This is a genomic window from Streptomyces montanus (assembly GCF_005786655.1).
Taxonomy (GTDB): domain Bacteria; phylum Actinomycetota; class Actinomycetes; order Streptomycetales; family Streptomycetaceae; genus Streptomyces; species Streptomyces sporangiiformans.
On the sequence record NZ_VBZC01000036.1, the window covers coordinates 1 to 57671 of the forward strand.

Consider the following 57671-nt stretch of genomic DNA (forward strand, 5'->3'; position numbering starts at 1 on the left):
CGCGGCCCTCGGCGGCCCGGCCCCGGCCCGCCGCACGCACGCGCTCGCGCCGCTGCCCGCGCCCGCCGAGAAGGCGTTCGCCTCGTTCGACAAGGGCTCCGGCTCGCAGAGCGTGGCGACGACCATGGCCTTCGTCCGTCTGGTCAAGGACCTGGTCCGCGACAAGCAGACCGGCAGGCGCTGGGTGCCGATCGTCCCCGACGAGGCGCGCACCTTCGGCATGGAGTCGCTCTTCCCGTCGCTCGGCATCTACTCGCCCAAGGGCCAGACGTACGAGCCGGTCGACCGCGACCAGCTGATGTACTACAAGGAGGCCCAGGACGGCCAGATCCTCAACGAGGGGATCACCGAGGCCGGTTCGATGGCGGACTTCATCGCCGCGTCCACGTCGTACGCGACGCACGGCGAGGCCATGATCCCCTTCTACATCTTCTACTCGATGTTCGGCTGGCAGCGCACGGCCGACCAGATGTGGCAGCTCGGCGACCAGCTCGGCCGCGGTTTCCTGGTCGGCGCCACGGCCGGCCGTACGACGCTGACGGGCGAGGGCCTGCAGCACGCCGACGGCCACTCCCCCGTCATCGCCGCGACCAACCCGGCGGCGCTGACGTACGACCCGGCGTTCGCCTACGAGGTGGCGGCGATCGTGCGGGACGGTCTGCGCCGGATGTACGGCGAGGCCGCGCCGGGCGAGGACCCGAATGTCTTCTACTACCTCACCGTCTACAACGAGCCGATGCCGCAGCCCGCGAAGCCCGCCGCGCCCGGCGTCGACGAGGGCATCGTCAAGGGCCTGTACCGCTTCAACACGGCGGAGTCGGCGGGGCTCGACGTTCAGGCCGCCAACGCACCGCGCATCCAGCTGCTGGCCTCCGGCACGGCGATCCACTGGACCCTCCAGGCGCAGAAGCTGCTCGCCGAGGAGTGGGGCGTGGCCGCCGACGTGTGGTCCGCGACGTCCTGGACCGAGCTGCGGCGTGACGCGCTGGAGGCGGACGCGGCGCTGCTGCGCGGCGAGGAGCGCGTGCCGTACGTCCGGCAGGTGCTGCACGGCGCCGAGGGCCCGGTGCTCGCGGTCTCGGACTACATGCGTCAGGTCCCGGACCAGATCGCGCAGTGGGTGGAGCAGGACTACTCCTCGCTGGGCGCGGACGGCTTCGGTCTCTCCGACACCCGTGAGGCGGCCCGCCGCCACTTCGGTGTCGACGCCGAGTCGGTCGTCGTCGCGGCCCTGGCCCAACTCGCCCGCCGCGGCGAGGCCCAGGCGTCGGCGGTGAAGGAGGCGCGCGAGCGGTACGGCCTGTGAGGCCAGGGGGCTCCGCCCCCTGGATCCCCGCTCCTCAAAGCCGGACGGGCTGATTTTCAGCCCGTCCGGCGTTTGAGGACGAGGCCGCAAGGCCGATCAGCGGGGGTCTGGGGGCGCAGCCCCCAGGGACGGGATGGGACGGGTAGGGGCGGCGGGGGCGAAACCCATCCCGTCGCCCCCGGGCATCATGTCCCCATGCGTGCTGCCCGGCTCATCAAGATGGTGCTGCTGCTCCAGTCCCGTCCCTCCATGACCGCCGCCGAACTCGCCCGCGAGCTGGAGGTGTCCGAGCGGACGGTCACCCGGGACGCGCAGGCCCTGTCGGAGGCCGGCGTCCCGGTGTACGCGGACCGGGGCCGGACCGGCGGCTACCGGCTCATCGGCGGCTACCGCACCCGTCTCACCGGCCTCGCCCGCAGCGAGGCCGAGGCGCTGTTCCTGTCCGGGGTGCCGGGGGCGCTGCGGGAGATGGGACTGGAGGACGCCGCCTCGGCGGCCCGGCTCAAGGTGTCGGCCGCCCTGCTCCCCTCCCTGCGGGACGCCTCGCACACGGCGGCGCAGCGCTTCCATCTGGACGCGCCCGCGTGGTTCGCCGAGCCGAAGACGCCCGAGCTGCTGCCCGCGGTCGCGGAAGCGGTGTGGGACGACCGCCGGATCACCGCCCGCTACCGGCGTCAGGAGACCGCTGTGGAGCGGGAGCTGGAGCCGTACGGCCTCGTGCTCAAGGCGGGCCTCTGGTACGTGTGCGCCCGGGTCCCCGACCCCAGCTCCTTCCGCGTCTACCGCATCGACCGGTTCACGGCGGTGGAGTCCGGGGACGAGCGCTTCGTCCGCGACGAGGGCTTCGACCTGCCGGGTTTCTGGGAGGAGCGGGCGGCGCAGTTCGCGCGCTCGATCCTGCGGGCGACGGTGGTGATACGGCTGTCGGAGGCGGGGACGCGGCAGCTGAAGTACGCCGTCGATCCGGTCTCCGCGCAGGAGGCGCTGGCCGCTGCCGGGCCGCCCGACGACGAGGGCCGGGTGACGCTCACGCTGCCGGTCGAGTCGCACGACGTGGCGTACACCCAGCTCCTCTCCCTGGGACCCGAGGTGGAGGTCCTGGAGCCGTCCGCGCTGCGGGAGCGGTTCGCGCAGGCCGCGGCCCGGACGGCGGGGTACTACACGCGGGTCACCGATAGCCCGTGACGTCCGCGGACCCGCTCGACTGATCGACCTCCGTGAGGTAGCGCCAGGCGTCGGGGGCCGAGCCGTCGACGTCCGTGAAGCCGTACTCCTGGGCGAGTCCGCCGCTGGAGAGCGACTGCCCGTTCCAGCGCGCCACGTCGGGGTCGGCGGCGAGAGCGGCCAGGGCCCGACCGATGTAGGTGGGCGACTCGGAGATGGCGAAGTGCGGGGCCTGCTCGCAGGCGTCCTGCCAGTTCTCCTCGGTGACATGGAAGGCGCTGTCGAGCATCGCCTCGGAGCGCAGCCAGCCCGGTGTGAGGCAGACGGCCGTACAGCCGTACTCCTTCAGCTCCTCTCCAAGGTCGTGCGTCATACGGATCGGGGTCGTCTTGGCGAGGTCGTAGAAGAACGGTTTGCGGTACTGGCGGTTGAACTCCTCGGTGCCGTCGGTGACTTCGACGAGCAGGCCGCCGGGGTTGCGGACCAGCAGCGGCAGCGCGCAGTGGCTGGTGACGATGTGCGACTCGATGCCGAGGCGCAGGACCCGCAGCCCCTTGGCCAGATCCATCTCCCACATGTTCGGCTGCTCGCTCGCCCCCATGTCGAGGTGGACGTCGCCGCCCCAGAGGTCGTTGACGAGGATGTCGAGGCGGCCCTGTTCCCGGTCGATGCGCTCAACGAGGGCCCGCACCTGGTCCGGTTCCAGGTGGTCCGTCGGCACGGCGATGCCCCGGCCTTTGGTTCCGGCGGCCGCGTCGACCAGTTCGGCGGTCTCCTCGATGGTCTCGGTGGACCGGCCGACCTCGCTCATGTGGTCGCGGGTCGTCCGTCCCGTCGCGTACACCGTGGCTCCGGCGCGTCCCAGCTCCACCGCCATGGCCCGCCCGGCACCGCGCGTGGCGCCCGCGACCAGGGCAATCTTTCCTTCGAGTGGCTCTGTGTTCTCCATGCGACGAGCATCTCGCCGAAAGCGGACACCTACTGTCGGGCTTTCCTTCGGCATGTGCGCGCATAACGATCTGCACGTCCCCGGGTGCGCGGGCCGGGTGGAGGCCCGATGCTGGTGCCGTGATGGACGAGACGGAGTTCTGGGAGCTGGTGGACACCGCCCGCGAGGCCGCCGAGGGCGACCCCGAGGAGCAGGCCGACGTGCTGGTCGAACGACTCCTCCAGCTCGACCCGGAGTCGGTCCTGGACTTCGCCCGTCACTTCGAGGCCCGCTACAACCGTGCCTACACCTGGGATCTGTGGGGCGCGGCGTGGATCCTGCTCGACGGGGCCAGCGACGACGCCTTCGGCTTCTTCCGCTGCTGGCTGATCGGGCAGGGGCGGGAGGTGTACGAGGGTGCGGTGCACGAGCCCGACCTGCTCGCCGAGCTCCTGCCCGACTTCGACATGGAGGTCGACGGGGAGGGCGAGGAGCTGGGCTACGCGGCGGACGAGGCGTACGAGCAGCTCACCGGCACGGTCGCCCCTGACCTCGGTATCCCGCCCGCGCCCCCGGAGCCGCTGGGCGCGCCGCTCGACCTCGAGAGCCAGAAGGTGCTGGCCGAACGCTTTCCGCGGCTGTGGGACCGGTTCGCCGACTGAGCCGACTGGGCCGACTGACCCGACTGGAGGTCCCGGGGCCGGGTCTCACCAGGCGGGCGCGTGCGGGGCGGTCGCGGAACCGGCGTCCGGAGTGAGCGAGCCGGTCCTCGGCGCGCCGTGCAGCGGGGGTGCCGCGTTGGCCCGGTCGAGCGCGGACGCGGTGACGGCGGACGGTCCCACCACTACGGCGGCCACCACACAGGCCACGGTCCACGGGCTCCGCGCGGCCCGCACCCACAGGGACGTCCCACGGGACTGCTGCTTCTTGCGGCTGTTCATGATCCCCACCTCCGGTCAGTGCGTGCTTCGACGCTAGGAGGCATGCCTCGGGGTGCTCCCTGAGCGGCCTGTGGTGTGCCTGTGAACCGGCGTGCCCGTCGTGAGCTACGGGCTATGGGCTACGGGCTACGCGGCCTGCCCTGAAGGCGGGCGGCCCGTTCCCGGATCGCGGGGAGGCGGGCCGTCAGGGCGGCGCCCGGGCAGGCGGTGTGGAAGCCGTCGGCATGGCCCGAGACGGCGAGGAAGGTCGCGGTGGTGCCCGCCGCGTACTTGCTCATGCTGTTCGTCGAGACCATCCGTACCGGTGCGCGCGGGTCGATGTCCGACAGGCCGAGTTTCCAGGCGGCGACGGCGGCGATGGCGTCGGTCATGGCCTGCGGGACCGGTACTCCGTCGGTGAAGGTTCCGAGCGCCGCGATCCCCGTCGATCCCACGTTGAAGCCCTGGGTGTGCGCCCCGACGACGGCCCGCTCGATCCCGCCCGCGCGACCCTCGTAGATCCTGCCGCAGCGGTCGACGACGAAGTTGTAGCCGATGTCGTCCCACCGTCGGGCGCCGGCCTGCCCGACGTACAGCGAACGGATGATGCGGGGCGTGTCGGCGCAGTCATAGTCGTTCGGCGAGTTGGTGTGGTGCACGAACACGGCGTGGACACGGTCGGCGTACCGGGCGGGCGGGCGCTGGTACCCGCCGTCGCCCAGCCATCTGTCCCTGGGCACGATGGCGGGCCGCGCGGCCCGGTGCTCCGGGACGTCCCGGGTGGCGACGGCACGCGGCGCACCCGACGGCGTGCCGTCGCCCCCGACGGCCCAGAGGACAAGCGCGGCGACGGCCGCGAGGCCGGGAAGGCAGATCAGCGTGATACGCACCGCTCGCGGCACCCGCGGCAGGCGCAGCGCGGCCGACGCCCGCCGCACGCTCCGTGCGCATTCCGCGCGGACCTTACGCAGCGCGTCCAGGGCGCGTTGGGGCAGCGGTGCACGGAAGACACGCATGAGATCCACTCTCCGGGACACCCGCGCCGTCCGCGATGTGTGCTGTGCCACCCGGTGGAACCAACGTCCCGGTCCGCGACGTTTTTACAGTTCCACGCATGCGTGGACGGATTCCGGATCCCTCGCACGCGTGGCCGGATACCGGGCTCCCCGGGTACGTGCCTTGATCACTGGGCCCGCACCGCGCGTACTAGGGGGCCCAAGAGAAAGGGTGCTCAGTGGACCTGCTCGACATCCTGCTGTTGCTGGTGATCCTCGTCTACGCGGCGTCCGGCTACCGGCGCGGGCTCGTGGCGGGCTGTGTGTCGCTGGCCGGCTTCGTGGGCGGTGCCGTCATCGGCGTATGGCTGCTGCCCTGGGTCATGGACCTGGTGACGGCGGGGACCACGGAGGCCACGATCACGGCGGTGTTCACGGTGCTGCTGCCGGCCGTGGTCGGACACGAGCTGGCGGGGCGTCTGGCCCTGCGGCTGCGGCGCGAGTTGGACCAGGGCTCCCTGCGCGTGGTCGACGGAGTGGGCGGAGCCGCGGCCAACACCGTGGCCGTGCTGCTGGTGTCGTGGGTCGCCGCGAGCGTCCTCGCCGCGTCCGCCTCACCCGTCGTCAGCCAGGCCATCCGCAGCTCGTCACTGCTGGGCGCGGTGCAGTCCGTCATGCCGGAGACCACCCCGGCGTGGTTCACCCGAGCCACCTCGGCGCTCACGGAGGCGGGTTTTCCGCAGGTCTTCAACCCGTTCGAGAACGAGCCGACGACGGCCGTCGCCAAGCCCTCCGGGGACAGCGTCACCGCGGCGGCCTCGCGGGCCGCGCAGCGTTCCACGGTAAAGGTCGAGGGCGTCGCGGGCACCCAGGGCCGCGAGGGCAGCGGCTTCGTGTACGCGTCCGAGCACGTGATGACCAACGCCCACGTGGTGGCGGGCATCGACGAACCGACCGTACGCGTGGGCGGCACGGGCCGGGCGTACCCGGCGAAGGTCGTCCTCTTCGACGCCGACAAGGATGTGGCCGTCCTGGACGTACCGGGTCTGAAGGCCCCCGTACTGCCCTTCGACGACAGCGCGGGCCGCGGTGACGCCGCGGTGGTCGCGGGCTACCCCCAGGACGGCGGCCTGGACCTCCAGGCCGCCACCGTCGCGAACAAGATCAACGCCACGGGCCAGAACATCTACGGCTCCGACACCGTCACGCGCGAGATCTACTCCATCCGCTCCACGGTCCTCCCCGGCAACTCCGGCGGTCCCCTGCTGACCACCGGCGGCAAGGTGTACGGCGTCGTCTTCGCCCGCTCCACGAGCGACGACGAGACGGGCTATGTCCTGACCGTGGGCGAGGTCGCGGCCGACGCGCGGCGGGCGGCGAACTCCACGGCTCCCGTGGACACGGGCGACTTGGTCACGTCCTGAACGCCGGCGCGTCCTGATCGGGGCTCAGAGGCCGCGCCCCATCAGCACATCGTCGACGTACTCTCCGTCCAGGTAGAACTCCCCCGGCTGGACGCCCTCGATGACGAAGCCCTCCGACTCGTACAGCTTGCGGGCCGGGGTGTTGTGGCCGAGGACGCGCAGGGAGATACGGAGCGCGCCCTGGCGGCGGGCCTCCGCGATGACGGCGCGGATCAGCGCCCGGCCCACGCCGTTGCCCCGCGCCTCGTGGGCGACGGCGAGGCCCTGGATCTGCCGTACGTGCGCGTTGGAGACGAGCGGGGTGGGGAAACCGAGGCGCACATAGCCGACGATGCGTCCGTCCAGTTCCGCGACGAGGTGGTCGCGGGGGCCGAAGCGATCGCCGAAGAACGGCTCGTACGGCGGCTGGTCCCGGGGTCTGACCGCGTGCTGATACGACCAGGTCGCGCGGTCGAGACGGCCCAGCTCGTCCTCGTCGTCGGGCAGGGCGGTGCGTATGTGCAGCACGGGCATGGAATTCACTGTACGGCGGACACACGGGACGCCGTCCGGTGTTTCGGGCACCCTCGGCGCGCTGAGCGTGGGGACGTTGGCGCAGGATAGGGCCATGGAAGCTTCCCGAATCGCCGTGGCCGGGGCGTCCGGCCTCATCGGAGCGGCACTGGTCCGCTCACTGACCGCGGACGGGCACGAGGTGACACGTCTGGTGCGCCGTACGCCCCGGGCGAAGGACGAGATCGAGTGGGACCCCGAGCGGCAGTACGTCGACGCGGCCGGGCTCATCGGGTGCGACGCCGTGGTGAACCTCGCGGGGGCCGGGATCGGCGACCACCGCTGGACGGACGCGTACAAGCGGAAGATCCGTGACAGCCGGGTGCTGGGCACGTCCGCGCTGGCGGAGGCCGTCGCCTCGCTCGACCGGCCGCCACGGGTCTTTGTGAACGGCAGCGCGATCGGCATCTACGGCGACACCGGCGAGCGGGCGGTGGACGAGAGCGCGCCGCCCGGCGACGGGTTCCTGCCCTCGATGGCCGCCGAGTGGGAGGAGGCGGCGGCGCCCGCGGAGGAGGCCGGGATCAGGACCGTCTTCGCCCGTACCGGGCTGGTGGTGTCCGCGCAGGGCGGGGCGTGGGGGCGGCTGTTCCCGCTCTTCAAGGCGGGGCTCGGTGGACGGATGGGCGACGGGCGGCAGTACTGGAGCTTCATCGCTCTGCACGACGAGGTGGCCGCGCTGCGGCATCTGCTCGACACGGAGGCGCTGTCGGGTCCCTTCAACCTGACGGCCCCACAGCCGCTCACCAACCGGGAGATCACGGCGGCGATGGGCCGGGTGCTGCACCGGCCCACGCTCTTCGCGGTGCCCGCCCCCGCACTGCGGCTCGCACTCGGTGAACTGGCGGGCGATGTACTGGTGAGCCAACGGGTGCTACCCACACGGCTGTTGGAGTCGGGCTTCGCCTTCGCGTTCCCGGGCATCGATGAGGCGATCCGGGCGGCGGGGGGCTGAACGGCAGCGGGGGCTGACGGCGACCGGGGGCTCCGGCTCTGGCTGCGGCTGCGGCTGCGCCGCCGGCGTCCTGTCGTACTTCGGCTGCGGGCCGGCCGTGGCTGGTCGCGCAGTTCCCCGCGCCCCTAAAGGGGCGCCCCCCTCCCAACCCTCGACCAAGCGATCACCCGAAGCCGCAACTGCACCCACACCCCAGCCGCACATCGCCTACAGGCCCGTCGTGGCTCGTCGCGCAGTTCGCCGCGCCCCTGAAGGGGCGCGGGGGGCGCGGCGTGTTCGTTCGCGAGCCGGCGTGGTCAGGGGGTGCAGCGGGCGTATGCGACCGGCGTGCGCCCGTGCCCTGTTCATGCGCGAGTGCCGCTGTCGCGGTGCGGCCCTACCCTCGATCAGAACTCGGGTATTCCGGATGCCCGTTGGGGGCATGCAGTCTCCAGCAGCCGCGCGACCTCGAGGAGGGGCAGGTGCTTGAGCCCGCGTATCAGGCGGACGTCGTCATCGTGGGGGCCGGGGTCGCGGGACTCTCGGCTGCTCACCGGCTGACCAGCGCAGGAGTGAAGACCGTAGTTCTGGAGGCCGCCCCCTGTGTGGGGGGCCGTATGGCGACGGAGAAGGTCGACGGCTTCCGACTCGACCGCCTCGGTCAGCTCTTGTCCACCTCGTATCCGGAGCTGCGCCTGACTCCGGGTCTCGACGCCCTCGCCCTGCGCCCGTTCGCCCCGGGCGTTCTCGTCCACGCCGACGGGCGCACACACCGGGCGGGCGAACTCGCGAGCGCCGGGGGCGCACGGGGCGCACTCGGCGCGGCACGCGCCTTTGTGACGGCCCCTCGGAGGCCACGTGGTGCCCGCCGGGCGGGCCAGTCGCCCGGCGGCGGTGCCGCCGTGTGGCCGGCGCAGTCCGCCGTCCCACCGCTCACCACCCCACCTCTGTCGCGGGCCTTCCCGCCACTCGGCGGCGCCGTCGACCAGGCACGGCTCGCCGCCGTCCTCGGCCGGATCGCGGCCGCGCCGGTGGAGCGGCTGCTGGCGCGGCCGGAGCAGCCTGCTGGGCGTGCGGTGGCGGCGCGCGGGGTGCCCGCTCGTACGGTCGAGGGTTTTCTGCGGCCGCTGCTGGCCGCGCTGCTCTGCGACCCGGATCTGACGACGTCCAGCCGGTGTGCGGACCTCGCCCTGCGCGCCTTCGCCTCCGGGCGTCTGTGCCTGCCGGAGGGCGGCGCCGACACCTTGCCGGAGCTGCTCGCGGGCGGCCTGCCGCCCGGGACGGTCCACACCGGTGTGCACGTCACCTCCGTGTCCACGACATCCGTGAGCACGGCGGAACACGGTGAAATCCGTTGCGGCGCCGTCCTGTTGGCGACCGGAGCGCGCGCGGCCGCCGAGCTGCTGCCCGGCCTGCGCGTGCCGTCGTTCCACCCGGTGACGGTGGTGCACCACACGGCCGACGAGGCGCCGTCGACCGGGGCGGCGCTGCTCCTCGACGCGGACCGCCGCGGCCCGGTGGCCCACACCGCCGTCATCAGCCAGGTCGACCCGTCCCGCGCCCCCGCGGGCCGCGCCCTGATCTCGTCCACGATCCTCGGCGCACCGCCCCCGGACGCCGACCGGGTCGTACGCGCCCACCTGGCCGACCTCTATGGCACGTCCACGCTCCGCTGGGAGCTGCTGGCGGTCCACCACACCCCGGACGCCGTTCCCGCGATGCCGCCCCCGCACGACCTGCGCCGCCCCGTCCGCCTCCTCGCGGGGCTGTACATCTGCGGCGACCACCGCGACACCAGCACGGTCCAAGGTGCCCTGCACTCCGGTCACCGTGCCGCTGCGGCGCTGCTGGCGGACCTCGGCATCACCCCGGCACACGCCGCCGCCCCGTTACCCAGGGCCGCGTAACGCGCGCCACGCGCCCCCTCCCGTCCGTTGCCGGGAAGGGGCGGGTGAGGACTGAGGTGGAGGCCCGTCGCGGGGCGGGACCTCCACCTCTGCGCCCCTGCCTGCGCCCTGCGCCCCCGCGCCCCCTTCCACGACGCCCGCCGCTACCCCAGAGCCGCCACCTTGTCCCGGTACCCCCGCACCGGCGCCGCGTCCCGGTACGGCTCCAGCCGCCGCTCGAAGTCGCGCACGTACTCCACGGCGCGCACCGACCGCATCTCGGCGGCCTGGGCCGCCGCCTCCGCGCCCAGCTGGCAGGCCTGGTCGAGTTCGCCGAGGCCGAGGCGCGCGGTGGCGAGGACGACACGGCAGAAGAGGCGGCTGCGGGCGTATCCGGGGGCGCGGAGCTGGAGGGATCGTTCGGCGTGCTGGGCGGCGGCCCGGTACTGCTGGAGGTCGCGGTGACAGTGCCCGAACTCGTCCGCGAGCTGCGCCTCGTCGAAGAAGCGCGCCCAGTACGGGACGTCGTCCGTGGGCCGGGCCGCCTCCAGCGCCCGCTCGGCGCGGACGAGGGAGGACGTGCAGGCCCGTACCTCGCCGAGCACCCCGTGGCCCCGCGCCTCGGCCGCGTGCAGCAGTGCCTGTACGACGGGCGGCGCGGACGAACCCACACCCTGCTGGGCGACCCGGGCCAGCTGCACCGCCTCCCGGCCGTGGCCCAGGTACACGGCCTGCCGGCTCATCGTCACGAGGACGTAGGACCCGTACGGCCGGTCCCCCGCCGCCTGCGACAGCCGGAGCGCCTGGACGAAGTACCGCTGGGCCAGGCCGTGCGCGGCGATGTCGTACGACGTCCAGCCGGCGAGACGGGTGAGATCGGCCGCGGCGGCGAACAGCCGGCGCCCGGTCTGTTCCCCGTACGTTCCGCGCAGCATGGGCTCCGCCTCGTGCTCCAGGTAACGCACGAGGGCCTGCCGGGCGTGGCCGCCGCCGTACGCGTGGTCGAGGGCCCTGAACAGCTCACCGACCGACCGCAGCGCCGCGATGTCGCCCGCGGACACCCGCTGGCCGGGCTGACGCTCGGTCTGCGTGCGCTGCCGGGGCACGGCGGGGCGGCCCTGCGCCTGCGGGGGGACCCGGCCGACCGTCGCCTCGCCGCGGCCCACCCGGTCGTCGGCCCGCCCGATCAGCCAGTCCCGGCTCGGCACGACCAGCCCCGCCGGGGTGAACGCGATCTTGCGCAGTTCCGCGTGACTCCCGGAGTCCTTGCGCCACAGGCCGCTGACGATGTCGACGGCCTCCTCGGGGGTGGCCGCGAACTCGAGCCCCGCGTACACGGGGGCGCACGCGTCGAGGCCCAGATCCTGCGCGGTGAGCCTGCGCCCCAGCCGGCGTGTGAACACCTCGGCGATCAGCGCGGGTGTCGTTCCGCGCGGCTGCTGACCACGCAGCCAGCGGGTCACCGACGTCTTGTCGTATCTCAGATCCAGCCCGTGTTCGAGACCGAGCTGGTCCACGCGACGGGCTAGTCCCGCGTTGGAGAACCCCGCTTCTGCGATCAGTGCGGCGAGCTGACGGTTGGGGGTGCGCTGCGCGGGTCGTTCCGTCATCTGCGGTGCGAGCTCCTGCCTTCCAGGCCTGGGGAAATTGGCCTAATGGCCTTGTCAACGGCGCGAATGTAGCGCTCCGTGAGCAGCCCATCACACGTTTCTCCGCGCATTCATCCGATCGTGTGAGGATTGGCCGCAGTGCTGACGGTCGCCGACCGGACGTACAGTGGCGCAGGGCGCGCATGCGCCTTACCAGGCTTCTGGCCTAACGAGGCTTCTGAGGCTCTAGGGACTTCCAGGGAGGCGCTTGCCGTGAGTGAGTTGCGGTTCGTCCGGATGGGTTTCGGTGCGGACGCAGTCGAGTACCAGGAGGCCTGGGACGAGCAGCGTCGTGTGCACGCCGCCCGCTTCCAGGACGAGGTCCCCGACACGTGTCTGCTTCTGGAACACCCGCCGGTCTACACGGCGGGCCGGCGCACCGCGCCCGAGGAGCGGCCCCTCGACGGCACGCCGGTCGTGGACGTGGACCGCGGCGGCAAGATCACCTGGCACGGTCCGGGGCAGCTGGTGGGCTACCCGATCCAGAAACTGCCGCGTCCCGTGGACGTGGTCGCGCATGTACGCCGCCTTGAGGAGGCCCTGATCCGTACGTGCGCGGAGTTCGGGCTGGAGACCAGCCGGGTCGAGGGCCGCAGCGGCGTCTGGGTGCTCGGCGACCCCGTGGCGCGGCGGCCCGCGCTCGGCGGCCTCTCCCTGGACTTCGACCCGCGGCTCCAGGACGAGGAGTTCGACCCGCGGCTCAACGGCCCGGAGTACGCCCCCTCCAACGCCGGCCAGCGCCGTGAGGACCGCAAGATCGCCGCGATCGGCATACGCGTCGCCAAGGGCGTCACGATGCATGGCTTCGCCCTGAACGTGAACCCGGACAACGTCTGGTTCGACAAGATCATCCCCTGCGGCATCCGCGACGCGGGCGTCACGTCCCTGACGAACGAGCTGTCACGCGAGATCACGATCACGGATGTCCTGCCGGTCGCCGAGAAACACTTGCGGGAGGTACTGGAGAACGCGGACCTGAGGCCGCGCGAGGTCGAACGGGTTGCCTCCGGCGGTTGACCGGGGTGCCTCCGGCGGTCAGCCGGGTTGCCTGACGGCGGTTGGCCGTGGCGCGTCCGGTTCACTGTGGGGCGGGGCGCGGGCCTCCGCCGGCTGAGCGGGGGTGCGGGTGCAGGTGCGGGTGCGGGTGCGCAAGGTTCGCTGTGGGGGCGGGGCCGCGACGGGGGTATCCGTCCTCGGTCTGGCGCGGAATCGGTCAGCCGGTAGAGGCACCCGAGTCGACGCGCCATCCGCTGCGGGCGGACACCCCCGCCCCGTCCCCTTCGGTACGCGGGCGGCTGCGGCCCGGTCGGGGTACGCGTGCACGCGCACTCTCCAACACAGCCCCGCCCATCAGCTCCTCCGGCGCCCGAGGCCGGCATCCCTCAGCCCGTCCGGCACTTGAGGACAAGGCCGTCCAGGCCGACATGCACCCACCCACCCGCACGATCCCAGCCCGTCCGGCGTTTGAGGACGAGGCCGTTCAGGCCGATGCGGGGGTCTGGGGGCGGAGCCCCCAGGTACGGGATGGGACGGGTAGGGGCGGCGGGGGCGGAAGAAGCCGTGGGAATGTCACCCCCGGTCCCGAAGGTTGCCCACACGCAGGGCCGAAAAGTGCACGGGCGTACCCTGGTGGACGCCGACGAATCAAAGTTGTAGGGAGCCGGTCGTGTCCGCAGTCGCACCCGACGGACGCAAGATGCTGCGCCTGGAGGTCCGCAACAGCCAGACCCCCATCGAGCGCAAGCCCGAGTGGATCAAGACCCGGGCGAAAATGGGTCCCGAGTACACGAAAATGCAGAACCTCGTGAAGAGCGAGGGTCTGCACACGGTCTGCCAAGAGGCCGGCTGTCCCAACATCTACGAGTGCTGGGAGGACCGCGAGGCCACGTTCCTCATCGGCGGCGACCAGTGCACCCGCCGCTGCGACTTCTGCCAGATCGACACCGGCAAGCCCGCGGCACTCGACCGCGACGAGCCCCGCCGCGTCGGCGAGTCCGTCGTCACGATGGACCTGAACTACGCCACGATCACCGGCGTCGCCCGCGACGACCTGGAAGACGGCGGCGCCTGGCTGTACGCGGAGACGGTTCGCCAGATCCACGCCCAGACCGCGAACCGCGAGTCCGGCCGCACCAAGGTCGAGCTGCTCGCCCCCGACTTCAACGCCGAGCCGGACCAGCTCGCCGAGGTCTTCTCCTCCCGCCCGGAGGTCTTCGCGCACAACGTCGAGACGGTCCCCCGGATCTTCAAGCGCATCCGCCCGGGTTTCCGCTACGAGCGCTCGCTGAAGGTCATCACCGAAGCCCGCGACTTCGGACTGGTCACCAAGTCGAACCTGATCCTCGGCATGGGCGAGACCCGCGAGGAGGTCAGCGAGACGCTCCGGCAGCTGCACGACGCGGGATGCGAGCTGGTGACCATCACGCAGTACCTGCGCCCGTCCGCGCGCCACCACCCCGTGGAGCGCTGGGTCAAGCCGCACGAGTTCGTGGAGCTGAAGGACGAGGCCGAGCAGATCGGCTTCTCGGGCGTGATGTCCGGGCCGCTGGTGCGCTCCTCGTACCGCGCCGGACGGCTCTACCAGATGGCCGTGGAGAAGCGCGGCGCGTACATCGCCTCGCAGGCCGTCTGACCCGGCGCACGCCATGAGTGGTGGCACGCAGTGCCATTCAGGTGTGTGAAACTGCGCACAAGAAGCTACCCCCGAGTAGTGGCCGATACGACGCGGTCCTGACCGTCCCCGCAGATAGGGGCCACCATCAGGGCCGCGTCGGCGTTTTGAGGCTGCATAGCAAGGCTTCACTGGCGTTTGACCGGCCGGTCACGCCCTGGTAACACCAATCAGTGACGCTGGACTCACGCCACGTACACCCGCACTCCGACGCCACCATCCCGAGGGGACCCCCATCATGCAGGCCGCGCCCGTACGCGCCACAGCGATTCCGTCGTTCACCGATGCACTCCGTGCCGTCGAATCGCTCCTCATGAGCGGCGGCCAGCGCACCGCCCGCCGTAACGCCTGGACCTCCGTCCTGGAGGACCGCCGCCGCGCCAAGGACCGGGTCGAGGCGCAGCTCATCCTGGAGCAGTCGCTCATCACCCGCCCGTGACGACGAAAGTCCGACCGGCACCGCCGTCGTCGGCACTTCCCGCGCCACGTAGACTTCACCGCATGGCGAGGAAGGAAACCGCAGCGGACGCTGCGAACCCCGGGCGACTCAAGCAGATCGCCCTGACCTACAAGATGACCCGCAAGGCCGACTCCAAGATCGGTCTTGTACTCGCGGCTGTCGGAATCGTCACCCTCGGTGTCTTCCTCGCGATCGGTTTCTTGATCGGTCACCCGGTATATCTCGGCATTCTCGGCCTCCTGCTCGCCTTCCTCGCGATGGCGATCGTCTTCGGACGCCGGGCCGAGCGTGCCGCCTTCGGGCAGATGGAGGGCCAGCCTGGCGCGGCGGCCGCGGTGCTCGACAACATCGGGCGCGGCTGGACGACGACCCCGGCGGTGGCGATGAACCGCAGCCAGGACGTGGTGCACCGGGCGGTCGGCAAGGCGGGCATCGTACTGATCGCCGAGGGCAACCCGAACCGGGTGAAGGGCCTGCTGGCCGCCGAGAAGAAGAAGATGGCCCGCATCGTCGCGGACGTACCCGTGCATGATCTCCTCGTCGGGACCGGCGAGGGCCAGGTCGAGCTCAAGAAGCTCCGCACGACGATGCTGAAGCTTCCCCGCGTCCTGACCGGCCCTCAGGTCACCGCGACCAACGACCGGCTGCGCGCCCTGGGCGACCTGATGAGCAACATGCCGCTGCCGAAGGGCCCGATGCCCAAGGGGATGCGGATGCCGCGCGGCGGCCCGAAGATGCGATAGCGCTGCCGCTCGGCTCAGCCGGCCACATGCAGCCGGCCACCTGTACATGGGGGCGCCCCGGAACCTCGCGGTTCCGGGGCGCCCCTCGTCATGGTCGCACCAGCTGGTTCAGATCCTTCAGATCCGGACCTCGACCGTGCGCGCCAAGCGGTCGTGCAGGCCCCTGCCGTCCCGGTCCCAGATCAGGGCCGGGATGGCGACGCACAGGAGGGCCGTGCGCACGAGGGCGCGGAGCGGGCTGATGCCGCCGGCCTCGGTGACCACCCGGAGGCCGAACAGGCGCTTGCCCGGGGTGAAGCCGATCGTTCCGACGGTCAGGACGCCCAGTACGAAGAAGATGAGCAGCGCCCAGTTGCCGGTCGCCTGGTTGTAGCCGTCAGTGAGCAGCCCGTATGCGATCAGGAGGCACAGGGCCCAGTCGACGGCGAGGGCGCCGAGGCGTCGTCCCGGCCGGGCGATCGACCCTGGCCCCGACTCGGGCAGGCCCAGCTGCTCGCCGCGGTATCCGAAGTCGGCACCGGCTTCCTCCGCGGCCGCACGCGGTCCGGAGAGCCACGATCCGATTGCTCGCCTGTTGTCCACCCGTACAAGGTACTGCTCCCGTTTCGACATGCGGGCAGGTGGGGTCACAGGGGCCGGGGGTCGGTTAACTTGGGCGAAACAAATGAGTCACGTCAGAGAAACCACCCGTCCCTATTGTCGGGCTCAGCGTGTGCCACCGCACTGGCCGCACGAACGAACTACCACCCCGGTCCACAACGGTCGGGAGTAGGAGGAGCTGGATGTTCCAGAACGCCGACGAGGCCAAGAAGTTCATCGCGGACGAGGACGTCAAGTTCGTCGACGTCCGCTTCTGCGACCTGCCTGGCGTGATGCAGCACTTCACGGTGCCGGCAGAGGCCTTCGACCCGAGCGAGGAACTGGCCTTCGACGGCTCCTCGATCCGCGGCTTCCAGGCCATCCACGAGTCCGACATGGCGCTCCGCGCAGACCTGTCCACCGCGCGCATCGACCCGTTCCGCCGCGACAAGACGGTCAACATCAACTTCTTCATCCACGACCCGATCACGGGCGAGCAGTACTCCCGTGACCCGCGCAACGTGGCGAAGAAGGCGGAGGCGTACCTCGCCTCGACGGGCATCGCCGACACCGCGTACTTCGGTCCCGAGGCCGAGTTCTACGTCTTCGACAGCGCGCGTTTCTCCACCAGCGCGAACGAGTCCTTCTACCACATCGACTCCGAGGCCGGCGCCTGGAACACCGGTGCTGTGGAGGACAACCGCGGCTACAAGGTCCGCTACAAGGGCGGTTACTTCCCGACCCCGCCGGTCGACCACTTCGCCGACCTGCGCGCCGAGATCAGCCTCGAGCTGAACAACTCCGGTCTCCAGGTCGAGCGCCAGCACCACGAGGTGGGCACCGCAGGCCAGGCCGAGATCAACTACAAGTTCAACACGCTGCTCGCCGCCGCCGACGACCTCCAGCTCTTCAAGTACATCGTGAAGAACGTCGCCTGGCGCAACGGCAAGACCGCGACCTTCATGCCGAAGCCGATCTTCGGTGACAACGGCTCCGGTATGCACGTCCACCAGTCGCTGTGGCAGGGCGGCTCCCCGCTCTTCTACGACGAGCAGGGTTACGCGGGCCTCTCGGACACCGCCCGCTTCTACATCGGCGGCATCCTCAAGCACGCCCCGTCGCTGCTGGCCTTCACCAACCCGACGGTGAACTCGTACCACCGCCTGGTCCCCGGCTTCGAGGCCCCGATCAACCTGGTCTACTCGCAGCGCAACCGCTCCGCGGCCATGCGTATCCCGATCACGGGCTCGAACCCGAAGGCCAAGCGCGTCGAGTTCCGCGCCCCGGACTCCTCCGGCAACCCGTACCTCACGTTCTCGGCCCTGATGCTGGCCGGCCTGGACGGCATCAAGAACAAGATCGAGCCGGCCGAGCCGATCGACAAGGACCTCTACGAGCTGGCTCCCGAGGAGCACGCGGGCGTCGCGCAGGTCCCCACCTCGCTCCCGGCCGTCCTCGACTCGCTTGAGGCCGACCACGAGTTCCTGCTCCAGGGCGACGTCTTCACGTCCGACCTGATCGAGACGTGGATCGACTACAAGCGCACGAACGAGATCGCTCCGCTCCAGCTGCGTCCGCACCCGCACGAGTTCGAGCTCTACTTCGACGTGTGATCGACATGGTCGACGCGTAAGCCCTTCGGCTTCAGAGCCCCGCCATCGCCTCACCGGCAGTGGCGGGGCTCCGTCGTTTTCGCCATCCCGTCGTTCCATCGACCCGCCATTTCGTCGACCCGCCATTCCGTCGATCCGTCGTTCTTTGCCTCTCGTGGGGGCGAACAGGGTCCGATCATGGGCAAACGGCTCCCGTTCTTTGGAAGCGGTCGGAGCACAATGGAGGGCGGGACGAGTGCCCGATGGATGGGGTGATCGTGATGCGGAGCCGTTTCCAGCCCGACCGGCGGTTGACCATGCGGATGGGGGCCACGCTGTTCCTGCTCGGGCTTCTGTACGTGGGGTTCGTCGCCGCGTTGATCGTGCTGCTGAAGTCGTGGGTGCTGGTCGTGGTGATCGCGGCGGCGCTGCTCGGCGCGCAGTACTGGTTCTCGGATCGGATCGCGCTGTTCGCGATGCGGGGCCGGGTCGTCGAGCGCGAGGAGTATCCACAGCTGCACGGTGTGATCGACCGGCTGTGCGCGACCGCGGACATGCCGAAGCCCGTCGTCGCCGTGTCCGACATGGAGATGCCGAACGCCTTCGCCACCGGGCGCAACGCGGATCACGCGGTGGTCTGTGTGACGACCGGACTGCTGCGACGGCTGGAGCCCGCCGAGCTGGAGGGTGTGCTCGCGCACGAGCTGTCGCATGTGGCGCACCGCGATGTCGCGGTGATCACCGTGGCCTCGTTCCTCGGGGTGATCGCGGGGCTGGTGGTGCGGTTCACGTTCTACTCGCAGATATTCGGCGGGGCGCGCAGGGATCAGAACACGGCCGTCGTGCTGATGGCGGTGATGGCGGTCTCCGTGGCCGTCTACTCGATCAGTTTCGTCCTCATTCGGGCGCTGTCCCGCTACCGGGAGCTTGCCGCCGACCGCGCCGGAGCCATGCTCACCGGCCGGCCCTCGGCGCTGGCCTCCGCGCTGACCAAGCTCAGCGGGGACATCGCCAAGATCCCCACCCGCGATCTGCGGACCGCGCAGGCCTTCAACGCCTTCTACTTCACGCCCGCGCTGGGTGCCACGCCCGGCCTCCAGCGGCTCTTCTCCACCCACCCCAGCCTGGAGCAGCGGCTTGAGCAACTCGGCCGTATCTCCGGCGAGCTGGGTCAGACACCGACCTCCGGGCAGGCGGGCTGAGCATGGGGCTCCTGGACATCCTGCTGGGCCGCAGCAAGCCGGTCGCGCCCGATCTCGATCAGCTCTTCGGGCTGCCGTCGGCCGCCATCACTCTGGAGGCGGCGGCCGGGTTCACACCGACCGGGCACGGTGCGGTGTGCTTCGCGACCGTCGAGGGGGCCGCCTTCGACGACGTACGTCAGGAAGTGCGGGCGCTGCTGGACTCGGATGCCGGGCGGAGCGGGCCGCCGGTGGAGGTGAGCCGGGACGACTACGGGTACACGTGGCTGGTCTCGCGGCGGAAGCCGGAGGATCTGCCCGCGCTCGTCGGTGATCTGCACGCGGTGAACAGTGCCCTGGAGAGCAGTGGCTTCGGGCCCCAGCTGCTGTGCTCGGTGGCCGGCTTCCAGGACGGCGAGGGGCGGCCGCTCGGTCTCGTCTATCTCTACAAGCGCGGTACCTTCTACCCCTTCGCGCCGCTGCCGGGCGGCGGCGAGCGGCGCGACAACGCGTTGGAGTTGCAGGTCAGAGCCGTACTGGTGAACGACCTGCGGGTGGAGCAGGACCTGGGCCGCTGGTTCCCGATCTGGGGTGCGCCGGGCTTGGGCCGGGCCGACGGGACCTAGGGCCTGTGTCGAAAGTGGCGTCGTCCGCCCGAAGGGCGGGCCGGGCGGCGTCTGGTGCGTGCTCTCGGCGTGCCGGGCGGAAGCCCTCGTACTGGACGTACTTGGGCTTTCGCCCGGTGCGGCGAGAGTGCGTGCCAGGCGTCGGCCGGCAGGCGCCACTTTCGACACAGGCCCTAGGAGCCCGGGTCGGCGGCCCGGCCCGGTCAGCGGCCCTTCGGCTGGCGGCCCGCCCAGGGGCGTTCGCGGCGGTAGCGGCGCTCCCACTTGGCCTGGCGGTCACGGCGGTCCCGGTACGCGCGGTAGCTGTCGTCGAAGCGGGCCGAGGACCCCGAGGAACCGCCGGCCGACGAGGACTGTCCGGTGCTGCCGTAGCGGAGGTGCAGGTAGAGCAGCGCGGCCGCGGCCATCCACCAGAGGGGGTTGTTGAAGCCCATGACGACCAGAACAAGGATCGCCAGAATGATCAAGGTACCCATGACAGTCTCCGGGTGCCGGTCCATAGGGTGGCTTGAGAGTAGCCCTCAGGATGCCGGGTGACCCCTGCCCGGAGGAAACGAATATGGGCGGGCGCGCGCCTCCGGGGGCGCGGGGCTGTGACCTATGCGGCTCCGCCGCGTGGGCGCGACCAGCCACAACCGACCCGCAGCCGACATACGAGCCGGGGGTCTGGGTGCCTGGGGGCGGAGCCCCCTGTTTCGGGAAGGGGTGGGGTCGGGGAAATCGAAACCCGCCCCACCCACCAGGTGCCGGCCACCCCGAGCGCGGCCGGCACCCGACACACCGCCGGAGGCGTCAGCGGGCGTAGCGCATCAGCGCTCGGACCATGTGGCAGGTCGTGTCCGACGGCGGGTGGACGCCGATGAGTTCGGCCGTGCTGCGGATCCTCTCGTTGCGAGCCTGGTTGGGCATGTAGACACCGGAGTCCAGGAGAGCGATGGCAAGCCGCATCGCCTTGAGACGGCGGTTGTGCGTGATGTACCACTCACGCGGGCGCCCCGGCGGGAGCGGACGCTTCTCGACGGGCTCGTAGGGCAGTTCCAGCAGAACGGCCCTCTTGGATGTGGACTGGGTGGGCAGCGGGCGGAGTGCGGCAGCGGGCACGGGCATCCTCCTGTCGCGGTCAGGGAGCCATCCGTCGACCCCCTCGAACACTGCTTCCAGTTTAGCGCCCGCCACTGACATCCAGAGGGTCCACGAAGGCCAACAAAGCCCCAGTACAGAGCGCGAATTGACAAGCTGTCACAACAGTGCGGCGAGGTGCGGAAGAGGCGGACCATAAATCGAACAGAGCCCTCGGCGGGTACGGCGATCCACCACCGGTGACACTGACCAAAATCGATGGACACGGATACTCAGAGGGCTCTAGCCTCCCCCGAGTTGAAGGTCCACACGTCCTGACAGGGTGCATTTGATGACGGTCCAGGCAACGGCGTCCGGCTACGGCCGGCTGCCCTCCACGCAGGCCATGACCTCATCGAACCCAAGGAATCACTCCTGTGGATCTTCCACGCATCTTCACCATTCGCGAAAGCAGTCACCGCATCCACAACCCGTTCACCAGTGACAAGCTCGCCACCCTGGGCCAGGCACTGAACCTGGCACCCGGGACGCGCACACTCGACCTCGCAAGCGGATCGGGCGAGTTGCTGTGCACCTGGGCGCGGGATCATCGCATCACCGGGACCGGTGTGGACATCAGCACGCGGTTCATCGCCAAGGCGCGCGCCCGCGCGGCCGAACTGGGCGTCGCCGACCGGGTCGCGTTCGCCCATGACGATGCCACCGGGTACGTCGCGGACGAGCCGGTCGATCTCGCCGCGTGCATCGGTGCCACCTGGATCGGCGGCGGCGCGGCCGGAACGGTCGAGCTGCTGGGCCGCAGCCTGCGCCCCGGCGGCCTGATGCTGATCGGCGAGCCGTACTGGCGCCAGGCACCGCCGGACCAGGAAACCGTCCAGGCCTGCCACGCCGACAGCGCATCCGACTTCGGGACGCTGCCGGAGCTGATCGAGCAGTTCGGCCGCCTCGGGTACGACACCGTGGAGATGGTGCTGGCCGATCAGGACAGCTGGGACCGGTACCGGGCGGCACAGTGGCACAACCTCCGCCGCTGGCTCGACCAGAACCCCGGCGACGAACTGGCCGCCGAGGTGCGGGCCGAGCTGGCCACCGCCCCCGCCCGCTACACGCGCTACGAGCGCGAATACCTCGGCTGGGGCGTCTTCGCGCTGATGGGCCGCTGACGGTCCGATCAGTGCGGGTGCGGGTGCGGGTGCGGGTCCGGGCGGCATGCCGCCCGGACCCGCGGTTCTGTACCTTGTGCGGCATGGAGATCTGGATCAACCCGGCCTGTTCGAAGTGCCGCGGCGCCCTCAAGTTGCTGGACGAGGAGGGTGCCTCGTATACGGTGCGTCGGTATCTGGAAGACGTACCGACCGAGGACGAGATCCGTGAGGTCCTGACACGGTTGGGGCTGGAGCCCTGGGACATCACGAGGACCCAGGAGGCCGAGGCGAAAGAGCTCGGTGTGAAGGAATGGGCTCGCGATGCCGGCTCGCGCGAGAAGTGGATCAGGGCCCTGGCGGAACACCCCCGGCTCATCCAGCGGCCGATCATCACGGCGGAGGACGGAACCGCCGTCGTGGCTCGTACGGATGAGACGGTACGGGACGCTCTGTCCCGGTAGCCGGCCCTTTGTCGGGTGACCGGATAGTAAGTGGGTCGCGCTGTTATTCTCCGCCGCCATGACCTTTGGTGATCAAGGAATGCCCTACGGGCCGCCCGACCCCTACGCCCAGCCGTACGGACCGCCCGACCCCTATGCCCAGTGGGTGGCCGAGCAGGAGCGGATACGAAGAAGACGGAGAACCCGGCTCGCGGTCGGGAGCGCGGTGGGGGTCGTGCTCGTGGCGGTGGTCGCGGCCGGGGGCGCTGTGTACATGGGGAGCGGTGACAGTGAGGAGGAGGTGGCGGCTCCCGCCGCCGCCTCCTCTTCCAGTACGTCGGCCGTGTCGGCCGTTCCGTCCGTGGTGATCGATCCGCCGTCCGGGGCACCCTCGTCTCTGCCGTCGCTGCTCAAGCGGCCCATCGTGCGTCCCGAGCAGGCCTTCCCGGAGACGAGCGTCCGTCTGAAGGACGGGGCGACGTACCAGCGCGTGGACCGGGCCACGACGACCGACTGCGCGCGCGGGATGTCGCCGGAGCTCGCCGCGCTCATCGAACAGGGCGAGGAGTGCGCTCGGCTCACCGCCGCGCTGTTCACGGATGCCGACCGGCGTTCGCAGGTGACGGTGACCGTGTTGAGTTTCCGGCGGGTCGAGGACGCCTCGCGGGTGTTCGCGATGGCCTCCATGGATCCGGTGACGTATCAGGTGGTGTCGCTCGATCCTCCCCCGGAGGCGGGGATGCCGACCGTGCCGCCCGGCTCGGCCGGGGTGTTCCGGCGGCTCATGACGGTGCGGTCCGTCGTCTTCGCGAACGGCCAGTGGGCAGACGGCGCCGAGACGCGCGAGAAGGCGCTCACCCAGCAGACGGAGGGGCTGCTGCAATACGTCAACGACAAGGTCGTCGCCCATGAGGACGGCTGAGCCGCCTCGACCTCTGTGTGACCTGCGTTACATGAGTGACTCGTGTTAACCGCTGAGTAACTCCGTTCGGTATCTCGTACATAGCGGCGTACTCCCCACTCACGACCGGTCGCCACCGGGGCGGCCGGAGACAGGAGGCGCACTGTGTCACGCAGAAGAACCCTCGGCCCGAAGAAGAAGCTCGTGTTGTGGGTGAGCGCCGCGGCGATGGCAGGAGGCGGGGCCTTCGCCCTGGCGGCCACCTCGAACGCCGCGCCGGTCGGACAGTCGGAGTCCTCCGCCGTCTGCGACGGACTGGCCACGGCGCTCGGGAACAACGAGAAGTTCATCGAGGGACAGCGTGCCAACCCGGACGCGCAGTCGGAGGCACGGATCGCCAACCGGGAGGCGGTCATCGCGGAAATCAAGCGCAAGCAGGAGGCCTCCGGGTGCACGGTCGGCGAGTCGGGGTCGGCCGAGGGCTCCTCGGCCGACCCGGCGGCGCAGCAGCCTTCGCCGGCCGCTGCCGATTCCGGTGCCGAGTCCGGTGCCGACTCCGGTACCGCCGGCGGGGAGCAGGTGTGTGCCGGTTCGACCGTCACCCTCTCCGGAGAGGCGGGCGCCCCGGCCGCGTCCAGCAATCAGTTCCCGGCCGGTACGAAGCTGAAGGTCACGAACCTGGACAACGACAAGTCCACCACCGTGGAGGTCACTTCGGTCTCCGGCAGCTGCGCCCTGCTGAACGACGCGGCGTTCGAGCAGGTCCGTGAGCCCGGGAAGTTCCTGATCCGCAACGCGCGCATCGAGAAGGTGGGCTGACGGGGTCGGGGATGGGTCCTGCTCGTGCACGCCCTTCGAGGACCCATCCCCTCCGGGGGTGAGGCGCGGCACGGAAAGCACCAGGTAACACGGGGTTCACAGTCGGGCAATGGTCGGGAAATGCCCTGTTGACAGGCTTCTCCCGTCCCGTGGCGTTCCAGTGCCGCCGCGCCGCGCGCACCCGCAACGAACCGTGCAATCAAGACCCACCCCCGAAGGATGTGGCCCGTGACCTTCAAGGCTGAGTACATCTGGATCGACGGCACCGAGCCGACGGCCAAGCTGCGTTCGAAGACGAAGATTCTGGCCGACGACGCCAAGGGTGCCGAGCTGCCGATCTGGGGCTTCGACGGGTCTTCCACGAACCAGGCCGAGGGCCACGCCTCCGACTGCGTGCTCAAGCCGGTCTTCACCTGTCCGGACCCGATCCGCGGCGGCGACGACGTGCTGGTGCTGTGCGAGGTCCTCAACATCGACATGACGCCGCACGCGTCCAACACGCGTGCCACGCTGACCGAGGTCGCGGAGAAGTTCGCCGCGCAGGAGCCGATCTTCGGCATCGAGCAGGAGTACACCTTCTTCGACGGCTCGCGTCCGCTCGGCTTCCCGGAGGGCGGCTTCCCGGCCCCGCAGGGCGGCTACTACTGCGGTGTCGGCGCCGACGAGATCTTCGGCCGTGATGTCGTCGAGGCCCACCTGGAGAACTGCCTCAAGGCGGGTCTGGGCATCTCCGGCATCAACGCCGAGGTCATGCCCGGTCAGTGGGAGTTCCAGGTCGGTCCGCTGGCGCCGCTGGACGTCGCCGACCAGCTGTGGGTGGCCCGCTGGCTGCTCTACCGCACCGCTGAGGACTTCGGCGTCTCCGCGACGCTGGACCCGAAGCCGGTGAAGGGCGACTGGAACGGCGCCGGCGCGCACACCAACTTCTCCACGAAGGCGATGCGCGAGGGCTACGACGCGATCATCACCGCGTGCGAGTCGCTGGGTGAGGGCTCCAAGCCGCTCGACCACGTCAAGAACTACGGTGCCGGCATCGACGACCGTCTGACCGGTCTGCACGAGACCGCCCCGTGGAACGAGTACTCGTACGGCGTCTCGAACCGCGGTGCCTCGGTCCGCATCCCGTGGCAGGTCGAGAAGGACGGCAAGGGCTACATCGAGGACCGCCGTCCGAACGCCAACGTCGACCCGTACGTGGTGACGCGACTGATCGTCGACACCTGCTGCACTGCCCTGGACAAGGCCGGCCAGGTCTGATCCGTACGCACTCCGCAGGGGCGCCCGCCGGTTTCGGCGGGCGCCCTTTCGTTGTGAGTCGGGCGCCCCTGCGTTGTCAGCCGGGCGCCCCTCGTTGTCAGTGGTGCGTGCCATGGTGGTGCCATGCTTGCGATCAAGGTCGAGACGGAGAACGGGCAGACGCACGCGCGGATCGCGGCGGAGCGACTGCGCGAGCTGGTGCACCGCATCGGGGGCAGCGGCGACCGCTTCCTCGTGGTGCAGCGGATACCGGACCGCCCGTCCGTCTTCGCCCAGGTGTGGCACGAGGAGGGCGAGGACTACCGGCTCGAACACCGGCTCGGCGAGGACGAGTTCTTCGGTACGCATCTCACGGATCCGGAGCGGGTGGGGGACGCCGTCGTGGGCTGGGCCCGGCAGACGGACGGCTGGGACACGGGGATCGTGTGGGAGCCGGTCGATCCGGGGCCGCGGGAGGAGATACCGGAGCTCGCCCCTCAGGTGCGGGAGCGGGCCGAAGCGGTGGTGCGCGGGATGCTGCGCGAGGGCTGTCTCGGGATCTCGGGGCTCGTGCGGGAGACCGTGTATCTGATGCGGGACGGCCACGAAGAGCCGCCGCTCTCCACTGCCCAGGCGGGCGAGATCGTGAACCGACTGTGGCTCGAAAGGCTCGACGAGCAGGCGACATGGACCGGCACGACCGACCCGGACCGCATCGAGCGGGCCTTCGCCGCCCTGGAGCTCGGCGGCATCGTCGCCCGTGAGGACTTCACCTGCTGCCGGAGCTGTGGGATGTCGGAGATCCATGCCGAGGCGGACGGCAAGGAGGATGCCAGGGGCTTCGTCTTCTTCCACCACCAGGGCACCGAAAGCGCGGCGGAGGGGCACGGGCTCGCCCTGTACTACGGCGCGTTCGACGACTCGGAGGAGGGGACGGCGGAGATCGGCCGGGAGGTCGTGGCCGCCCTCACCGCCGCCGGTCTGTCCCCGGAGTGGGACGGCTCACCGGCCAAGTCGATCGAGGTGCGGGACCTGGACTGGCGCAAGCGGCTCACGGGGTGAGGCAAGGGGCTGAGATGGGAGGGAACGCGGGGGAGCGACGCCCGTGGACGGCGAGTATCAACTGCCGAGACGGTACGGTCTCGTTCGGCTGTGCCCAGGCCTCGTCTGCTTCAATGGGGACATGACCGGCTTCCAGAAGTTCACCGCGACGGGTCGCCATGACCTCGAGCCCTTCTGGCCCTCCCGTCAGCACCACGACTTCGACCGGGTGTGTTGCCGCGCGACGAACGCGCGGGCCCTCTAAAGCCGTACGCGGCTCTCTCGAGCCGTACGCGGCCTTCGGCCGGCGCGCAACGACGTACGTCCACAGACGACCTCTCGCGCGAAAGAGCTGACCTCTCATGCCCAACACCCGATCCCTCTCCCCTGCCCCTGCCTCCGCCGCCGCCCCCGCAACGGCCTCTGCCGCTGCCTCCGCCCTTGCCGCCGGTTCGGCACGGCACCGGCTGCGTGCCGTCGACCGGGACGAAACGGTGGATGTGGCGGACTTCCTGCCGCAGGGCGCCACGTGGCTGCCCGCTCCCCCGCACACCCTGCCCAACCTGCCTGGCCGCCCGCCGATGGTCGGCTACCTGGTACTCGTTCCGGCCGACCAGGCCGACCAGGCCAACCAGGTCGGCCGGCAGCCCCTCCCGCCGGTCGCCGTGCCGGACGGGGGCCGGGGCGATTCCGCGGACTCCGACTCCGGCTCCCCCGTACGCGTCGACACCACGCGGCGTACCGCCGAGGTCGACGGACGGCCGCTCGACCTGACGTACCTGGAGTTCGAGCTGCTCGCCCACTTCGTGGCCCATCCGCACCGGGTGCACACCCGCGACCAGCTGGTGACCACGGTGTGGGGCTACGGGCATGTGGGCGACGGCCGGACCGTGGACGTCCACGTCGCCCGGCTGCGCCGCAAGCTCGGCCCGGACCACCGGCGGACCATCCAGACGGTGCGGCGAGTGGGATACAAGTACGCGCCGCCGGCCGGGGGTTGACGCACCACCCCGTTCCGTGGGTGGAGCTGACACCACCCCGGTTCGGGGGCTCGGCCCCGTGACCGGGGCGGCACCGTCGGTGAGACTGTGGGCATGGAGGCGAAGAGCGGGGAGACCAAGGATGTCGGTGGCCGGGCGCGTGGTGTCGTGCTCGACGGGGTGCGGGCACTGGCTCTGGCCTTTGTGACACTGCCGGGGGCGGCCGCGCTCTTCGTGCTGTCCGTCGTGTCGATCGCTTTGATCCCGCTGGGCGTCGGCATCGTCACGACACCCTGGGTGCTGACCGGCGTACGCGCGTTCGCGGACTTGCGGCGCATGCTGGCGGCCCAGTGGTGCGGGGTGCGGATCCCGCCCGCGTACCGGCCGATCCCGAAGGGCGCCAACCCGTGGGCGCGGTGTTTCCGCATGCTCGGGGATCCGGCGACCTGGCGGGACCTGGGCTGGCTGCTGGTCGACATGACCGCGGGCTTCGTGACCGTCGTGCTGCCCGCCGCGCTGCTTCTGTACCCGTTCGAGGGGTTCGCGCTGGCCGCGGGGCTGTGGCGGGTCTTCACCGACGGCACGTACGTCGGCTGGTGGTACGCGTTCGTGCCGATCAGCGGACAGGGCAGCGCGGTGCTCGCGGCCGGACTGGGCGCCGCCTTCCTCGTCACCGGCTACTTCACGGTCCCGTTCCTCCTGCGCGTCCATTTTCTGCTGACCCGCACGGTGTTGTCCGGCGATCAGGGTGAACTGGCCGAGCGCGTACGGGTACTCACCGAGACCCGGCGCGACGCCGTCGACACCTCCGCCGCCGAACTGCGCCGTATCGAACGGGACTTGCATGACGGCGCGCAGGCCCGGCTGGTCGCCATGGGCATGGACCTGGGCACCATCGAGGCACTGATCGAGAAGAACCCGGCGAAGGCCAAGGAGTTGCTCGCGCAGGCCCGCAAGTCCTCCGCGGACGCGCTCACCGAGCTGCGCGACCTGGTCCGCGGCATCCACCCGCCGGTGCTCGCCGAGCGCGGACTGGGCGACGCCGTACGGGCGTTGGCGCTGCGGATGCCCGTGGCCACCGAGGTGGACGTGGACCTGCCCGGGCGGCCCGGGGCACCCGTGGAGTCGGCGGCGTACTTCGCCGTGAGCGAGGTCCTCACCAACGCGGTGAAGTACGCGGACGCGGACCGGATCTGGGTCGACGTGCAGTACCTCCGCGCGTCCGGGGGGATGCTGCGGATCTCGGTCACCGACAACGGCAAGGGGGGCGCGACGATCGGCGCGGGTTCGGGACTCTCCGGAGTCGAGCGGCGACTCGGTACATTCGACGGCGTCCTGGCCGTCAGCAGTCCAGCGGGCGGTCCCACCATGGTGACCATGGAGATTCCTTGCGAGTTGTCCTAGCCGAAGACCTGTTCCTGCTGCGCGACGGACTGGTCCGGCTCCTGGAGGCGTACGACTTCGAGATCGCCGCGGCCGTCGAGAGCGGGCCCGAACTCACCCGGGCCTTCGCGGAGTTGGCTCCGGACGTGGCCGTGGTGGACGTACGCCTGCCGCCGTCGCACACGGACGAGGGGCTCCAGTGCGCGCTGCAGGCGCGGCGCGAGCGGCCGGGGCTGCCGGTGCTCGTGCTGTCGCAGCACGTGGAGCAGCTGTACGCGCGTGAGCTGCTCGCCGACGGGACGGGCGGGGTCGGCTATCTGCTCAAGGACCGGGTCTTCGACGCGGAACAGTTCATCGACGCCGTGCGCCGGGTCGCGGCGGGCGGCACCGCGATGGACCCGCAGGTGATTCAGCAGCTGCTGTCACGGCGTCAGGCGGACGACCGGCCGCTGGGCCGGCTGACGCCGCGCGAGCTGGAGGTGCTGGAGCTGATGGCGCAGGGCCGCTCGAACGCGGCGATCGCGGAGCGACTGGTCGTGACGGAACGGGCGATCGCCAAACACACCTCCAACATCTTCGCGAAGCTGGATCTGGAGGTGTCGGACGACGACAACCGCCGCGTTCTGGCTGTTCTCGCGTATTTGGATCAGGGCCGCTGAAAAGGCCTCGGACAAAGGTCCGCCCCGCTGAACGATATTCAATGATTCCCCCTCAACTGCCGTTGAAACATGGGGTTCTGGGTCCGTTGCGCCGGAATTGTGCCACGAATCTCTCACCAATTTCTGACCACGCTGAACACACCATGAACCCCTCCCGTATTGAACGGAGCCGCTTCACCTCCTGTCGGGCGCCTCGATAGCCCCGCAAGGAAGCCAGAGGAGTTCCATGGGACGCACAAACCGAAAACGCCGCTCAACGCTCGCCAACCGGGCGATAGCCGCATCGGCGGCTCTCGCGCTGGGTGGCGGCGGCTTGCTGGCGGCGAACATCTACGCTTCGGCGGGTGAGGAGAACTCACAGCAGAACGCGCAGACGACCGCCGCAGGGCAGATGGCCACCATCGCCTGCCCGGACGTCGGCCAGAAGCTGAGCGACGTACCCGACGGTGCACGCCAGGGCGTCGACGAGGAACTGGCCAAGATGGACAGCCAGATCACCGAGGCGTACGCACGGCTCAACTCGACTCGCGATGCGGCGGCCAAGGACCCCGGGTTCGTACAGAACTCCATCCTCGGCCCGCTCAAGAGCAAGCGAACCGCAGCCCTCGACCGGATCAACACCAACGTGCAGAGGGCGGGCGGTAACGCTCAGGATCTGCAGTCGCTCGCCGAGTGCGAGGGACAGCCTGCCGACCAGGCACAGACGGCCGCCGGTGAGGGCCAGGAGGGTCAGGACCAGAACCAGGACGGCCAGGACCAGAACCAGGACGGCCAGGACCAGGGCGGTCAGGACCAGGGCCAGGACCAGGGTGGTCAGGACCAGGGCCAGGTCGGTGACAACGGCAACGGGGCCGCAGGCCCGGTGGCCGGGGACTTCATCGACATCAACCAGGTCCAGCCGAACAACGATCCGGCCGGGAACGCCGCGAACGGGTTGGCCGCGGACGGGGAAGGCGGCTCGCAGGGCACCTTCACCTCGGAGTGCGGTACGAACGCGAACAACCTGTTCAACTCCGACAACCTGATCGCTGCGCCCGGTGTCGACAACGGCGCCCACCACACGCACGACTACGTGGGCAACCAGGCCAACGACGCCTTCGCCAGCGACGAGGACCTCGCGAACGGCGACACGTCCTGCCAGAACCAGGCCGACAAGTCGACGTACTACTGGCCGGTGATTCGCCAGCAGGACGGCAATGACGAGTTCGACGCCAACGACGGCGGCGGCGGCGCGGACGGCAACGTCGGCACGATCCTCGAGCCCGCCGAGGCCGAGATCAAGTTCGTCGGCAACAAGCAGAGCGACGTCGTCGCGATGCCGAAGTTCCTGCGCATCATCACCGGTGACGCCAAGTCCAACACCAACGGCGTCGGCAACGAGAACGCCTCTTGGAGCTGCACCGGCTTCGAGGACAGGCAGATCAGCGACAAGTACCCGATCTGCCCCGAGGGCAGCCAGGTGGTGCGGACGGCCAACTTCCAGAGCTGCTGGGACGGCCAGAACATCGACAGCGCCAACCACCGCGATCACATGTCCTTCGTCCAGGAGGACGGCAGCTGCAAGGAAGGCTTCCAGGCCATCCCCCAGCTGCAGATTCGACTGGTGTACGACGCTCAGGCCCCGGTCATCGAGAACGGACAGGTACAGAACCCGTTCGCGGTGGACAGTTTCCCCGAGGAGCTGCACAAGCCGATCACCGACCACAACGACTTCATCAACGTCTTCGACGAGCAGGAGATGAACAAGGTGGTCGACTGCATCAACAGCGGCCAGCAGTGCCAGTGACACTGTGAACCGGTGACACCATGAAGAGGCCGGTGACGGAATTCCGTCACCGGCCTTCTTCGTTTCTTTCCCCCCACTGATCCAATGCGATCAGCCCTGATCCTGCGCGGTCAGCCTGCGTGACCGGAGTGCTTCTCGGTTCCCCCACCACCGCTGCTCCCGGAGTGGTGCGAGGCGCCCTCCTCCATGGTCCCGCCGAGCTGGCCGCGCAGCGCTGTGACCACCTTCGAGTCACCCACGGCGACCCACTTGGCGCCGATGCCGACGAGGAAGTGACCGCCGTAGGGCTTGGACGAATTGATCCACTCACGCTGGCCGCGGTCGGTGGAGAAGGTGGCGAGGATGAACTTGCGGTCGCCGTCCTTGCAGATCGCCTGGCGTACCGTGTCGGCATCCGTCTGGATGTTCGGCTTGCACTTCACCTCGGCGGCCAGATGCTCCAGGCTGCCCGTCGCCGTCTTCGGCACCTCCTCACTGTCACCGTTACCGTCACCGTCGGACCCGCAGCCCGACAGCGCCAGTACCGCCACGGCCCCGGCCGCAGCAAGCTTCTGTCGCGTCAACCTCATGTTTTCCTCCGGTCGCGTCCGGCGACATGAACTCGCCAGCTCCGTAACCACCGTTGAGCGCGAACCACCCTCCCGTTAGCGTGCCGGTCCTGTCGACACAGGGGGCACACAGAGATGAACAGTCCGTCGCGACGCACGGTGCTGGGCACGGCCGGTGCCATCGGCCTCGGAACCACCTTGGGGGTGACGGTTCCGGCCCACGCCGCTGAGAGCCCTGGCAAGGGCCCTGCCTTCGATACGGCTCCCGCACGCTCCGCGCTCAATCGACTGCTGCCGGAGCATGCGCGGCAGTTCCGCCTCAGTCTCCTCGATGACGGCCCCGGCGGCCCCGGCGACTCCGACTCCGGCGCCCGCGGCGGCTCCGACCGCCCCGATCGCTTCCGCGTCACGGGATCCCCGGGACGCATCGAGGTGGCAGGGACCACCCCGGCCGTCCTGCTCACGGGAGTCCACTGGTACCTCAAGTACGTGTGCGGGGCGCACATCGCCTGGAACGGCAGCCAACTGGACCTGCCGCGCCGGCTGCCCGCGCCGACGCGCCCGCTCGAGAGATCCACCGCGCTCCCCCACCGGTTCGCGCTCAACGACACCAACGACGGCTACACCGCCCCGTACGCGGACTGGGGGTACTGGGAGCGGCTGATCGACGTCCTCGCGCTGCACGGCTGCAACGAGGTGCTGGTCGTAGCGGGCATGGAGGCCGTCTACCACCGGATGCTGCGGGAGTTCGGCTACAGCGACACCGAGGCGCGGGCCTGGCTGTCGGCGCCCCCGCACCATCCGTGGCAGCTGCTGCAGAACCTCTACGGGTACGGCGGCCCGCTCTCCCCCGAACTGATCGCCAGACGCGTCCGGCTGGGCCGGCGGATCGCGGACCGGCTGCGCGAGCTGGGCATGGCGCCGGTACTGCCCGGCTACTACGGACATGTGCCCAAGGGCTTCGTGGAGCGGGCCGGCGGCGACGCGCACGTCGTGCCGCAGGGCGTCTGGCACGGCTTCGAGCGCGTGGACTGGCTGGATCCGCGCACCGAGTCGTTCGCCGCGGTCGCCGCCTCCTTCTACGGCCACCAGAAGGACGTCTTCGGCGAAGCGGCCCACTTCAAGATGGACCTGCTGCACGAGGGCGGCACGGCCGGGGACGTACCGGTGCCGGACGCGGCGCGCGGCGTGGAGACAGCGCTGCGGAAGGCACACCCGGATGCGACCTGGGTGATCCTCGGCTGGCAGGAGAACCCGCTGCCGGAACTCCTCGACGCCATCGACAAGCGGAAGATGCTCATCGTCGACGGTGTCTCGGACCGCTACACGAACGTCACCGACCGAGAGGCGGACTGGGGCGGCACACCGTACGCGTTCGGCACGATCCCCAACTTCGGCGGCCGCACCACCATCGGTGCCCGTGCGCACCTGTGGACCGAACGGTTCTTCGCCTGGCGGGACAAGGCGGGCAGCGCGCTGGCCGGAACCGCGTACATGCCGGAGGCCGTCGACCGCGACCCGGCCGCGTTCGAGCTGTTCTCCGAACTCGCCTGGACCGAGACGAAGATCGACCGGGCGGCCTGGTTCTCGTCCTACGCCGACTTCCGCTACGGCGGCCGTGACCGCTCGGCGCGCGCGGCCTGGCGCGCGATGCACGACACCGCCTTCCAGCAGCGGGCCGTCGAGCGCAGCGACCCGCACGACTCGCTTTTCTGCGCCCGCCCGGACCTCTCCGCGAACCGCGCCGCGTACTACGCGCCGCGCGACCTCACCTACGATCCGGGCCGCTTCGACGCCGCGTTCGCCGGGCTGCTGGCCCTGCCCGCGGCTCTGCGGGGCAGCGCGGCGTACACGTACGACCTCGTGGATGTGGCCCGGCAGGCGCTCGCGCATCGCAGCCGCCAGTTACTGCCGCAGCTGAAGACCGCGTACCAGAAGAAGGACCTGGACACCTTCAAGGCGCTGTCCACACTGTGGCTGCGGCTGATGCGGCTGTCGGACGACGTCACCGGGACGCATGCCGCGTTCCTCCTCGGGCCGTGGATCAATGACGCGCGACTGCTCGCCACCGACGACGCCGAGCGCGCCGAGTTCGAGCGGACCGCGAAGGTACTGATCACGGTGTGGGGCGGGCGGGCGACTTCTGACCCGGGGAACCTGCACGAGTACGGCAACCGCGAATGGCACGGCCTGATGGCCGACTTCTATGTGCCGCGCTGGCAGAAGTGGCTGGACGCGCTGGAGGACTCGCTCACCACGGGGACACCGCCGGCGGCGGTGGACTGGTTCGCGTTCGAGGAGCCGTGGACCCGGGAGCGGAAGGACTATCCGCTGCGGCCGGTGGGCGATCCGTACCGGACGGCCGCGCGGGTACGGGACGTCCTGGCGCGGGCCCCCTACCAGGGGTCCCTGAAGGTCACCGCCGAGCCGCCCGCCTTCCCGCCGGGCGGGCACGCGCGCGTGGAGGCCGTTTTCCGATACGTCAACGGGCTGCGACCCACCGGGCGCGTGGACTTCGCGCTCACCGGGATCGACGCGGAGCCGGAAGGGCCGACATCGCTCGCGAGCGTGCCCGCCGCCGGGTCGGGCACGGTCCGCTGGCAGGCGAGCGCGCCGGGCACGCCGCCGGACCGCCCGCTGCGACCGCTCCCGTACACGATCGTCGTGCGGTACGGGCCCCGCGGTGAGGAGCGGGTGCGTACGGAGTTCGACGGCACGCTCTACGAGGCGGGCCCGCTCGCGGACGGCTGGCGGACGTACACGAACAACGCGGCCGTGTTCGGGCAGTTGGGCGGGCGGTTCGCGATCGACGGGGCGGGCGCCGATCTGTGGCGGGGCACGACGGAGTTCGGGTCGGCCTATCGGGAGGGTTCCCTCGCGGACGGGGGGACGGTGACCTTGAGGGTGGACTCCCAGGAGGTCACCGGCCCTTGGGCGCGGGCCGGGATCATCGCACGCAACAGCCTGGCCGCACCCGGCTCCCCCGGGTTCCTGAACCTGGCGGTCACACCGGCCAACGGTGTCGTGCTGTCGTACGACACGACCGGCGACGGCACCCTGGACACGTATCGGCGCATCACCGGGGTCAAGGCGCCGGTGATGCTGCGGCTGAGCCGTGCCGGCGGTTCCTTCACCGGCGCCTGCTCCACGGACGACGGGGCGACCTGGCAGACGGTCGCGACCGTGCCGGTGCAGGGCGCGGCGGCGGTCCAGGACGTGGGGCTGTTCATGAGCGCGACGAACGGGGGCGGCGGGGCGCGGGGCGCGGTGGAGTTCAGCGGCTGGACGACGGCGTAGCTCCACGGCGGCGGGAAATCCGGGGGTGGTCACGGGCCCACGCGTGCGAGGGTGGGCCCGTGACCGAGGACCTGGCTGAAAACCTGACCGATGACCTGGCCGAAGACTTGGCCGAAATCCCGACCGATGACTGGGACGAGCGTGTGGCCGCCGCCTGGGCCACGTTCGACGACTACGACGAGGCACGAGCGGCCGACTTCCGTGCGGTGATCGACGCGCTCGTCGCCGAGCTGCCCGCCGACAGCCCCGTCGCCCCCTTCGAACGGGCCTGTGCCTGGGACTCGACGGGCCACTCGAATCAGGCCATACCGCTGTACCAGGAGGCACTGGCGCGCGGACTGACCGGATATCGCGCCCGCCGGACCAAGATCCAGCTCGCCAGCTCCCTGCGGAACACCGGGCAACCGGAGGAGGGCGTCAAGCTCCTGACACCCGAACTCGACGCCCCCTCGGACGAGTTGGACGACGCCGTACGCGCCACCCTGGCTCTGTGCCTGGCAAGTCTCGGCCGGGAGCGCGAGGGCCTCGCCCTGGCGCTCGGGGCACTCGCCCCTCATCTGCCGCGTTACCAGCGGTCGATGGCGAACTACGCCCGGCTGCTGGTGGAGCCGGTCGAGCCGCATTGAACACCAGTACGGAACCGGCCCTTTGAAGGCTGGATTCGATCGGTAAGGTGTTCGCATGACAACCGGGGTACGCCGCAGAATGGGTGTCGAGGAGCGGCGCGAGCAGTTGATCGGCGTCGCGCTCGAACTGTTCAGCCGACGCTCACCCGACGAGGTCTCCATCGACGAGATAGCGTCGGCCGCGGGCATTTCACGGCCGCTGGTCTACCACTACTTCCCCGGCAAACTCAGCCTGTACGAGGCGGCGTTGCAGCGGGCCGCGGACGATCTGGCGGCCCGGTTCGTGGAGCCACACGAAGGGCCGCTGGGGGCACGGCTGCTGCGGGTCGTGCGGCGCTTCTTCGACTTCGTCGACAAGCACGGGCCCGGTTTCGCGGCGCTGATGCGCGGCGGTCCCGCGGTACCCGCGGGCGAGGCCTTCACCAGGGGCGGGGCCTCGGGCACCACCGCCCTCGTCGACGGCGTACGGCAGGCCGCGTACGTCCAGATCCTCGCGCATCTGAAGATCGACCAGCCGCCCGCCCGGCTGGATCTGGTCATCCGCTCCTGGCTCTCGCTCGCCGAGTCGACGGCGCTGATCTGGCTGGACGGGCGCCGTATCCCGCGTGCCGAGCTGGAGATGCAGCTCGTCCGTGACTTCGCGGCGCTTGCGGCGGTGAGTGCCCTGTACGACGACGAGATGGCGGGACTGCTGCGCCATATGCTCGCGGACGAGCCGACCGAGGGGCCGTTCGCGGACCTCATCGGCCGGCTGATGACGCTGGCGTCCTAGGAGCTCCCCGGGATTCCCCTGCCTGGCTTCGGGCCGCGCCGGGCCTCACTCCACGAACTTGCGGTACGAGTCGTCCAGGTCGCGCGTCTCGGCGGAGACGTGCAGCGTCAGCCCGTCGACGGGCTTCACATGGGCCCGCAGCACCCGCAGCGCCGCCTCGGTGAGTGCGGCCTTCGTCTCGTCGGTGCGGCCTGCGAGCAGCGCGACCATGATGTGGACCAGTGCGTGCCCGTCCGCCTCCGCGCCGACCACGGTGTCCTCGGTCTGCCGGAACCGCGTCTTGCACGCCTCGATCTTCGCGTCCGCCGTCTCCACCACCACCTTGTGCAGCGCGAGCGCGAAGCCCTTTCGGTCGAAGGCGTCCGCGAGCGGCGCGGAGTAGTCGACGGTGATCTGCGGCATGGGCACTCCTGTGCTAGGGCTTCTGCGCTCACCCTAGCCCGTGCCCCGGGCCGCGGTGCCGCTCATCGGGCGGCCGGGAGGAATCCGGGACAACCCGGGAGAATACCGCCACGCTGCGGGCCGGCACGGCGAACGTGCCCGACTCCGGCGCGTACGACGAGGCCTTGACGACGGAGTCCGCGCCCGCGGCCTGCACCGGGTGCAGCGCGTACGCCGTGCCCGCGAGCGCCGCGACCCGCTGCTTCTGCCGCTCGGGGGTGGCGTTGAAGACGACGACGAGATCGCCGAGCCGCATGGTGATCACACCGGGCGTCTCGTCCTTGCCCGACAGCGGGAAGGACAGCTTCGACTGCACCTGCTCGGCGGTGCCGAGACCGAAGACGCTCTCGCTCGTCCGGATCCGCAGCAGGTCCCGGTACGCGGCCGAGGCGCCCTCGATCTGCGGGCAGCCCACCTCGATCGACGTCAACAGGGGTTTGGCGTAAGGCCACTTGGACGCGTTGTCGGCGGCCATCGGCAGCCCGCGCCCGAAACCGTTGCCGTCCCGGCAGTCCCAGTGGATGGCGTTGAACCAGTCGCCGCTGTCGTACGAGTTGCGGTCCAGGGACTTGGAGCGCAGCAGGTCGGTCCCGGCCTGGGACAGGGACGGCCCCTGCGAGAGGGTGGCCGTCGCCATCGCGAGGACCTGCATGCGGGCGCGGTCGTCCGCTGTGACGGACCGCGGCAGCTTGTAGGCCAGCGCGTCGAACAGCGACTCGTTGTCGTGCGCGTCCGCGTACGCGAGGGCGTCACCGGGCGCGTCCGCGTAACCGGCGGCCGTGCCGTTGTAGTCCACCTCGGAGCCCTTGACCTCCTTGCCGTCGGTGTCCGTGAAGGTGAACGCCTTGAGGTTGCCCGACAGGCCCACCTTGATGAGGTCCTGGTAGTGCAGCAGGCGCGCCTTCTGCTCGGCCGGACTCCCGTTGCCGTCCGAGGAGTTGGGGTCGGTGTAGAGCCCGGACGCGAAGCCCTGGACTCCCGGGTCCTCGTCGAAGGGTCCACCGCCGCGCACGGCGTCACGGGCCCGGTCGGAGAAGGTCGCGATGCCTGTCCCGGCCATGTTCTTCTGGGTGGCCTGCACGAAGCGGGCGTCGTCCGCGATCTCGCCGAAGTTCCAGCCCTCGCCGTAGAGGATGATCTCCTTCCCGTCGACGCCGTCCTTCTCCGGCGTCAGTGCGTCGAGCGCCCTGCGCACCGCCAGGATGTTGGCCTTCGGGTGGTGGCCCATCAGGTCGAAGCGGAAACCGTCGACCTTGTACTCCTTCGCCCAGGTGACGATCGAGTCCACGACCAGCTTGCCCATCATGGCGTTCTCGGGTGCGGTGTTGGCGCAGCAGGTGCTGGTCGCCACGGACCCGTCGGCGAGGAGCCGTTGGTAGTAGCCGGGCACCACCTTGTCGAGTACGGAGGTGCCGGCCTGGCCGCTGGAGGTGGTGTGGTTGTAGACCACGTCCATGACCACCCGCAGGCCGTCCTCGTTCAGGGACTTGACCATCTCGCGGAACTCGACCGTACGCCCCGTCCCGTCGGGGTCGGTGGCGTACGAGCCCTCCGGCACCGTGTAGTGGTACGGGTCGTAGCCCCAGTTGTACGCGTCCTTGGCGGCGACCGTCGCCACGCACTCCTGCTGCTTGCCGGAGTCGGCCGCGTACGAGGCGAGGTCGCAGTCGACGGTCGCCTGGTCGGCCTTCCGCTCGGGGATGGTGGCGATGTCGAAGGCGGGCAGCAGATGCACGTACGAGGTACCCGACCCGGCGAGCTTCCGCAGATGCCGTGAGCCGTCGCTGTCCTGGTCGGTGAAGGCGCGGTACGTGCCCCGGTGCCGGGCGTCGGCGGTCTTGTCCCCGACCGAGAAGTCCCGGATGTGCAGCTCCTGGATCTGGGCGTCCTTCAGCGGAACGGCCTTGGGTTTCCGCAGGCCCGACCAGCCACTCGGTGCGAGGGACGGGTCACCCAGGTCGACGACGAGGCTGCGCTCGGAGTCGGCGGTGAGGGCGACCGAGTAGGGGTCGGTGACCTTGTTGGTGACCACCTTCCGGACGCTGGGCGCCCACACCTTCACTACGTACCGATAGGGCTTGTTCTGCCAGGACTTGGAGCCGGTGACGGACCAGACGCCGGTGCGGTCGTCCCGCTTCATGGGCACGCGCGTGCCGTCGAGGTCCAGGGAGACGGTTTGCGCGGTGGGCGCCCATACGGCGAGCCTCGGGCGGCCGCCCCGGAAGGTCGGCCCGAGGTCGGCGTCGGTCCCGTCGTACAGGTCGTCCAGTACGCCGGCGATCTGGACGCCCGTCGCCGCGAGCACCGCCCCGTTCGCGGCCCGCTGCGAGGCCACGACCTGGCCGCGCAGAGCCTCGCGCGCCCGGTCGCGGTCGCGCGGATCGACGGACCAGGCGGTGTACGACGCCAGGTGCGGGAACTTCGCCTTCTGGGCGTCGGTGAGGCCCGACTTGGTGAGGCGCAGCCAGCGCTCGTCGTCGCTCGTCAGCGTGCCGTCCTTCACGGCGATCGAGCCGTTCCGCGAGTACAGCAACTGGGTGGACGCGGCGGCCTCGTTGCCGTTCCAGGCGACCGTGTTCCGGTCGATCCAGACCGCCTTGGAGGTCGTCAGATCGAGCGCCGCGGCGCTGCCCGCGGGCTGCGGCAGCAGGTGCTTCTCCTGGCCGTTCAACAGCCACACCTCATGCCCCTCGGCCTTGAGGTCGAGGGACTGATCGGCGGGCAGGTCCTTCTCGTCGCCCTTGTGGATGATGTAACTGAGGCTGGTGGCACCCTCGGTGAGCGGCACCTCGAAGACCGCGCCATACGTGTCAGTCTTCACCGGCTGGAGGGGCTTCGACCAGTCCGTGGGCTGCGCGGCGCCGGTCCACACGTGCAAGCCCCAGCCGTCGTAGTTCCCGTCGGCGCGGTGGTAGTGCAGGACGGCCTTCGACGTGTCCTGCGGCGGGTACGCGCCGTCCGGTGCGGTCGTCGCCTGACCGTCCTCGCCCTGCGCGATCCACACCTCACCGGTGCGGGCGAGCGGGACGGTGCGCCGCGGGCCATCCGCGGTGCCGTCCTTGACGACGGTGTACGTGAGGTCCTCGACACCCTCGGGAACCTTCAGCCAGGCGAAGGCGCCATACGCGTCCCGGCCGCTGAACTCGGCGAGGCCGTCGCCGGACGCGAGCCGCCAGCCGTCGTAGTCGCCGTCGGTCCGCTTGTAGTGGACGACCACGTACTCGCGCTCGACAGCGCTCGGCTCCTCCTCGGCAGGGGGCGCGCCCGCCGTGGTCGAGGCGAGATCGCTCGCGGTCCGGCCCGCCGAGTCGACGACAACAGCCTTGTACCGTACGGGAGTTCCCGCACCAGCCTTGATCGTATGGGTGACCCGGTAGGGGGCATGGTCGGCGGTGCCCAGCGTGCGCCACTTGCCGCCCCCGACCTGGGCGGCGAAGACGACGCGGTGGAGACTGCCGCCGTCGACACCGCCGTCGACATCGGCGTTGAGCTCGACGGTGCCGGTGGCGCCGGCCTCCGGAGCCTTCAACGTCAGGGAGGGTTCGGTGGCGGGCTTGCCGAGTTTGCCCGCCGCCTTGAAGACGACCGAGGAACCAGCCGGGACCGTGACGCTGACCTTCTTGTCCGAGTCACTGGTGAGGGACTTGTCCGTCCCGTAGATCCCCCGGTACGTCATGTCCGCGCTGCCGGTCGGGAAGGTCGCCGTCCTGGCTTCCTCCGCGTTGTTCACGGCGACGACGTACTCGACGCCGGTCTTCGCGTCCGTGCGCGAGAAGGCGTACACACCGGCGCCGTCGGCGGCGTACCGCTCCGTCTGCACGCCGTCCGTGAGGGCCGGGTGGGCCTTGCGGAGCTTGGCGAGAGCGCTGATCTGCCGGTAGAGCGGTGCACTCGTGTCGTACGCGTCCTCTGCGTGCGTACGGTCCGTGCCCAGCTCGTCGTCGTCCAGATAGTCCGCGACCCGGGAGCCGAACAGTGTCTGGCGGGCGTCCTTGTCGCCGCCGGCGCCGGTGAAGCCCTGCTCGTCGCCGTAGTAGACGACGGGGTTGCCGCGGCTGAGGAACATCAGTTCGTTGGCGAGCCGGTCCTTCTTCACCAACTCGGCGTCGGACGCCTCGGGGTTGTCCTGCTTCAGAAAGTGCCCGATGCGCCCCATGTCATGGTTGCCGAGGAAGGTGACCTGCTCGTACGCGTTGGCCTTGTCCGTCGTGTACTTGTAGTCGTCGCCGAAGACCGCGGCCAGCTTCTTCGCGCTGCCGCCCTGGGAGGCGTACGCGCGAGCCGCGTCCTGGAAGGGGAAGTCGAGCGTGGAGTCGAGACGCCCCTGAGTGACGTACGGCGAGGTGACGGACGTGTCGGCGGAGTAGACCTCACCGAACATGAAGAAGTCGTCCCGGCCCCTCTTGGCCGCGTACGCGTCGAGCGCGGTGGCCCACTGGGTCCAGAACTCCATGTTGACGTGCTTCACGGTGTCGATCCGGAAACCGTCGATGTCGAAGTCCCTGACCCACCTCTCGTAGATCTTCTCCATCCCGCTGACGACCTCGGGACGCTCGGTCCACAGGTCGTCGAGGCCGGAGAAGTCACCGTAGGTGGAGCTCTCGCCGGCGAAGGTCGAGTCGCCCCGGTTGTGGTACATCGACGGGTCGTTGAGCCAGGCCGGAACCTTGATGTTCTTCTTCGCGTCGGCCACGACGCGCGTACGCGGGAAGGAGTCGCCGTCGACGTCCGGGAAGCCGGAAGCGCCGTCCGCGTGGTCGGCGTCGTCGAAGGGCTCGCCGTCCTCGGTCAGGTACGGGAAGGCACCCTTGGAGAGGTAGTCGTAGGACTTCTCCGTGTAGTCGACGACGTCGGCGGTGTGGTTGGTGATGACGTCGAAGAAGACCTTCATGCCCTTGGCGTGGGCCTTCTCGATGAGCTTTTCGAGGTCGTCGTTCGTGCCGAAGTGCGGGTCGACCTGCGTGAAGTCCGTTATCCAGTAACCGTGGTAGCCGGCGGAAGCGGTGTCGCCCTCGCCCTGCACGGGCTGGTTCTTGAAGATCGGCGCCAGCCAGATGGCGGTGGTGCCGAGGCCCTTGACGTAGTCGAGCCTCTTGGTCAGGCCCTTGAGGTCGCCGCCCTGATAGAAGCCCTTGTCGGTGGGGTCGTGGCCGGTGGTGAGGCGTGAGCCGGTGAGCCCGCCTCTGTCATTGGACGCGTCCCCGTTGGCGAAACGGTCCGGCAGGACGAAGTAGAACTGCTCACGGGTGAGGTCGTGCCGGGCGGGCTCGGCGGCGAGCTTCGCGTCGGACGGGGGCGCCGGCGGAGGCACGGACGGGATGTCGGCCCGGGCGGCCAAGGGCTGGACGAGTGCTGCGGCCAGCGCGGTCGCGGTGACCGCAGCGACCCGTCCGGCATGTGCGGTACGGCGCTTCGACGGCGCCGGCCATCTCGGTATCACTGACGTGGGCTCCTTGCGATGACGGCTCTCTCGGGTCCGACACCGCGCGACCGTATCGCCGCCGAAAGACTTACAGCAAGAGTCCTGAAAGGCTCGGAAAGAATTTTCAGCAGCTGGAGTTGGTCTGCGTGAGCAGGCCCAGCCGCCAGGGCAGGGTGTTGTAGGGGCCGGTCCAGAAGTCGGAGGGGCGGGGCGGGCGGAGCCGGCTCAGCAGCTCGGCTTGCCCGCGTAGACGGCCAGGGCGGTGTTGGAGCCGAGGGTCGCGGTGAGCTGGCCGGAGCCGTTGACCGTCACCGTCGTGTTGTTCTGCACGTCGCAGTACGTGCCCGCCGGCAGCGAGGTCTGGTACGTACGGGTGAGGGAGCCGGACTCGTGGTTGATGGCCACGTATCCCTTGGCGCCCCGCCCGAAGGCGATGGCATCGCCCCCGTTGTCCCACCAGTTCGTCACGGACTCGCCGCGCGTGGCGTTGCGGAAGGAGACCATGCGCTGGATCTCGGGCCAGGCGTGCTGGCACTTCCAGCCGTCCTGCCAACAGGCGTTCACCGTACCGCCGCCCGGCGGACCTGCGTCCGTGTCGGAGAACTCGTAGCCGGAGTTGATGTCGGGCGCGCCGTACGGCCAGGCGAGCATGAAGACATGGGCCAGCGTGTAGTTGGCGCCGTCCTTGTAGTTGAGCGTGGAGCCATTGCGCTCGGTGTCGTGGTTGTCGACGAAGACGCCCGCGACGGAGCTGTTCATGTAGCCCCAGCCCTCGCCGTAGTTCTTGAGGTAGGCGAGGTTCTCGCTGTTGAAGACGCGCTTGAGGTCGTACGCGTAGCGGAACTCCTGGACGTCACCGCTGCCCGTGTACTCGGTGGGCTGTACCGCCTCGCCGCTTCCGTGGATGACCTCCTGCTTCCAGTACGCGGAGGGGTTGTTGAGACGGGACTTGATGTTCGCCAGGTCGCCGGCCGGGATGTGCTTGGCCGCGTCGATCCGGAAGCCGTCGACGCCGTAACCGAGCAGGGAGTTCATGTACCCGGCGATCGCCGAGCGCACGTAGTCCTCCCCCGTGTCCAGGTCGGCGAGACCGACGAGCTCGCAGTGCTGGACGTTCCAGCGGTCCTGGTAGTTGGTGATCTGCGAGGTGCAGTCGTCGAAGTCGTTGGAGGAGTACAGGCCGGGGTACGTGTACTTGCTGTACGAGGAGCCGCCGGTGCCCGTGCCGCTGCCCGCCGACATGTGGTTGATGACCGTGTCGACGACGACCTTCACACCGGCCGCGTGGCAGGTGTCGACCATGCCCTTGAAGGCGGTCGCGTCACCGAGCCGTCCGGCGATCTTGTAGCTCACCGGCTGGTACGAGGTCCACCACTGCGAGCCCTGTATGTGCTCGGCGGGCGGCGACACCTGGACGTAGCCGTACCCGGCCGGGCCCAGGGTGTTGGTGCACTCCCTGGCGACCGAGTCGAACTTCCACTCGAACAGGACGGCGGTGACGTCTTTGCTGCCGGGCGGGGAGGCCTGGGCGACAGTCGGGGACATGACAAGAGCGGCCACGGCGAGAGCGAGGGCGCCGGAAAGGGGTCTGCTGGCCATGTGGGGGTCCTTCGCCGTTGAAGGTGCCACGTAGGGGTGGCATTGAAGATTCTTGCTGCAAGGAGGCTGAAATATTTCAGCCGACCAGACGGTACGAGCACCTTGTACAACGGTCAAGCCTCTGGGCGCAGTTGGAAACAGCCGGAGGAGCCGGCCGCCCGAGGTGGGCGGCAGGCCCCTGAGAACGACCCAAACACGGGCAAGGGTTGCGGCATCTCGACCACACGGTCGCTTGCCTGCTTTCACCGTGATTCCCCGCCGCCCCCGCTCGACGGGTCTGCCCTGAACGCCGGTGAACGCGGCTGAATGAGACGGAAACTGAGGCGGCGGTGGGATGAGCGCGCTCTGCTCCAAGCGGGCAGTTACGGTCAGATCATGGAGTGATAGCCCTGGTCAGCACGGCAGTTGGAAGCCGCATTCATGTTGGGGCTCCTTGAAAATCCCCGGCTCCGCTCTTCCTCCTCGGTTCGTTGTGGACTCAACCAGGAGGCGGACCTGCCTGACAGCCGACCAGACTTGGGAGGGCTCGATCCGTGCAGGGCGGCCCTAGGCCATCGCGGAGCGACGCTCGAAGAGCGCGCTATACCGGCTGCGACTGCCCACCCCAACCGCCACCCGATCCGGCCGTGCCGCAAGGAAGCGCTTGTTAACGTGAATCCATGATGGCTTGCGCGGAATGCGGTTTTGAGTACGACCTCGCCCTGGCTCCCACGGTCTCGACGCTCGCCAAGGGCCACGCGAGCGAATACGCGGAGCTACTGAGGGCCGAACCGTCCGTGCTGCGGCGGCGCTCCGCGCCGCACGTGTGGTCGCCCCTTGAGTACGCCTGTCACATGCGCGATGTGCTGCTCGCCCAGCGGGAGCGGGCACTGGCCGCACGACGTCATGAAACGCCGGTCGCCGAGCCCATGGGGCGCGACGAGCGGGTAGATCACGACGGTTACGCCCGGCAGCAGCCCGCCGATGTCGCCCGCCAACTCCGTGACGCGGCACTACTGTTCGCCCATGTTCTCGACCGGCTGTCGCCCGCCGACTGGGAGCGCACACTGGTATACACCTATCCCGAGCGCGAGGAACGTTCACTGCGCTGGGTCGCCGTGCACACTCTGCACGAGCTGCGCCACCACCTGCTCGACATGCGTCGCCAACTAGAACACCATGACGGGGACAGGTGCGACTCTGTCGACGCTCCCTCGGGATCGGCCCACTGAAATCTTCGGCGGCAACGCCGCACGCACTCACCACGGACCGTCCCACCCGGCGGTGTGGGAGACAAGGGCAGGTCTGGGGTATCGCCCGAGCAGTAACCCTCATCAAACGTTCTGTGGTGTCGCTTGGCTGCGTCAGCATGTGCGGCAGTGATGATCCTGAGGCGCTGTGGAGGGACCTGGTGGACGCGGGACGCGAGCCGAGGCTGATCTTGCTGTGCGGACTTCCTGGTTCCGGTAAGACAACGCTGGCCAAGCATCTGGCGAATGAGATTCCAGCTGTGCGTCTGTGCCCCGACGAATGGATGGCGGATCTCGGCATTGACTTGTTTGATGAGCAAACGCGCGACCAGCTTGAGAGGCGGCTTTCCCAGCATGCCCAGGAGCTGTTGAAGCTCGGACAGAGCGTGATCCTGGAGTTCGGCTTCTGGGCACGCTCTGAGCGGGATGAGAAGCGCCTCGGCGCGCGCGCACTCGGCGTTCCCGTCGAACTGCACTACCTTGCCGCGTCGATTGATGAACTGTGCCGCCGCCTTGATGCCCGCAACGGGGAGGCTGAGTGGGGGACCGTACCAATCACTCGCGAGATGCTTGAGGAGTACGCAGAGCTCTTTGAGGCCCCGAGCAGTGATGAACTCAGCCTGTTCGACGAACCGCCTCCGGGACGTAGGGGGTGATGACTGGGCCCGTGCGGCCGAGTCGTGATGCCAGACGAGTCCAGGTCGCATCTCCCGATCGTGGTCGCCAACACGCTTTCCAGGTCTGTTGGTTGGGCGCAGGGCCTCGTGCGGGGCTCGGTGCTTGCCTGATGCCCGGCGGATCACACGCCCTTGTCGGGCGCCAAAGGGGAGCATGCATCATGACCGTGTGACCACAAACGATGAAACCCAGTCTCTGGCACCTGCTGATGCGGGCGCATTACTTGCGCTGGCTGATGGCTACCATGCCCGAACCGTGCGCCCGCTGGGCAGCCCTGAGGTCGCCGGGCACGTGGTGAAGTCCTATGCGATCGAGGCACCTGGGCGGACGGTGACGGACCAGGACTCACAGGCCGCGCTGCGGATCGCGGCCCATCACTTGTCGTCGGCTCATCTGCGGGGCTCACTTGGGCATTCCGCGCTGCTGATGCATGCCGGTGGCGACGGTGACTACGTTCTGGTGCACACGTGGATCGAGGGGTACATGTCCGACCTCGCCGTCTTCACCGGGCCGGCCGGGAACATCAGCCGACTGCGGCCCGGCCGGTCGGGCCTTGCTCCTTGCGTGTGGGAAGCGGCGGTACTGGCCTACGAACGGGACGCGTTCAGTCGGCATGTGCTGGACGGAGACGGCGCTTTCGAAGAGCGGCTGGCCGCATGGCGCGGCGACATGATGGAAGGCGAGGTTCGTTGACGGGCGCCGGGGTGCCGCGGGTGCGGCATGCGCGCCCCGCCGATCTGCCGCACATCGCTCTGCTGGCGGCCGAACACGCCGCGTACGAGAAGGCGGTGCCGCCGCCTGCCGACCTGCCCCAGCGGCTGGAGGCACTGCTCTTCGGTCTGGCGGCTCCGCGCCTGTGCTGCTTCGTCGCGGAGCTGGACGACGGCGAGATCATCGGATACGCCTCGTGCGCGCCCGAGTTGTCCACTTGGGACGGTGCGGAGTACCTCCACATGGACTGCCTCTTCCTACGGGACGGCCACCGGGGCCTGGGCGTCGGCCTGATGCTGGTGGATGCCGTCCTGGCCGAAGCACGTGCACGTGGACTCAGCCAGGTCCAATGGCAGACTCCAGCGTGGAACGAGGACGCGATCAGGTTCTATGACCGGCTGGGTGCCCAAGCGAAGGAGAAACGGCGCTACTTCCTGTCCGTCGACTGAGGTTCGGTTGTCGGCTCATCCCGGCACGACCTGTAGTCGAGCGACGGCCGACGTCTCCGCCAGTGTCGGTCTGCACCTCAGCCGACGACAGCCAGCCACGATGATGGGTACGTCGACCGATCAGGCACACGTGTGCCAGGGCACCCCCACCGGGCCTCACGCACAGACTGGGGCGTCGCCAGGTGATTTGCCACTTCGCCTGCCGAGCATGCCGACGTGGATGCACCCGCCAGCCGCCCCTGTTGACCGCGGCTGACCCTTGCATCTGGCACGACTTTGGCACGCGGATCCGTCGCAGGCCTTTGTCGAAGTGACCTCGGCCTCCGCTGGCCTGACGGTAGCCGTACGCAGTCAGCGTCCTTCGCGTTCGTAGCGTTCCACCCGACGCGCCAACTTGGCGCGATACCTCTCGGGTGAATGGAAAGCCTGAGAGCGGCGGATCAGGTCTTCGGCCGTGAGGCCCTCTGCGTAGGGCCGCAGCGCCGGTTTCCGCAGGAGGACAGCTCGCAGCGCTTCGGCTTCCTCGACAGTCCTCAGCGGGGTGCTGTCGTTGCGTACATGGTTGCAACCCCAATGTGTGAGGTGCACGTTGTCGCGGGTGTCAGTGCCGCCGGACGCGATGGTGCGAATGTGGTCGATGCTCGGTGACCGAGGGTCTGGATGCTGATACGCCCGTTCCACTGGACCTTGGCACAGGCCGCAGACCCAGCCGTCCCGCTCACCGATCTCTTCAGCCGTGAAGCGCTCGATGCCCCCGTTGCTCCGCATGCGCTGACGGCGGCGCTGGTCCTGGGCGCGCTTGGCTTCGCTGCGCCGAGACATGGGCAGGTCTGCGCTGGTCACGTCTGCATTCTTTCGCCGTCATTCCCGGGTGCGCTCACGAGGAGGTAGACCCAGCTCGGCTCTCGCCGCCTCTTCGATCGCTCGGGCGCAAGCGAACGCTTCGCCGTAAAGCCTATGGCGATACTCCATCCTCTCTCCCCGATCGTCGTACGGTTCGTGTCCAACGTTTTCCGCCAGGTCCGCAGCTTGATCAATCGCCGTTTGAAGTTCGCGACCTGCGAGGAACCGGGCCTCGTAGAGTTGGTCGAAGTAGGTGCGACGCACCTGGTTGAGCTGAGAGTCGGGATCGTCCCGTCGACTCTCGAAGGAGATGAGCGGCCCGATCTGCATAGCAAAGTCGACACTCGTTCGTACCAGGGTGGAGTACTTTTCCCTGCGCAGATCCGTTAGCCATTGCGCGTGGTTCGCGGCGGCTTGATCCTTGACCTGCTGCCGAGTGACCTCTGCGGCATTCTCGGCCCCGATACGTGCTCCTCGAACTGCCGCATACCCGCCCGCTGTCGCGCCGCCAAGGGCCCCGATCATGCCCACGATTCCAGCTACTAGCGCTGCCACCCCTTGATCCATGAAGCAAGTGTGCAGCTTGCGTCGAAGTCAGCGATCCTCAATGGCTGGGGCCCGTTCTCCTCGCAACAGCCTTGAATTCCACTTGAGTTGCTCTGGGCGGTGATCAATCGAGGTGGGCGCCAGCCTGACCGGGCCTCAGCTCCGAGAGGCGGACGGCGACACCCCGGCGGGTCAGGTCGCAGGCGAGGGTCAGGCCGGTGGGGCCGGAGGCGGCGACGCGGACTGCGTCCCAGGCACCCCCAGTAGCGGCAGCCACACCTCGTCCACGATCTCGACGATCGACTCGTCCGACACCGCGCGCATCGTCAACAGCATGTCGTGGCGCAACAGGTCGAACGGCAGGTTCACCACGCGGGACGAGCGCGGCACGTCGGGCAGTTCACCGCGGTCGACCGCTCGGCCGACGATTATCTCGAAGGCGGTCGCCCGGCCCGGCGTGAGGAGGGCTTCGCGCAGCTCGCTGAAGCTGGTACTGGTGTCGCGGAAGTAGTCCACCAGCTGCACGCTCATCATCGTGATCATGTGCGCGCGGCCGGCGTGGGCGTTGCGCAGGAAACTGATCGCGTCGTCGCGAAGGCTGCCGGTGTCGGGCACCGCGATCGGCTGCCAGAACTTGGTGAGAGTGGCCAGCAGCAGGTCCTCGCGCTGCGGCCAGCGCCGGTAGAGCACGGGTCGACTCGTGCCGGCGCGGGCGGCGACCGCCTCATAGGTGAAGCCGGGGTATCCGTGCTCGACCAGCACGTCCCACGCGGCGTCGAGTATCGCGTTCTCGAGCTCGGGACCACGTCGACGGGATGCGCCGCCGCCACGGGTCGCGCCGCCGTCCGCACGACGGCCCGCCTCCTGCGCCCCGGTCGCACCGGTCGCACCGGTCGCCCCGCGCTCACCCGCAATCCGCTCACGCTTGAGATTCACTTGTGTATCTTATCGCGGCGACTTAGTGTGTCCGCTGTTAGATACAGTCGCGTATCTACCAGCGCATCCGATGTCCTCATCCCCGGCTCGATCGAAGTGCCCGCGCACCGCCGTCGCGGTGCCGGTGGGCGGACCCCGATCGTCGGCCTGCTGCGCAGCCGCGCCCGTCGAGTTGCTTCCACTGCTGCGCGAAGCGTTCCGCCGGCTGGGTGCGCCGGCTTGAAGACGTCACCCGACCTGCACGTGAATACCGAAGAGCCGCACAGGAGTAGTCCGTGATGTTCGATGTCGTCATCGTCGGCGGTGGACCCGCCGGCCTCTTTCTCGCCTGCGAGCTCCGTCTCGCGGGGGTCCAGACCCTCGTGCTGGAACGACGGGCGGAACCGGACCCGGCAGACAAGGCGCACGGCCTCGCCGGGCAGGTCGTGCGGCTGCTGGACAACCGCGGCCTCTTAGAACGCTGCGGGGGCACAGGAGCACCGGAGCCTGCGCCTGGGTTCTTCTACGCCGGGATGCCGCTCCCGCTGCACGTGCTCGGCAAGGCGAACCCGATGTATCTCCTGCCGGTCAACCAGCGCGATCTCGAACGTGTGCTCATCGAGCGAGCGGCCGAACTCGGCGCGGATGTCCGACGAGGTTGGGACGTGCTCTCCTTCAGCCAGACCGATGAGCAAGTCGGCGTCGTCGCACGCGGTTCGGACGGAACCGAGACGACATTCACCGCCCGATACCTCGTCGGCTGCGACGGAGGCAACAGCCTGATCCGCAGGCAGTCAGGAATCGGCTTCCCCGGCACCACCGACGACGTCGTCGACCGGTCGGCCCTGATCGGGCCGAGCGACCACTTCCGTTTCGTGCCGGGGGGACGTGTCGTGATCGATGGCCTCGGCGAGATCCCGGCGATGTTCCACCGCACCGAGAAGGGCGTTTTCAACCTCCTCCCGCACAACCCGCAGCGGCCGCTCGTCAACACAGCCGAATGGGAAGAGCACCCGGCGGGCAATTTCCCGGGGCCGGGCGCGCCGATGACGCTGACCGAGATGGAGGACAGCATCGAACGGGTCATCGGAGTGCGCCTGCCCCTGACTCCCCCGCCCGAGGGCGCGCCCACACTGCTCCGCCGCCTGTGCCAACGGAACTCCCGACAAGCTGACCGCTACCGCGACGGTCGGGTCTTCATCGCCGGCGACGCCGCACACGTTAGCCACGGGCCTACCCTGAACGCGGCGCTGCAAGACGCGGCCAACCTGGCCTGGAAACTCGCCGCAGCAGTGCGGGGTTGGGCTTCAGAAGGCCTCCTCGACAGCTACGAGACCGAGCGCCACGCGGCCGGCGAGCGCGTGCTCATGCAGACCCGAGCCGCGTCCGCTCTGTTGGCGCCCGGAGCCGATGTCACCGCCCTGCGCCGGCTCTTCGCGGAACTCCTGGACCGCACCGAGAACGTGCACATGGTCGCCGCCACGATGGCGGGTGCCGACGTCCGCTACGACATGGGCGAGGACCACCCCGCCGCGCCCACCGGCTGGTTTGTTCCACCCCTTGACCTGACCACCGACGACGGACAGACACGGCGCCTTGCTGAGCTCCTGCGCGACGCCCGCCCCCTGCTTGTTGACTTCACCGGCGGGAGCGACCTGGCCGCCACCGCGAAGCCCTGGAATGACCGAGTGCGCCGCGTAACCGCAACCGCCGACGAGGCCCCAGCACCCGCACTGCTCATCCGGCCCGACGGCTACGTCGCCTGGGCAGGTGCGGACCCTGAAAGCCTGAAGGCAGCCCTCACCCGCTGGTTCAGCCCGGGCTGAGGCCCCCCATGTCCCGGCCCACAAGCCAGCCGGCCCATCCGGCCGCACGGCATGGTACGTTCGAAAACTTTGCTCGTGCCGGAAGGAGTTCCATGGACGTCCCCTCTCTGCACAGCCGGTTCCTCGGCGACGCGCTTCCTCGGATTCAGCAAGATGCGAGAGTGGCCGGTGTTGCCGTCGCGGGGTCGATCGCGAGAGGACACCCCGACGTCTACTCCGATGTCGATCTCATCGTGGTCATCGACGACGAGGCGTTCGACTCGGTCATGGAGGAGCGCCTCGCGCTGATCGGCTCGTGGGCCGCCCTTGTTGCGGGGTTCACCGGAGAGCACGTCGGCGAACCCCGCCTGATCATCACGCTCGTCGGGCCGCCCCTCCTGCATGTCGACTTCAAGTTCGTGCGGGCCTCCGAGTTCGCCGAACGTGTCGAGGACCCGGAGATCCTGTGGGATCGGGACGGCGGCCTGGCAGACTCCCTCGCCAAGCACCCGCCGACAGCCCCGTCGCTCGAACTCCAGTGGATCGAGGACCGGTTCTGGATCTGGGTGCACTACGGTGCGACGAAACTCGGGCGCGGTGAGCTGTTCGAGGTCATCAGCGTCCTCAACTATCTGCGCGAGGCCGTCCTGGGTCCCCTGGCCGCTCGACGGGTGGGTGCTTCACCCCGCGGCGTCCGCCACCTCGAATCCATCGCACCCGATGAGGCGCGCGACCTTCAGGCAACCGTCTGCGGTTACGACCGGCACGACGCAGGTCAGGCTCTCCTCGCCGGCGTCGAGCTCTACCGGCAGTGGCTCGACAGCACCGAAGCGGCGATCGAACGCCGACGCCACGCCGAAGAGCTCGCCGTGCAGTATCTCCACGACGTCATCGATCACGCGGGCTGACCGAGCCGCCCGGCCGCGCGCACTGTCTGGTGGGCGGTGCGCGCGGCCGTCTCACCGAGGAGGGCACCCGCACGGTGCCGTCGACGCCCCGGCAGGTCAGCGAACGAAGCCGTCAGGCCGTCGTCCACCACACCGTCGTGTCCGCCGGCAGCTTCGCCTCGTCGTCGGCGACGGTCACCTCGCCGCTGGCGACGAGGACTCGGCCGTACGCCGGGGTGCGGACCGCCTCGCCGGTGGTGTTCGCGACGCACACGAACTCGCCTCGGCGGAAGGCGAGGACGCCCTCGGACGCCTTCAGCCACTCGATCGCGTCACCGGCCCCGAGGTCGGCCTGCTCGCGGCGTACGGCGAGCGCGGTGCGGTAGAGCTCCAGGGTGGAGTCCGGCTCACCGGTCTGTGCCTCGACGCTCAGCTCGCCCCAGCCGTCCGGCTGCGGCAGCCAGGAGCCACCGGACCCGAAGCCGTACGACGACCCTTCGCGCGTCCACGGGATCGGCACCCGGCAGCCGTCACGGAAGCCGTCCTGCCCTGCGCCCCGGAAGTACGCCGGGTCCTGGCGCACCTCGTCCGGCAGGTCCACCACGTCGGGCAGGCCCAGTTCCTCGCCCTGGTAGATGTACGCCGAGCCGGGCAGGGCGAGCATGAGCAGCGTGGCCGCGCGTGCCCGGCGCAGGCCCAGGTCGCGGTCGCCGGCCGAGCGGATCTGCGTGCCGAGGCCGGCCTCGTTGGCGAAGCGCGTGGCGTGGCGGGTGACGTCGTGGTTGGACAGCACCCAGGTGGAGGGGGCGCCGACCGGGCGCATCGCGTCCAGGGTGCGGTCGATGACCGAGCGGAGCTCGTGAGCGTCCCAGTGGGTGCTCAGGTACTGGAAGTTGAAGGCCTGGTGCAGTTCGTCGGGACGCACGTAGTTGGCGGTGCGCTCGATGGTGGGGGTCCACGCCTCGGCGACGAAAACGCGCCCACCCGAGTACTCGTCCAGAACGAGCCGCCACTGGCGGTAGATCTCGTGCACGCCCTCCTGGTCGAAGAACGGCATGACTTCATTGCCCAGCAGTTTCACCTGCTCGTGCGTGCCCAGGTCCGGCAGTCCCTCGGCCTTCACCAGGCCGTGCGCGACGTCGATACGGAACCCGTCGACGCCCATGTCGAGCCAGAACCGCAGGATCGAGCGGAACTCGTCGCCGACGGCCGGGTGCTCCCAGTTGAAGTCGGGCTGCTCGGGGGCGAAGAGGTGCATGTACCACTCGCCGGGGGTGCCGTCCGGCTCGGTGACACGCGTCCAGGCGGGCCCGCCGAAGATGGACTCCCAGTCGTTCGGGGGCAGTTCACCGTCGGCGCCCTTGCCGGGGCGGAAGTGGTAGCGGTCCCGCAGCGGAGAGCCCGGGCCCTCGGCGATCGCCCGCTTGAACCACTCGTGCTGGTCCGAGGAATGGTTGGGCACCAGGTCGACGATGATCCTCAGGCCCAGCTCGTGGGCGTCGCGGATCAGGGCGTCGGCGTCGAGCAGGGAACCGAACATCGGGTCGACTGCCCGGTAGTCCGCCACGTCGTAGCCGGCGTCGGCCTGCGGCGAGGCGTAGAAGGGGCTGAGCCACACGGCGTCGACGCCGAGGTCGCGCAGGTGGGGCAGGCGGGACCGTACGCCCTCCAGGTCGCCCATGCCGTCGCCGTTGCCGTCGGCGAAGCTGCGCGGGTAGACCTGGTAGATCACCGCGTCCCGCCACCAGTCGCGGTGTCTGGCGACGGTGGCGAGGGCTGACGTCGAAGCGGGGGCCGGGGCCGGGTCGGTGGAGTGCTGGCTCATGGTGTCCTTGGTGCGTAACGGAGTTTCGGTCACAAGTGTGTAGATACGGGGGGCGTCAGCCCTTCGTGCCGCCCGCGGTGAGGCCGGTCACCAGGTTCTTCTGGACAAGGTAGAAGAACGCGGAGACGGGGACGGCGATCAACACCGCGGTGGCGGCCATGAGGTTGCGCTGCGCGTCGTGCTCGCTGATGAAGCTCTGCAGGCCGACGGCGAAGGTGTACTTCGTGTCGTCCAGCATGAACTGGGAGGCGAAGGCGACCTCACCGAAAGCAGTGATGAAGTTGTAGAAGGCGGCAACCGCCAGACCCGGCTTGGCGAGTGGCAGGATCAGCCGCGCGAACGTGCCGAACGGGGTCAGTCCGTCGACGCGTCCCGCCTCGTCGATCTCGAAGGGGATCGTGTCGAAGTATCCCTTGAGCAGCCAGGCGCTGTAGGGCACGGCGGTCGAGCAGTAGACGAGGATCAGGCCAAAGTAGCTGTCGATGAGCTGGAGCTCCGACATGATCTCGTACATCGGGACGATGAGTACGGCGGTCGGGAACATCTGGGTGACCAGGAGCACCCACATGAACTTCTTGTAGCCGGGGAAGCGCATCCGGGAGACGGCGTAGCCGGTGGTGGCGGCGATCAGTACGCCGATCGCCGTGGTGCCGAGCGAGACGATGAGCGTGCTCATCAGCCAGTCGAAGAACTTCGTCTCCCGCAGCACGAAGACGTAGTTGTCGAACGTCATCCTGCCGAAGATGCGTCCGGGGTGCAGGTAGTCGTCCTTGTCCGGGCCGAGCGACAGGAAGACCAGCCAGGCGACCGGGAAGAGCGCGATCAGGCTCGCCACGATCAGGATGCCGTGCGAGGTGAACGAGGCGGCGAGGCCGCGCTCGCCGCGCCGCCGCGCCCTGCGAGGCGGCGCGGCCGCGGGCGTCTGGTCCGTCACCGCGGTGGAGGTGTCGAGGGTCGTGGTGCTCATGGGAACTCCTGCCTCAGATCGCGAGCTGCTGCTCATTGCGGGCCAGCCAGCGGCGGTAGACGGAGGTGAAGACGATCAGGAGGGACAGCAGCAGGACGCCGTACGCGGCGGACTGGGCGTAGTCGCGCGGCTGCTGGCCGAAGCCCAGGTAGTAGGCCCAGGTGACGAGGATCTGCGCGTCGGGTGCGGTGTCACCGAAGAGCAGGAAGATGATGGCGAACTGGTTGAACGTCCAGATGACACCGAGCAGGACGACGGTGGAGGCGACCGGCCTGAGGCCCGGCAGGGTCACATGCCGGAAGCGCTGCCAGGCGCTCGCCCCGTCCATCTCGGCGGCCTCGTACAGCGCGGAGTCGATGGACTGCAGACCGCCGAGCAGCGAGAGCATCATGAACGGCACACCGCACCAGGTGTTGACCATGATCGCGGCCGTGCGCTGCCAGAAGGGGTCCTCCAGCCACAGCGGCGCCGGCACGTGCAGTGCTTCGAGCCCGGAGTTGATGATGCCGCCGTCGGCGAGCATGAAGCGCCAGCCGAAGACCGTGACGAAGGTGGGCACGGCCCACGGCAGGACCAGGATGAGCCGGTACAGGGTGCGGCCGCGCAGCTTCTGGTTGAGCAGCAGCGCGAGGCCGAGCCCGATGGCGTAGTGCAGTGCGACACAGACTGCCGTCCAGACGATCGTCCAGATGAAGTGCGACCAGAAGCGGTCGTAGGCGGTCGGGCCCCACAGGATGTCGGCGTAGTTGTCCAGGCCGATGAACTTGTAGGTGGCGTCGATGTGGTTGACGCCGATCCGGCGGGCCGAGTTCAGGCTGTTGGCGTCGGTGAGCGTCAGGTAGAAGCCCCGCACCAGCGGGTACACGACCAGGACACCGAGCACGACGACGACCGGCGCGATCATCGCGTACGCGTACCAGTGCTTGTCGTACGCGTGCTTCAGGCGCTGCAACGGACCGGGGCGCGGCTCGCGGCCACCGCGACGCTTGCCGGTCGCTCGGTCGATGGCGACTGTCATGGTTCGACACCTTCGGGAAGATCAGCAGATCAGGGGTCCGGCCGGGAAGCCGGGGATACGACCGGGAGGCCGGGATACGACCGGGAGGCCGGGGCAGGGCACGCGGGCCGGTGGCCGCCGGGTCCCTCCCCCGAGATCAGGGGGACCCGACGGCCACTCGGGGTCACTTGCCGAAGTCCGGGACCAGCTTGGCGATCGCGGTCTCGGCGTTGCTCAGGCCCTTGTCCAGCGGCTCATTGCCGCCGGCGACCTTGTTGAGCTCGGTGTCGAGCGGACCCCACAGCGAGCTGTACTCGGGCAGCGCGGGCCGCGGCTGTGCGGAGGAGAGCACCTTCTGGTAGCCGGCGATGCCCGGATCGGCCTTGACCTCGGCGGTGTAGGCGTCGTCGCGGGTCGGCAGCGTGGAGTTCTTGAGGGCGATCGTCTCCTGCGACTTCGCCGAGGTCATGAACTTCAGGAACTTCAGCGACGCGTCCTGGTGGGCCTTGTCGGAGCCGGCGTACACGGAGAGGTTGTGGCCGCCCGTCGGCGCGCCCGCCTTGCCGGTGGAGCCGGCCGGGACGGTGGCGATGCCGAGGTTGCCCTTGTCCTTGAAGGCCGAGCCCTTGTAGAAGTTCGTGATCTCCCAGGGGCCCTGGACGATCGAGGCGACCTTGCCGCTGACGAAGGCCTCCTGGATGTGGGCGTACGCGTCGGCGGTGGTGTCGGCCTTGTGCAGGCCCTTGCCGTCGAAGAGGCTCTCCCAGGTCTCGTACCCCTTCACGGCGGCGGGGGACCTGACGGTGATCTTCTTGGCGTCGGCGTCGACCGTGTCCGCGCCCTCTCCGTAGAGGAACGACTGCGCGTAGTACGCCTGGGTCGAGCCCCAGTAGCCGTCGACGCCGGCCTTCTGCTTGATCTTCGCGGCGGCGGACTTCAGGTCGTCCCAGGTGGCGGGCGCCTCGTCGATGCCCGCCTTCTTGAAGATCGCCTTGTTGTAGACCAGCGCGAGGGTGTCGGTGACCAGCGGCACACCGTACGTCTTGCCGTCGTACTTGGCCTGCTCGATCAGGCTGGGCTGGAACTTGCCCTGGTCCGCGAGGGCCTCGGTGCCGTCCAGCGGCAGGAAGAAGCTCTTCTTCGCGAACGCGGGCGTCCAGCCGACCTCGGAGCGCAGGATGTCCGGGGCGCCCTTGGAGCCGGCGGCGGTGTCGAACTTGTTCTGCGCCTGGTCGAAGGGCACGTTGACGTACTTGACCTTGATGCCGGGGTTGGCCTTTTCGAAGTCCTTGGCCAGGGCCCGGTACGTCGGCGCCTCATTGGTGGCGTTGGAGGTGTCCCACCAGGTGATCGTGAGAGGGCCGTCCGACTGGTCGCTGCCGCTGTCGTCCCCGCCGCACGCCGTCGCCGTGAGGGCGAGGGACGCCATCAGCGCGGTGGCCGCTATGCCACGCCGCATGAGTTCTCCTTGAGGGTGAAAGCCCGTGTGCTTGAGGTGGCGGCCCCGTCCGCCGCCTGCCGACCGCGCCGTTGCCGCCGCCGGGCGACGTGAACGTAACAGCGCTGCAAGCGTTGCGAAAGTCCTTGCAGCAAAAAAGTGCAAGAACGCCGGACAGTTACCCACCCGTGACTTGCCCCGGGCTGCCGCTGCCCGCGGCTTACGGCCGATCAACAGGGCAATGACCCCTTCTGCAAGGCCCTGCAAGCTCTTGCCATAACCGCTCCACTACAGGGATCATCGCCTCGTCAGCCCCTTGCGGGAACGATCCCTTCCCGTGGCGCACGCGGCAGACGAGACGGACGCGGCGCACGCGGCGGACGCCGACAGAACACGAGGGAGCTCGATGACGCAGCAGCCCGGAGCGGGCCGTACAACTGCCCGCGCACGGCGTTCGGTTAGTGGGCAAGCCGAGACCCGGCCGGTACAGTCCACCCCTGTGACCACACGGCTTGCCGACATCGCAGCCCAGGCAGGGGTGAGCGAAGCGACCGTCAGCCGCGTCCTGAACGGGAAGCCGGGCGTCGCCGCGACCA

General features: G+C 69.6%; 53 protein-coding genes (1 of these 53 running past the window's edge). 34 read left to right on the forward strand and 19 right to left on the reverse strand.

Going from position 1 to position 57671, the window contains the following annotated elements:
• A partial coding sequence (locus FE633_RS28575) for a transketolase-like TK C-terminal-containing protein (protein WP_425473238.1) occupies positions 1-1306 on the forward strand: 1306 nt, incomplete at its 5' end.
• A 195-nt stretch (positions 1307-1501) separates the two neighbouring features.
• The gene (locus FE633_RS28580) at positions 1502-2491 is read left to right on the forward strand and encodes a helix-turn-helix transcriptional regulator (protein ID WP_138048066.1); all 990 of its coding nucleotides are present in this window, start codon (positions 1502-1504) and stop codon (positions 2489-2491) included.
• Here the strand turns inward: FE633_RS28580 and FE633_RS28585 are convergent.
• A complete protein-coding gene (locus FE633_RS28585; protein ID WP_138048067.1) occupies positions 2475-3419 on the reverse strand; it encodes an SDR family oxidoreductase in 945 nt (314 codons plus the stop codon). The two genes, FE633_RS28580 and FE633_RS28585, sit on opposite strands and share 17 nt — an antisense overlap.
• A 122-nt stretch (positions 3420-3541) precedes the next feature.
• On the opposite strand from FE633_RS28585, the gene FE633_RS28590 reads away from it, so the two are divergent.
• The gene (locus FE633_RS28590) at positions 3542-4060 is read left to right on the forward strand and encodes a DUF4240 domain-containing protein (protein WP_171060162.1); all 519 of its coding nucleotides are present in this window, start codon (positions 3542-3544) and stop codon (positions 4058-4060) included.
• Positions 4061-4105: 45 nt separating this feature from the next.
• Here FE633_RS28590 and FE633_RS28595 read toward each other — a convergent pair whose 3' ends face one another.
• Together FE633_RS28595 and FE633_RS28600 are read right to left on the reverse strand one after the other, a co-directional pair.
• Entirely contained in the window at positions 4106-4339 is a 234-nt protein-coding gene (locus FE633_RS28595) for a hypothetical protein (protein WP_138048069.1), read from the reverse strand.
• 119 nt (positions 4340-4458) lie between these two features.
• Complete coding sequence (locus FE633_RS28600; protein WP_138048070.1) at positions 4459-5334, reverse strand: peptidoglycan recognition protein family protein; 876 nt, start codon at positions 5332-5334, stop codon at positions 4459-4461.
• 218 nt (positions 5335-5552) lie between these two features.
• Here FE633_RS28600 and FE633_RS28605 point away from each other — a divergent pair, with 218 nt between their 5' ends.
• Positions 5553-6737 carry a MarP family serine protease gene (locus FE633_RS28605; protein ID WP_138048071.1) on the forward strand — a complete coding sequence of 395 codons (1185 nt, stop codon included), beginning with the start codon at positions 5553-5555 and terminating at the stop codon, positions 6735-6737.
• Positions 6738-6761: 24 nt separating this feature from the next.
• On the opposite strand, the gene FE633_RS28610 is transcribed toward FE633_RS28605, so the two are convergent.
• Positions 6762-7250, reverse strand: coding sequence for a GNAT family N-acetyltransferase (locus FE633_RS28610; protein ID WP_119104917.1), 489 nt, complete (start codon positions 7248-7250; stop codon positions 6762-6764).
• Between the two features lie 94 nt (positions 7251-7344).
• Between FE633_RS28610 and FE633_RS28615 the strand changes: the two genes are divergently transcribed.
• Together FE633_RS28615 and FE633_RS28620 are read left to right on the forward strand one after the other, a co-directional pair.
• Positions 7345-8244, forward strand: coding sequence for a TIGR01777 family oxidoreductase (locus FE633_RS28615; RefSeq protein ID WP_138048072.1), 900 nt, complete (start codon positions 7345-7347; stop codon positions 8242-8244).
• A gap of 461 nt (positions 8245-8705) precedes the next feature.
• On the forward strand, positions 8706-10130 hold the full coding sequence (locus FE633_RS28620) for an NAD(P)/FAD-dependent oxidoreductase (RefSeq protein ID WP_138048073.1): 1425 nt from the start codon (positions 8706-8708) through the stop codon (positions 10128-10130).
• 143 nt (positions 10131-10273) lie between these two features.
• On the opposite strand, the gene FE633_RS28625 is transcribed toward FE633_RS28620, so the two are convergent.
• Positions 10274-11719 carry an NsdA family TPR-like regulatory protein gene (locus FE633_RS28625; protein WP_138048074.1) on the reverse strand — a complete coding sequence of 482 codons (1446 nt, stop codon included), beginning with the start codon at positions 11717-11719 and terminating at the stop codon, positions 10274-10276.
• A gap of 252 nt (positions 11720-11971) precedes the next feature.
• On the opposite strand from FE633_RS28625, the gene lipB reads away from it, so the two are divergent.
• From lipB to FE633_RS28645, 4 genes are all read left to right on the forward strand, one after another.
• Entirely contained in the window at positions 11972-12775 is an 804-nt protein-coding gene (gene lipB / locus FE633_RS28630) for a lipoyl(octanoyl) transferase LipB (RefSeq protein WP_138048075.1), read from the forward strand.
• 649 nt (positions 12776-13424) lie between these two features.
• Complete coding sequence (gene lipA / locus FE633_RS28635) at positions 13425-14390, forward strand: lipoyl synthase (RefSeq protein ID WP_138048076.1); 966 nt, start codon at positions 13425-13427, stop codon at positions 14388-14390.
• Positions 14391-14667: 277 nt separating this feature from the next.
• Positions 14668-14868 carry an SCO2195 family GlnR-regulated protein gene (locus FE633_RS28640; protein WP_138048077.1) on the forward strand — a complete coding sequence of 67 codons (201 nt, stop codon included), beginning with the start codon at positions 14668-14670 and terminating at the stop codon, positions 14866-14868.
• Positions 14869-14930: 62 nt separating this feature from the next.
• Positions 14931-15632 carry a DUF4191 domain-containing protein gene (locus FE633_RS28645; RefSeq protein WP_138048078.1) on the forward strand — a complete coding sequence of 234 codons (702 nt, stop codon included), beginning with the start codon at positions 14931-14933 and terminating at the stop codon, positions 15630-15632.
• A 117-nt stretch (positions 15633-15749) separates the two neighbouring features.
• Here the strand turns inward: FE633_RS28645 and FE633_RS28650 are convergent, their stop codons facing one another.
• On the reverse strand, positions 15750-16214 hold the full coding sequence (locus FE633_RS28650; protein WP_138048079.1) for an RDD family protein: 465 nt from the start codon (positions 16212-16214) through the stop codon (positions 15750-15752).
• Positions 16215-16414: 200 nt separating this feature from the next.
• On the opposite strand from FE633_RS28650, the gene glnA reads away from it, so the two are divergent.
• The 3 genes from glnA to pspAB all read left to right on the forward strand — a co-directional run bounded on the left by glnA (position 16415) and on the right by pspAB (position 19610).
• Complete coding sequence (gene glnA, locus FE633_RS28655) at positions 16415-17824, forward strand: type I glutamate--ammonia ligase (RefSeq protein ID WP_138048080.1); 1410 nt, start codon at positions 16415-16417, stop codon at positions 17822-17824.
• A 260-nt stretch (positions 17825-18084) separates the two neighbouring features.
• Positions 18085-19005: a zinc metalloprotease HtpX gene (gene htpX / locus FE633_RS28660; protein ID WP_138048137.1), complete on the forward strand. Its 921-nt coding sequence runs from the start codon at positions 18085-18087 to the stop codon at positions 19003-19005.
• A 2-nt stretch (positions 19006-19007) separates the two neighbouring features.
• Positions 19008-19610 (forward strand): PspA-associated protein PspAB, encoded by a 603-nt coding sequence (gene pspAB, locus FE633_RS28665; RefSeq protein ID WP_138048081.1) that lies wholly within the window; start codon positions 19008-19010, stop codon positions 19608-19610.
• A 203-nt stretch (positions 19611-19813) separates the two neighbouring features.
• On the opposite strand, the gene FE633_RS28675 is transcribed toward pspAB, so the two are convergent.
• On the reverse strand, positions 19814-20086 hold the full coding sequence (locus FE633_RS28675) for a hypothetical protein (RefSeq protein ID WP_119100658.1): 273 nt from the start codon (positions 20084-20086) through the stop codon (positions 19814-19816).
• 316 nt (positions 20087-20402) lie between these two features.
• Entirely contained in the window at positions 20403-20711 is a 309-nt protein-coding gene (locus FE633_RS28680) for a hypothetical protein (RefSeq protein ID WP_138048082.1), read from the reverse strand.
• Positions 20712-21106: 395 nt separating this feature from the next.
• Here FE633_RS28680 and FE633_RS28685 point away from each other — a divergent pair, with 395 nt between their 5' ends.
• From FE633_RS28685 to FE633_RS28730, 11 genes are all read left to right on the forward strand, one after another.
• A complete protein-coding gene (locus FE633_RS28685; RefSeq protein ID WP_138048083.1) occupies positions 21107-21853 on the forward strand; it encodes an SAM-dependent methyltransferase in 747 nt (248 codons plus the stop codon).
• 83 nt (positions 21854-21936) lie between these two features.
• On the forward strand, positions 21937-22296 hold the full coding sequence (locus FE633_RS28690) for an arsenate reductase family protein (RefSeq protein WP_171060160.1): 360 nt from the start codon (positions 21937-21939) through the stop codon (positions 22294-22296).
• Between the two features lie 58 nt (positions 22297-22354).
• Positions 22355-23197: a hypothetical protein gene (locus tag FE633_RS28695; protein WP_138048084.1), complete on the forward strand. Its 843-nt coding sequence runs from the start codon at positions 22355-22357 to the stop codon at positions 23195-23197.
• Positions 23198-23341: 144 nt separating this feature from the next.
• Positions 23342-23995, forward strand: coding sequence for an RlpA-like double-psi beta-barrel domain-containing protein (locus FE633_RS28700; RefSeq protein WP_138048085.1), 654 nt, complete (start codon positions 23342-23344; stop codon positions 23993-23995).
• 228 nt (positions 23996-24223) lie between these two features.
• The gene (gene glnII / locus FE633_RS28705; RefSeq protein ID WP_119100652.1) at positions 24224-25252 is read left to right on the forward strand and encodes a glutamine synthetase; all 1029 of its coding nucleotides are present in this window, start codon (positions 24224-24226) and stop codon (positions 25250-25252) included.
• Positions 25253-25375: 123 nt separating this feature from the next.
• The gene (locus FE633_RS28710) at positions 25376-26293 is read left to right on the forward strand and encodes a DUF6891 domain-containing protein (protein WP_138048086.1); all 918 of its coding nucleotides are present in this window, start codon (positions 25376-25378) and stop codon (positions 26291-26293) included.
• 121 nt (positions 26294-26414) lie between these two features.
• On the forward strand, positions 26415-26537 hold the full coding sequence (locus tag FE633_RS49315) for a hypothetical protein (protein WP_276147137.1): 123 nt from the start codon (positions 26415-26417) through the stop codon (positions 26535-26537).
• 97 nt (positions 26538-26634) lie between these two features.
• On the forward strand, positions 26635-27273 hold the full coding sequence (locus FE633_RS28715) for a winged helix-turn-helix domain-containing protein (RefSeq protein WP_138048087.1): 639 nt from the start codon (positions 26635-26637) through the stop codon (positions 27271-27273).
• Positions 27274-27366: 93 nt separating this feature from the next.
• Positions 27367-28656: a sensor histidine kinase gene (locus FE633_RS28720; RefSeq protein WP_138048088.1), complete on the forward strand. Its 1290-nt coding sequence runs from the start codon at positions 27367-27369 to the stop codon at positions 28654-28656.
• Entirely contained in the window at positions 28641-29294 is a 654-nt protein-coding gene (locus FE633_RS28725; protein ID WP_138048089.1) for a LuxR C-terminal-related transcriptional regulator, read from the forward strand. Before FE633_RS28720 ends, FE633_RS28725 begins: the two co-directional genes overlap by 16 nt.
• Positions 29295-29520: 226 nt before the next feature.
• On the forward strand, positions 29521-31080 hold the full coding sequence (locus tag FE633_RS28730) for a DUF1996 domain-containing protein (protein WP_138048090.1): 1560 nt from the start codon (positions 29521-29523) through the stop codon (positions 31078-31080).
• Between the two features lie 110 nt (positions 31081-31190).
• Here FE633_RS28730 and FE633_RS28735 read toward each other — a convergent pair whose 3' ends face one another.
• The gene (locus FE633_RS28735) at positions 31191-31649 is read right to left on the reverse strand and encodes a hypothetical protein (protein ID WP_138048091.1); all 459 of its coding nucleotides are present in this window, start codon (positions 31647-31649) and stop codon (positions 31191-31193) included.
• Positions 31650-31763: 114 nt separating this feature from the next.
• On the opposite strand from FE633_RS28735, the gene FE633_RS28740 reads away from it, so the two are divergent.
• From FE633_RS28740 to FE633_RS28750, 3 genes are all read left to right on the forward strand, one after another.
• The gene (locus tag FE633_RS28740) at positions 31764-34925 is read left to right on the forward strand and encodes an alpha-N-acetylglucosaminidase (RefSeq protein WP_138048092.1); all 3162 of its coding nucleotides are present in this window, start codon (positions 31764-31766) and stop codon (positions 34923-34925) included.
• A gap of 107 nt (positions 34926-35032) precedes the next feature.
• Positions 35033-35551 carry a tetratricopeptide repeat protein gene (locus FE633_RS28745; protein WP_138048139.1) on the forward strand — a complete coding sequence of 173 codons (519 nt, stop codon included), beginning with the start codon at positions 35033-35035 and terminating at the stop codon, positions 35549-35551.
• Positions 35552-35606: 55 nt separating this feature from the next.
• Complete coding sequence (locus tag FE633_RS28750) at positions 35607-36323, forward strand: TetR/AcrR family transcriptional regulator (protein WP_138048093.1); 717 nt, start codon at positions 35607-35609, stop codon at positions 36321-36323.
• A 45-nt stretch (positions 36324-36368) separates the two neighbouring features.
• Here the strand turns inward: FE633_RS28750 and FE633_RS28755 are convergent, their stop codons facing one another.
• From FE633_RS28755 to FE633_RS28765, 3 genes are all read right to left on the reverse strand, one after another.
• On the reverse strand, positions 36369-36725 hold the full coding sequence (locus FE633_RS28755; protein ID WP_138048094.1) for a 5-carboxymethyl-2-hydroxymuconate Delta-isomerase: 357 nt from the start codon (positions 36723-36725) through the stop codon (positions 36369-36371).
• 28 nt (positions 36726-36753) lie between these two features.
• Positions 36754-42204, reverse strand: a complete 5451-nt coding sequence (gene pulA / locus FE633_RS28760) for a pullulanase-type alpha-1,6-glucosidase (protein WP_138048095.1) — start codon at positions 42202-42204, stop codon at positions 36754-36756.
• Positions 42205-42411: 207 nt separating this feature from the next.
• Positions 42412-43785: an alpha-amylase gene (locus tag FE633_RS28765; protein ID WP_138048096.1), complete on the reverse strand. Its 1374-nt coding sequence runs from the start codon at positions 43783-43785 to the stop codon at positions 42412-42414.
• A 659-nt stretch (positions 43786-44444) separates the two neighbouring features.
• Here FE633_RS28765 and FE633_RS28770 point away from each other — a divergent pair.
• The 4 genes from FE633_RS28770 to FE633_RS28785 all read left to right on the forward strand — a co-directional run bounded on the left by FE633_RS28770 (position 44445) and on the right by FE633_RS28785 (position 46852).
• Positions 44445-44996 (forward strand): DinB family protein, encoded by a 552-nt coding sequence (locus FE633_RS28770; protein WP_138048097.1) that lies wholly within the window; start codon positions 44445-44447, stop codon positions 44994-44996.
• A gap of 179 nt (positions 44997-45175) precedes the next feature.
• A complete protein-coding gene (locus FE633_RS28775) occupies positions 45176-45670 on the forward strand; it encodes a P-loop nucleotide/nucleoside kinase family protein (RefSeq protein WP_246113867.1) in 495 nt (164 codons plus the stop codon).
• 190 nt (positions 45671-45860) lie between these two features.
• Positions 45861-46385: a hypothetical protein gene (locus FE633_RS28780; protein WP_246113868.1), complete on the forward strand. Its 525-nt coding sequence runs from the start codon at positions 45861-45863 to the stop codon at positions 46383-46385.
• Positions 46349-46852, forward strand: a complete 504-nt coding sequence (locus FE633_RS28785) for a GNAT family N-acetyltransferase (RefSeq protein WP_138048098.1) — start codon at positions 46349-46351, stop codon at positions 46850-46852. The genes FE633_RS28780 and FE633_RS28785 overlap by 37 nt, the downstream gene beginning before the upstream one ends.
• A gap of 351 nt (positions 46853-47203) precedes the next feature.
• On the opposite strand, the gene FE633_RS28790 is transcribed toward FE633_RS28785, so the two are convergent.
• The 3 genes from FE633_RS28790 to FE633_RS28800 form a co-directional block, all read right to left on the reverse strand.
• On the reverse strand, positions 47204-47695 hold the full coding sequence (locus tag FE633_RS28790; RefSeq protein ID WP_246113869.1) for an HNH endonuclease: 492 nt from the start codon (positions 47693-47695) through the stop codon (positions 47204-47206).
• 18 nt (positions 47696-47713) lie between these two features.
• Entirely contained in the window at positions 47714-48220 is a 507-nt protein-coding gene (locus tag FE633_RS28795; RefSeq protein ID WP_138048099.1) for a hypothetical protein, read from the reverse strand.
• 231 nt (positions 48221-48451) lie between these two features.
• Positions 48452-49177, reverse strand: a complete 726-nt coding sequence (locus FE633_RS28800) for a TetR/AcrR family transcriptional regulator (protein WP_342791219.1) — start codon at positions 49175-49177, stop codon at positions 48452-48454.
• Positions 49178-49455: 278 nt separating this feature from the next.
• On the opposite strand from FE633_RS28800, the gene FE633_RS28805 reads away from it, so the two are divergent.
• Entirely contained in the window at positions 49456-50982 is a 1527-nt protein-coding gene (locus tag FE633_RS28805; RefSeq protein WP_138048100.1) for an FAD-dependent monooxygenase, read from the forward strand.
• Between the two features lie 92 nt (positions 50983-51074).
• Positions 51075-51869, forward strand: coding sequence for a nucleotidyltransferase domain-containing protein (locus FE633_RS28810; protein ID WP_138048101.1), 795 nt, complete (start codon positions 51075-51077; stop codon positions 51867-51869).
• A gap of 112 nt (positions 51870-51981) precedes the next feature.
• Here FE633_RS28810 and FE633_RS28815 read toward each other — a convergent pair whose 3' ends face one another.
• The 4 genes from FE633_RS28815 to FE633_RS28830 all read right to left on the reverse strand — a co-directional run bounded on the left by FE633_RS28815 (position 51982) and on the right by FE633_RS28830 (position 57096).
• Complete coding sequence (locus FE633_RS28815) at positions 51982-53673, reverse strand: glycoside hydrolase family 13 protein (protein WP_138048102.1); 1692 nt, start codon at positions 53671-53673, stop codon at positions 51982-51984.
• A 55-nt stretch (positions 53674-53728) separates the two neighbouring features.
• Entirely contained in the window at positions 53729-54640 is a 912-nt protein-coding gene (locus FE633_RS28820; RefSeq protein WP_138048103.1) for a sugar ABC transporter permease, read from the reverse strand.
• A gap of 13 nt (positions 54641-54653) precedes the next feature.
• Entirely contained in the window at positions 54654-55658 is a 1005-nt protein-coding gene (locus FE633_RS28825) for a carbohydrate ABC transporter permease (protein ID WP_138048104.1), read from the reverse strand.
• A gap of 163 nt (positions 55659-55821) precedes the next feature.
• Positions 55822-57096, reverse strand: a complete 1275-nt coding sequence (locus FE633_RS28830; RefSeq protein ID WP_138048105.1) for an extracellular solute-binding protein — start codon at positions 57094-57096, stop codon at positions 55822-55824.
• Positions 57097-57574: 478 nt separating this feature from the next.
• On the opposite strand from FE633_RS28830, the gene FE633_RS28835 reads away from it, so the two are divergent.
• A protein-coding gene (locus FE633_RS28835; protein ID WP_281291278.1) for a LacI family DNA-binding transcriptional regulator crosses the window boundary here: on the forward strand, positions 57575-57671 show its start. It continues 938 nt past the right edge of the window; 97 of the gene's 1035 nt are visible here — the first part of the coding sequence; its start codon is at positions 57575-57577; the stop codon falls past the right edge of the window.

Bases quoted from the DNA above. Each gene is read 5' to 3' on its own strand.
- FE633_RS28580 (WP_138048066.1), top strand. From the start codon at position 1,502: ATGCGTGCTGCCCGGCTCATCAAGATGGTGCTGCTGCTCCAGTCCCGT.
- FE633_RS28585 (WP_138048067.1), bottom strand. From the start codon at position 3,419: ATGGAGAACACAGAGCCACTCGAAGGAAAGATTGCCCTGGTCGCGGGC.
- FE633_RS28590 (WP_171060162.1), top strand. From the start codon at position 3,542: ATGGACGAGACGGAGTTCTGGGAGCTGGTGGACACCGCCCGCGAGGCC.
- FE633_RS28595 (WP_138048069.1), bottom strand. From the start codon at position 4,339: ATGAACAGCCGCAAGAAGCAGCAGTCCCGTGGGACGTCCCTGTGGGTG.
- FE633_RS28600 (WP_138048070.1), bottom strand. From the start codon at position 5,334: ATGCGTGTCTTCCGTGCACCGCTGCCCCAACGCGCCCTGGACGCGCTG.
- FE633_RS28610 (WP_119104917.1), bottom strand. From the start codon at position 7,250: ATGCCCGTGCTGCACATACGCACCGCCCTGCCCGACGACGAGGACGAG.
- FE633_RS28615 (WP_138048072.1), top strand. From the start codon at position 7,345: ATGGAAGCTTCCCGAATCGCCGTGGCCGGGGCGTCCGGCCTCATCGGA.
- FE633_RS28625 (WP_138048074.1), bottom strand. From the start codon at position 11,719: ATGACGGAACGACCCGCGCAGCGCACCCCCAACCGTCAGCTCGCCGCA.
- FE633_RS28640 (WP_138048077.1), top strand. From the start codon at position 14,668: ATGCAGGCCGCGCCCGTACGCGCCACAGCGATTCCGTCGTTCACCGAT.
- FE633_RS28645 (WP_138048078.1), top strand. From the start codon at position 14,931: ATGGCGAGGAAGGAAACCGCAGCGGACGCTGCGAACCCCGGGCGACTC.
- glnA (WP_138048080.1), top strand. From the start codon at position 16,415: ATGTTCCAGAACGCCGACGAGGCCAAGAAGTTCATCGCGGACGAGGAC.
- htpX (WP_138048137.1), top strand. From the start codon at position 18,085: ATGCGGAGCCGTTTCCAGCCCGACCGGCGGTTGACCATGCGGATGGGG.
- pspAB (WP_138048081.1), top strand. From the start codon at position 19,008: ATGGGGCTCCTGGACATCCTGCTGGGCCGCAGCAAGCCGGTCGCGCCC.
- FE633_RS28675 (WP_119100658.1), bottom strand. From the start codon at position 20,086: ATGGGTACCTTGATCATTCTGGCGATCCTTGTTCTGGTCGTCATGGGC.
- FE633_RS28690 (WP_171060160.1), top strand. From the start codon at position 21,937: ATGGAGATCTGGATCAACCCGGCCTGTTCGAAGTGCCGCGGCGCCCTC.
- FE633_RS28695 (WP_138048084.1), top strand. From the start codon at position 22,355: ATGACCTTTGGTGATCAAGGAATGCCCTACGGGCCGCCCGACCCCTAC.
- FE633_RS28710 (WP_138048086.1), top strand. From the start codon at position 25,376: ATGCTTGCGATCAAGGTCGAGACGGAGAACGGGCAGACGCACGCGCGG.
- FE633_RS49315 (WP_276147137.1), top strand. From the start codon at position 26,415: ATGACCGGCTTCCAGAAGTTCACCGCGACGGGTCGCCATGACCTCGAG.
- FE633_RS28715 (WP_138048087.1), top strand. From the start codon at position 26,635: ATGCCCAACACCCGATCCCTCTCCCCTGCCCCTGCCTCCGCCGCCGCC.
- FE633_RS28720 (WP_138048088.1), top strand. From the start codon at position 27,367: ATGGAGGCGAAGAGCGGGGAGACCAAGGATGTCGGTGGCCGGGCGCGT.
- FE633_RS28730 (WP_138048090.1), top strand. From the start codon at position 29,521: ATGGGACGCACAAACCGAAAACGCCGCTCAACGCTCGCCAACCGGGCG.
- FE633_RS28735 (WP_138048091.1), bottom strand. From the start codon at position 31,649: ATGAGGTTGACGCGACAGAAGCTTGCTGCGGCCGGGGCCGTGGCGGTA.
- FE633_RS28740 (WP_138048092.1), top strand. From the start codon at position 31,764: ATGAACAGTCCGTCGCGACGCACGGTGCTGGGCACGGCCGGTGCCATC.
- FE633_RS28750 (WP_138048093.1), top strand. From the start codon at position 35,607: ATGACAACCGGGGTACGCCGCAGAATGGGTGTCGAGGAGCGGCGCGAG.
- FE633_RS28755 (WP_138048094.1), bottom strand. From the start codon at position 36,725: ATGCCGCAGATCACCGTCGACTACTCCGCGCCGCTCGCGGACGCCTTC.
- FE633_RS28765 (WP_138048096.1), bottom strand. From the start codon at position 43,785: ATGGCCAGCAGACCCCTTTCCGGCGCCCTCGCTCTCGCCGTGGCCGCT.
- FE633_RS28770 (WP_138048097.1), top strand. From the start codon at position 44,445: ATGATGGCTTGCGCGGAATGCGGTTTTGAGTACGACCTCGCCCTGGCT.
- FE633_RS28785 (WP_138048098.1), top strand. From the start codon at position 46,349: ATGGCGCGGCGACATGATGGAAGGCGAGGTTCGTTGACGGGCGCCGGG.
- FE633_RS28795 (WP_138048099.1), bottom strand. From the start codon at position 48,220: ATGATCGGGGCCCTTGGCGGCGCGACAGCGGGCGGGTATGCGGCAGTT.
- FE633_RS28805 (WP_138048100.1), top strand. From the start codon at position 49,456: ATGTTCGATGTCGTCATCGTCGGCGGTGGACCCGCCGGCCTCTTTCTC.
- FE633_RS28810 (WP_138048101.1), top strand. From the start codon at position 51,075: ATGGACGTCCCCTCTCTGCACAGCCGGTTCCTCGGCGACGCGCTTCCT.
- FE633_RS28815 (WP_138048102.1), bottom strand. From the start codon at position 53,673: ATGAGCCAGCACTCCACCGACCCGGCCCCGGCCCCCGCTTCGACGTCA.
- FE633_RS28820 (WP_138048103.1), bottom strand. From the start codon at position 54,640: ATGAGCACCACGACCCTCGACACCTCCACCGCGGTGACGGACCAGACG.
- FE633_RS28825 (WP_138048104.1), bottom strand. From the start codon at position 55,658: ATGACAGTCGCCATCGACCGAGCGACCGGCAAGCGTCGCGGTGGCCGC.
- FE633_RS28830 (WP_138048105.1), bottom strand. From the start codon at position 57,096: ATGCGGCGTGGCATAGCGGCCACCGCGCTGATGGCGTCCCTCGCCCTC.